Annotated in this window: 45 protein-coding genes and 7 tRNA genes (1 of these 52 running past the window's edge); 7 read left to right on the top strand and 45 right to left on the bottom strand. The window is 44.6% G+C overall.

Annotation, left to right across the window (positions count from 1 at the left end):
- The 5 genes from AC1EKB_RS04435 to AC1EKB_RS04415 all read right to left on the bottom strand — a co-directional run.
- On the bottom strand, window positions 1–284 hold the beginning of the coding sequence (locus AC1EKB_RS04435; protein ID WP_415694557.1) for an IMPACT family protein. The gene continues 358 nt to the left of window position 1, outside the view; the window shows 284 of its 642 coding nt (coding positions 1–284); the start codon lies at window positions 282–284; its stop codon lies beyond the left edge, outside the window.
- Between the two features lie 102 nt (window positions 285–386).
- The gene (locus tag AC1EKB_RS04430) at window positions 387–680 is read right to left on the bottom strand and encodes a metal-sensitive transcriptional regulator (RefSeq protein WP_415694556.1); all 294 of its coding nucleotides are present in this window, start codon (window positions 678–680) and stop codon (window positions 387–389) included.
- A gap of 224 nt (window positions 681–904) precedes the next feature.
- Entirely contained in the window at window positions 905–4348 is a 3444-nt protein-coding gene (locus AC1EKB_RS04425) for an MSCRAMM family adhesin (protein WP_481248950.1), read from the bottom strand.
- Between the two features lie 317 nt (window positions 4349–4665).
- Window positions 4666–4752 (bottom strand) — tRNA-Ser (locus tag AC1EKB_RS04420).
- 118 nt (window positions 4753–4870) lie between these two features.
- Window positions 4871–5809, bottom strand: a complete 939-nt coding sequence (locus AC1EKB_RS04415; RefSeq protein WP_415694555.1) for an EamA family transporter — start codon at window positions 5807–5809, stop codon at window positions 4871–4873.
- A 114-nt stretch (window positions 5810–5923) separates the two neighbouring features.
- On the opposite strand from AC1EKB_RS04415, the gene dinB reads away from it, so the two are divergent.
- Entirely contained in the window at window positions 5924–7255 is a 1332-nt protein-coding gene (gene dinB / locus AC1EKB_RS04410; protein ID WP_415694554.1) for a DNA polymerase IV, read from the top strand.
- Here the strand turns inward: dinB and fdxA are convergent.
- The 10 genes from fdxA to AC1EKB_RS04360 form a co-directional block, all read right to left on the bottom strand.
- The gene (gene fdxA, locus AC1EKB_RS04405; protein WP_128813788.1) at window positions 7252–7572 is read right to left on the bottom strand and encodes a ferredoxin; all 321 of its coding nucleotides are present in this window, start codon (window positions 7570–7572) and stop codon (window positions 7252–7254) included. The genes dinB and fdxA overlap by 4 nt on opposite strands.
- A 140-nt stretch (window positions 7573–7712) precedes the next feature.
- Window positions 7713–9344: an APC family permease gene (locus tag AC1EKB_RS04400; RefSeq protein ID WP_481248949.1), complete on the bottom strand. Its 1632-nt coding sequence runs from the start codon at window positions 9342–9344 to the stop codon at window positions 7713–7715.
- Window positions 9345–9555: 211 nt separating this feature from the next.
- Window positions 9556–10839 carry an FAD-binding protein gene (locus AC1EKB_RS04395; RefSeq protein ID WP_481248948.1) on the bottom strand — a complete coding sequence of 428 codons (1284 nt, stop codon included), beginning with the start codon at window positions 10837–10839 and terminating at the stop codon, window positions 9556–9558.
- A gap of 87 nt (window positions 10840–10926) precedes the next feature.
- A complete protein-coding gene (rpmG, locus tag AC1EKB_RS04390; protein WP_004114322.1) occupies window positions 10927–11097 on the bottom strand; it encodes a 50S ribosomal protein L33 in 171 nt (56 codons plus the stop codon).
- A gap of 50 nt (window positions 11098–11147) precedes the next feature.
- Window positions 11148–11221: transfer RNA gene (locus tag AC1EKB_RS04385), tRNA-Met, on the bottom strand.
- 4 nt (window positions 11222–11225) lie between these two features.
- A tRNA-Thr gene (locus tag AC1EKB_RS04380) sits at window positions 11226–11297 on the bottom strand.
- Between the two features lies 1 nt (window position 11298).
- A tRNA-Tyr gene (locus AC1EKB_RS04375) sits at window positions 11299–11380 on the bottom strand.
- A gap of 195 nt (window positions 11381–11575) precedes the next feature.
- On the bottom strand, window positions 11576–12670 hold the full coding sequence (gene hisC, locus AC1EKB_RS04370; RefSeq protein ID WP_481248947.1) for a histidinol-phosphate transaminase: 1095 nt from the start codon (window positions 12668–12670) through the stop codon (window positions 11576–11578).
- A 179-nt stretch (window positions 12671–12849) separates the two neighbouring features.
- Window positions 12850–13143: a co-chaperone GroES gene (groES, locus tag AC1EKB_RS04365; protein ID WP_004131681.1), complete on the bottom strand. Its 294-nt coding sequence runs from the start codon at window positions 13141–13143 to the stop codon at window positions 12850–12852.
- A 156-nt stretch (window positions 13144–13299) separates the two neighbouring features.
- Window positions 13300–14307, bottom strand: a complete 1008-nt coding sequence (locus AC1EKB_RS04360) for a hypothetical protein (protein ID WP_481248946.1) — start codon at window positions 14305–14307, stop codon at window positions 13300–13302.
- Between the two features lie 236 nt (window positions 14308–14543).
- Between AC1EKB_RS04360 and AC1EKB_RS04355 the strand changes: the two genes are divergently transcribed.
- Together AC1EKB_RS04355 and AC1EKB_RS04350 are read left to right on the top strand one after the other, a co-directional pair.
- Window positions 14544–14720 (top strand): FmdB family zinc ribbon protein, encoded by a 177-nt coding sequence (locus tag AC1EKB_RS04355; RefSeq protein ID WP_016636054.1) that lies wholly within the window; start codon window positions 14544–14546, stop codon window positions 14718–14720.
- Window positions 14721–15068: 348 nt separating this feature from the next.
- A complete protein-coding gene (locus AC1EKB_RS04350; protein WP_481248945.1) occupies window positions 15069–15797 on the top strand; it encodes a hypothetical protein in 729 nt (242 codons plus the stop codon).
- Window positions 15798–15830: 33 nt separating this feature from the next.
- Here the strand turns inward: AC1EKB_RS04350 and AC1EKB_RS04345 are convergent, their stop codons facing one another.
- From AC1EKB_RS04345 to AC1EKB_RS04335, 3 genes are read right to left on the bottom strand one after another with little or no spacing between them, the layout of a single operon-like run.
- Complete coding sequence (locus AC1EKB_RS04345) at window positions 15831–16034, bottom strand: hypothetical protein (RefSeq protein ID WP_020758721.1); 204 nt, start codon at window positions 16032–16034, stop codon at window positions 15831–15833.
- Window positions 16031–19882, bottom strand: a complete 3852-nt coding sequence (locus AC1EKB_RS04340; RefSeq protein ID WP_481248944.1) for a helicase — start codon at window positions 19880–19882, stop codon at window positions 16031–16033. The genes AC1EKB_RS04345 and AC1EKB_RS04340 overlap by 4 nt, the downstream gene beginning before the upstream one ends.
- Before the next feature lie 18 nt (window positions 19883–19900).
- Window positions 19901–21346, bottom strand: a complete 1446-nt coding sequence (locus AC1EKB_RS04335; RefSeq protein WP_481248943.1) for an FHA domain-containing protein — start codon at window positions 21344–21346, stop codon at window positions 19901–19903.
- A 467-nt stretch (window positions 21347–21813) separates the two neighbouring features.
- Between AC1EKB_RS04335 and AC1EKB_RS04330 the strand changes: the two genes are divergently transcribed.
- Window positions 21814–23853 carry a DUF6020 family protein gene (locus tag AC1EKB_RS04330; protein WP_481248942.1) on the top strand — a complete coding sequence of 680 codons (2040 nt, stop codon included), beginning with the start codon at window positions 21814–21816 and terminating at the stop codon, window positions 23851–23853.
- Window positions 23854–23861: 8 nt separating this feature from the next.
- On the top strand, window positions 23862–24959 hold the full coding sequence (locus tag AC1EKB_RS04325) for a helix-turn-helix domain-containing protein (RefSeq protein ID WP_481248941.1): 1098 nt from the start codon (window positions 23862–23864) through the stop codon (window positions 24957–24959).
- A 101-nt stretch (window positions 24960–25060) separates the two neighbouring features.
- On the opposite strand, the gene rplA is transcribed toward AC1EKB_RS04325, so the two are convergent.
- The 20 genes from rplA to AC1EKB_RS04225 all read right to left on the bottom strand — a co-directional run bounded on the left by rplA (window position 25061) and on the right by AC1EKB_RS04225 (window position 47798).
- A complete protein-coding gene (gene rplA, locus AC1EKB_RS04320) occupies window positions 25061–25756 on the bottom strand; it encodes a 50S ribosomal protein L1 (protein WP_004121425.1) in 696 nt (231 codons plus the stop codon).
- A gap of 15 nt (window positions 25757–25771) precedes the next feature.
- Window positions 25772–26203, bottom strand: coding sequence for a 50S ribosomal protein L11 (gene rplK / locus AC1EKB_RS04315; RefSeq protein ID WP_004112010.1), 432 nt, complete (start codon window positions 26201–26203; stop codon window positions 25772–25774).
- A gap of 532 nt (window positions 26204–26735) precedes the next feature.
- Window positions 26736–27119, bottom strand: a complete 384-nt coding sequence (gene rplL, locus AC1EKB_RS04310; RefSeq protein ID WP_004112006.1) for a 50S ribosomal protein L7/L12 — start codon at window positions 27117–27119, stop codon at window positions 26736–26738.
- Between the two features lie 96 nt (window positions 27120–27215).
- The gene (rplJ, locus tag AC1EKB_RS04305; protein WP_004112001.1) at window positions 27216–27737 is read right to left on the bottom strand and encodes a 50S ribosomal protein L10; all 522 of its coding nucleotides are present in this window, start codon (window positions 27735–27737) and stop codon (window positions 27216–27218) included.
- A 454-nt stretch (window positions 27738–28191) separates the two neighbouring features.
- Entirely contained in the window at window positions 28192–29586 is a 1395-nt protein-coding gene (locus AC1EKB_RS04300; protein WP_032816763.1) for an NCS2 family permease, read from the bottom strand.
- Window positions 29587–29894: 308 nt separating this feature from the next.
- The gene (gene pstB / locus AC1EKB_RS04295) at window positions 29895–30674 is read right to left on the bottom strand and encodes a phosphate ABC transporter ATP-binding protein PstB (protein WP_481248940.1); all 780 of its coding nucleotides are present in this window, start codon (window positions 30672–30674) and stop codon (window positions 29895–29897) included.
- A 61-nt stretch (window positions 30675–30735) separates the two neighbouring features.
- Window positions 30736–31761, bottom strand: coding sequence for a phosphate ABC transporter permease PstA (pstA, locus tag AC1EKB_RS04290; protein ID WP_481248939.1), 1026 nt, complete (start codon window positions 31759–31761; stop codon window positions 30736–30738).
- Window positions 31758–32720, bottom strand: a complete 963-nt coding sequence (gene pstC / locus AC1EKB_RS04285; RefSeq protein ID WP_481248938.1) for a phosphate ABC transporter permease subunit PstC — start codon at window positions 32718–32720, stop codon at window positions 31758–31760. The genes pstA and pstC overlap by 4 nt, the downstream gene beginning before the upstream one ends.
- Window positions 32721–32802: 82 nt before the next feature.
- Window positions 32803–34017, bottom strand: a complete 1215-nt coding sequence (gene pstS, locus AC1EKB_RS04280; RefSeq protein ID WP_481248937.1) for a phosphate ABC transporter substrate-binding protein PstS — start codon at window positions 34015–34017, stop codon at window positions 32803–32805.
- A gap of 282 nt (window positions 34018–34299) precedes the next feature.
- Complete coding sequence (gene mtnN, locus AC1EKB_RS04275; protein ID WP_481248936.1) at window positions 34300–35001, bottom strand: 5'-methylthioadenosine/S-adenosylhomocysteine nucleosidase; 702 nt, start codon at window positions 34999–35001, stop codon at window positions 34300–34302.
- A gap of 8 nt (window positions 35002–35009) precedes the next feature.
- The gene (locus AC1EKB_RS04270) at window positions 35010–35513 is read right to left on the bottom strand and encodes a hypothetical protein (RefSeq protein ID WP_481248935.1); all 504 of its coding nucleotides are present in this window, start codon (window positions 35511–35513) and stop codon (window positions 35010–35012) included.
- 658 nt (window positions 35514–36171) lie between these two features.
- On the bottom strand, window positions 36172–37356 hold the full coding sequence (locus tag AC1EKB_RS04265; RefSeq protein WP_481248934.1) for a 3-deoxy-7-phosphoheptulonate synthase: 1185 nt from the start codon (window positions 37354–37356) through the stop codon (window positions 36172–36174).
- A gap of 342 nt (window positions 37357–37698) precedes the next feature.
- Window positions 37699–39033, bottom strand: coding sequence for a C1 family peptidase (locus AC1EKB_RS04260; RefSeq protein WP_415694537.1), 1335 nt, complete (start codon window positions 39031–39033; stop codon window positions 37699–37701).
- Between the two features lie 155 nt (window positions 39034–39188).
- Entirely contained in the window at window positions 39189–40580 is a 1392-nt protein-coding gene (locus AC1EKB_RS04255) for a cell division protein (protein ID WP_415694536.1), read from the bottom strand.
- 107 nt (window positions 40581–40687) lie between these two features.
- Window positions 40688–41371: a pyroglutamyl-peptidase I gene (locus tag AC1EKB_RS04250; protein ID WP_415694535.1), complete on the bottom strand. Its 684-nt coding sequence runs from the start codon at window positions 41369–41371 to the stop codon at window positions 40688–40690.
- Window positions 41372–41406: 35 nt separating this feature from the next.
- A complete protein-coding gene (locus tag AC1EKB_RS04245) occupies window positions 41407–42372 on the bottom strand; it encodes a purine nucleoside phosphorylase YfiH/LACC1 family protein (RefSeq protein WP_481248933.1) in 966 nt (321 codons plus the stop codon).
- An 83-nt stretch (window positions 42373–42455) separates the two neighbouring features.
- Window positions 42456–43319 (bottom strand): aldo/keto reductase, encoded by an 864-nt coding sequence (locus tag AC1EKB_RS04240; RefSeq protein WP_415694533.1) that lies wholly within the window; start codon window positions 43317–43319, stop codon window positions 42456–42458.
- Window positions 43320–43502: 183 nt separating this feature from the next.
- A complete protein-coding gene (locus tag AC1EKB_RS04235) occupies window positions 43503–46271 on the bottom strand; it encodes a polyribonucleotide nucleotidyltransferase (RefSeq protein ID WP_481248932.1) in 2769 nt (922 codons plus the stop codon).
- A gap of 480 nt (window positions 46272–46751) precedes the next feature.
- The gene (gene rpsO, locus AC1EKB_RS04230) at window positions 46752–47021 is read right to left on the bottom strand and encodes a 30S ribosomal protein S15 (RefSeq protein ID WP_004131651.1); all 270 of its coding nucleotides are present in this window, start codon (window positions 47019–47021) and stop codon (window positions 46752–46754) included.
- A gap of 120 nt (window positions 47022–47141) precedes the next feature.
- A complete protein-coding gene (locus AC1EKB_RS04225; protein WP_481248931.1) occupies window positions 47142–47798 on the bottom strand; it encodes a teichoic acid transporter in 657 nt (218 codons plus the stop codon).
- Between the two features lie 195 nt (window positions 47799–47993).
- On the opposite strand from AC1EKB_RS04225, the gene AC1EKB_RS04220 reads away from it, so the two are divergent.
- Window positions 47994–48689, top strand: a complete 696-nt coding sequence (locus AC1EKB_RS04220; RefSeq protein ID WP_415694530.1) for a DedA family protein — start codon at window positions 47994–47996, stop codon at window positions 48687–48689.
- 125 nt (window positions 48690–48814) lie between these two features.
- Window positions 48815–48887: transfer RNA gene (locus tag AC1EKB_RS04215), tRNA-Ala, on the top strand.
- A gap of 50 nt (window positions 48888–48937) precedes the next feature.
- Here AC1EKB_RS04215 and AC1EKB_RS04210 read toward each other — a convergent pair.
- From AC1EKB_RS04210 to AC1EKB_RS04180, 7 genes are all read right to left on the bottom strand, one after another.
- Complete coding sequence (locus AC1EKB_RS04210; RefSeq protein ID WP_481248930.1) at window positions 48938–51019, bottom strand: serine/threonine protein kinase; 2082 nt, start codon at window positions 51017–51019, stop codon at window positions 48938–48940.
- A 189-nt stretch (window positions 51020–51208) separates the two neighbouring features.
- Complete coding sequence (murA, locus tag AC1EKB_RS04205) at window positions 51209–52567, bottom strand: UDP-N-acetylglucosamine 1-carboxyvinyltransferase (RefSeq protein ID WP_004133526.1); 1359 nt, start codon at window positions 52565–52567, stop codon at window positions 51209–51211.
- Between the two features lie 98 nt (window positions 52568–52665).
- A complete protein-coding gene (locus AC1EKB_RS04200; RefSeq protein ID WP_481248929.1) occupies window positions 52666–54093 on the bottom strand; it encodes a metallophosphoesterase family protein in 1428 nt (475 codons plus the stop codon).
- A gap of 599 nt (window positions 54094–54692) precedes the next feature.
- Window positions 54693–54764: transfer RNA gene (locus AC1EKB_RS04195), tRNA-Gln, on the bottom strand.
- 40 nt (window positions 54765–54804) lie between these two features.
- Window positions 54805–54877, bottom strand: a tRNA-Glu gene (locus AC1EKB_RS04190).
- A gap of 183 nt (window positions 54878–55060) precedes the next feature.
- Window positions 55061–56623, bottom strand: a complete 1563-nt coding sequence (gene gltX, locus AC1EKB_RS04185; protein ID WP_481248928.1) for a glutamate--tRNA ligase — start codon at window positions 56621–56623, stop codon at window positions 55061–55063.
- Between the two features lie 27 nt (window positions 56624–56650).
- The gene (locus AC1EKB_RS04180) at window positions 56651–57631 is read right to left on the bottom strand and encodes a hypothetical protein (protein WP_481248927.1); all 981 of its coding nucleotides are present in this window, start codon (window positions 57629–57631) and stop codon (window positions 56651–56653) included.
- Between the last annotated feature and the right edge of the window lie 40 nt (window positions 57632–57671).

Raw genomic sequence — 57671 nt, 5'->3', positions numbered from 1 at the left:
TTAGAAGACCTAATAACGTCCAAAATCGGCTTACCTGCAGTACCAGCAGGCTCACCATCATCACTCATGCGCTCGCACAATCTGCCATCTTTATCCGTAAAAATTGCAGCATACGCAACATGCCTTGCTTTTGGGTGAGTCAGCCTAATTGACTCTACAAACTTAATTACTTCTTCAACACTTGAAACATGGCAAGCGTCCGAAATAAATTCAGACTTCTTCTCTACAAAAGCAAAGTGCGCAGGATTTTCACACAAATCAGTTACGGTTCGCTTATTCTTCATATTCGATATTTAATATTATTCGATATTCGATATTCAAATCGTTTTCAATTCAAACAGTCTTAAAGCTACAAAAAGATTATATGCAACCGCTAGAATCACAAATCACGACTTATCGTAGCGCATTAAGTGATCTACAACATCTACAAGCTCAGCAACTTTCTTATCTGTAACTTTTTGATCAGAAGCATTTTGTGCAGCCTCTAAAGCTTTTGATATTTCTTGATGAGCAATTATAAGAGCAACCGCTCTAAGCGCTGCCGTAGAAGCAGAAAGTTGCATAAGAATATTGTTGTAGTCTTCCCCTTTTTCAATCATATTTTCAACAGCGTGAACTTGTCCGCATACTCTATGTAAACGAACCAACATTTTTTCTTTATCTATGTTGTAGTCACTCATAAAAAACCTCGTGTGGAAACAGTGCTTCTATATACTATTTACACAATAATTGTGCGTTGTATAGTATGCAAAACCATAAGCTACAAAAGGCTATGCTTATAGAATAAATTATGCATATTATACAACGCAACTATTCTTATCCGTTTTAGTACTCTATTAATATAGCGCAATATATATTTTTTACAAATTCATTCTCATATGCACCAAATGTTTTATGAGGGATTTTATGCAACACACCCTACACGTTTTGCCAAAATCACAGATCCTGCAATAAGCAATATAGCCAAAGAGAACATTAGCGTTGTTTCAACTTTTACGCCAGTTGTTACTAGACGCCCAACATTAGCACCTAGACGAGCATGGCGTCGTTTTGATTTTTTTGCTCCACTTGCATATTGATTATTTGGCTGCGTATTCTGCTCTGTGTTAGAGTCGATTACCTGTTGATCATCTCCATGCTGATTGTCTACCTGCTGGTTATCTCCCTGCTGAGAATTCCCATGCTTAGAATTTCCCTGCTGAGTGGCGCTTTGATGAGCATCAACCTTCTTAGAATCACCTCGCTGAATAGTACCTGATTTAGCAGATGTATATTTATCTTCCTTGGTATCTTCCTTGGTTGCAACATGCTCAGATTTATGCTGGTAATCCGTCTTAACATTACTTTGATTATCTTTTTTATTGTTTTTCTCATTAACTTTATCGTTATTAGAATCACTCTTAGCATTACTCTCGCCAGTCGCATTTGCATTTTGATGAACCGTATTATTATTTCCAGCATCTACTAGCGCACCGAGCATATTATTATTCGCTCCAGCGTTTACACCAAACTGCGCATTGTTGCCAACTTGCGCGCTGCCAGACTGTGTACCAGCAACTTCATTTTGCGCACTAGAACCTTGTGTACCGCCAGGCTTTTCGTTAGAACCACCTGGCTTTTGCACACCAGGCTGATCTTTTACAGGATTATCTTGTTTTCCAGGATCCTGCTTACTCAGATTTTGCTTACCTGGATTATCTTGCTTACTAGAACCTTGCGTATTCTGAGGATTCTGAGGATTCTGTTTTGAAATAATATTATCTACAACACCACCACTAGGAGACGTCTTTGGATCAACTTCACTACCCGTAACATTTCCACTACCAGCAGGCTCACCCGATGACTCTCCACTTTGGCTACCATTCTTAACATCGCTTGCACCACCATTTTGGCTGCTACTTGCGCTGCCATTATTCTGCGTTCCGCCAGGCTGCAAACCGCTAGGCTTTTCACTAGAACCACCAGGCTGCTCATGCTTACCAGGCTCGCCCTTTCCAGGATCTTGTTTACCAGGCTCCTGCTTACCAGGATTATCTTGCTTACCAGAACCTTGCGGATTCTGCGGATTCTGTTTTGAAATAATATTATCTACAACACCACCACTAGGAGACGTCTTTGGACCAACTTCACTACCCGTAACATTTCCACTGTTTGTATTTTCACTCGATGATGTTCCATTCTGATTGCCATTCTGATTTGTGTTCTGCCTTCCATTTTGAGCACCATTTTGAGTGTCATCATTTTGCACATTCTCACTAGATTGCTTACCACCATTTTGAGCATTACCACTCTGCGATTGACTACCTGTATTGACACCACCTGGATTAGCCTCACCATTCTTACTCGGATGATTAGTCACATTTTGCTTGTTAAACACGCTCTTGCTATCTACATCGTTAAATGCTGTTTTAAACGCTTCTGCTCTAGAAGAACCAGGGAAATCATACACAAACACATACATTCCGCTTTCGCCAGAATTACCAGACTTCAAATTAACAATATCGGCAACTTTCTTTCCAAGATCTAGCCCTTCTTTTCCATTACCAGTTTCAGTATTGCCACCCGAATCACTAGCACCAGCAACATCCGCAGAAGCTTCCTTTAGCATCACTTTTCCGTTAGCAATCGTATAAACGCCATTTCTAAGCGGAATTGACCATTCGCCAACTTTCTTGTGATTATCGTCTTCCTCAGGCTCTTTATCTGATTTTGGATTTAACTTACTTATAGACTCTTTATCAACAGTGCCATTTTCATACCCAATCCACCACAAGCGAACTTTCATATTTTCATCGCCATCAAATCCATACTCTTTATTACCTTTAAACATTCCGTAATCTTTTGGCGCGCCACTAACAATAATTGTGTCTGATACTTCATTTGAATCTTTATTTTTAGCATTTTTAACATGTTTTATGTTTACTTTTGCCATATGAGTTAGAGTAGATTGTGCTTTACCAAAACCTTCAATAAAATCACTAGAAACAAAATCTTTAACGTCACTATCTTGCTCGTTTTTAGCAATAGTCCAAACCCATGTACCAAATAGTCCAGCATCTTGTTCACCAACTTTATATTCTGTTGCTTTTTCAAGATTTTCTGGTTTCATATCTCCATTTGTTACATGAACAACTGTTTTAGCTTCTTCGCCTGATTTGGTAAAGTAAACGTCACTTGCACCTACTTGTCTAATGTTAGAATCAGCGCGCAACTCTTTTAGGTAGTCATCTACATTACTACCCGCTGCACGTTCTTTTAGAATATTTTCATGCGATCCTACAAAGTAGTATCCGCGCGCACGAATCTTCTTATCTTTAATCCAAGGCTTATTATCTTCGTAGTTAACGCCACTTTTTACATTGCCTTCTACAGAATCGCCTAGTTTTAACTTTTTAACTTCAGATTTTGATGTAACAGTTGGGTAGAAATTTCTATGCGCATCAATAGAAATTGAACTATCAATATTATATTTCACAGGAGATTGCGACAACCTAAGCAAGTAGCAACCGTTTTTTGTGTCACGTCTATCCAAGTTTGGAAGATAATATTCGCCATTAATATCAACTTTGCCTTCTCCAGTTGCAACCCAAACAAAATCATCTGAATAATCTTTGTCTGTACGTATAAAACCTTTGCGTTCTTCTTTTAATTCACTATTGTTGTTGTAGTAATTATCTTTGAACTTAATATTTTCATTCGATGCAGTTATTTTAAAATCAACACCGTTATTACCGCTATATGCTGTTCTTGTAATTCCTTCTGCTTTTACTTTTATTTCACCAGAACTGCCTGAAGTACCATAATTATTTTCGAATAAAACTTTTGTAGGAATTTTGTTAGCAGCCTCATTCCAAAGTTCATCAGCTTTACTAGCTATTTCACTAAAATCTTTAGTATTGAACGAATTCTGCTTCGCCTCATTCCATTTGGCTCTATCTTCAAAATGTTCATGAATAGCATAAGCGATTGCAACTCTGTTTCTATAGTCACCACGCCCATAACCTCCACTAACACTAAGTTTTATCATCATTGCTGCAATCGCAACATCACGATTATTTATTACAGCACCCCAAGAAGTATCTGTAATCAAGCTTCCATGATCATGAGTGTCAACGCAATACGTAGTATCGTCATCAACTGAATACAATCTTTTATAGTTACCTACAGCTCCACAACCAGAGTAATTGCTTATATACGTAGGAATATCGTCGAACGCATACGCTCCGCTAATTACACCATTGCCAACAACAATTGCAATAGTCGCCAGCAACGCTGTCATTAAAGAGAACATTCGCGTGCGCTTATTGCGTAAAAAGATTGGAATCTTTTTACATCCATGTTTTCCCATATCAACTCCTTAAACGTTGTTTTCTCTTGCGTGACAAACGTTTTGCTAGCCACGATGAACGAAAAAATCGCTCATGCTCTAACTATGATTTAGGAATTTCAATCTGTAAATAAAAAACTTTCAATGTGGTTAAAGGCTATTTTAGAGGGCAGTTATCCACATTGTTATACACAATTGTGCACAATTACACACAATTATGGCGGTTTTCTGGCGATCGGCAGCGATTAAGTGGTAATACAGGGAATCCAGGTAATATGCAAAATCAAAACAAAAAAGCTCTAAACCGCTGATTTTTCAACGATTTAGAGCTAAAACCGCGGAGTCAGAGAGATTCGAACTCTCGAGCCGCTTACGCGACTAACACCTTAGCAGGGTGCCCCTATCGGCCACTCAGGCATGACTCCACTTTGTAACTATTCAAGATAGCAACAGGTTCAAACTATATCACCTCTTGAGGACGTGCACAATGCTTCAGCGACACACCAAACGCACAAAATAAGCTTATACAGCGCGCAACAGTATTTATGCGGGATTGTTATCTCCCGAAAATGTAATCACAACAGCCAACATAACTAAAGCCATTCCGCAAACATCAATCAACGTTGGCATTTCACCAAATCCCATGCCAACAAGCGCCGCAATCGCAGGGTAAAGCGCTTGCATAACTGAATATCTTGCAGAAGACACACGCTTTAGCAAAACCTGGTCTAAAAGAGTTGGAATAAAAGACGCGCAAATCGCAATAACAACCATTAATCCAAGAAGTTTCAAAGAGCCGTAAGGCTGAGCAGCCCATGTTGCACTCGATTTAGGATGCACAACATGCAAAATTGCAGGAACACCAAGAACACTCGATTGCAAAAGCCAACCAATCAAAATAGCTACACTAACTCGGTCAATTGCATTAGAACCTCTTGCAAGCATACGCCCCGAGACGATGTACATTCCCCACATTGATCCGCCAATAAGAATCGCCACTAAGCCAACAAGAAAATGCGGACTTTCGTTAGACCCCATCGATGCGCTTGCAAGAAGCACAATTCCGCAAGCCGCAATAACAATACCAACGCGTTCACGCCATGTTTTACCAGTTATAACAGCAACCATTAAAGGCCCTACAAACTCAATAGTTACAGCCACTCCAACAGCCATACAACTAATAGCTAAATAAAACATCGTGTTCATAAGAACAACAGAAATGCCTACAGCAACAACAATTGCCCATTCTTTTAACGTTTTAGGAAGAGAGTTGCGAGCGCGCTTTTTACGCGAAAAAGGCCTTCTCCAAGCAAGCAAAAACAAAGACATAAACCCAACGCGATACCACACAGAATATAGCGGATCGAGCTGGCTAAACGCGACTTTTGCTATAGACGTTGCTAGATAGACCATTGCAGCTTCTGCAACAACGATTAGCAAAACAGGCATGCGATTTAGCGCGTTTACTATGATTTGTTTCATACAGCATACCCTACACGGCAGTAGTTATATTTGCATATTTTTACACTGATTTTTCATAAAACTTATTGCGACACGCTATTGCACAAAATCGAACGTTTGTTCTACTATAAATTCATGAGCACAGCACCGCGAGTTAATGCAGCTAAACACGATTGGGGGCGCAATGCGTATGGCTGCACAATACTTCATATCGATATGGATGCATTTTATGCATCACTCGAGGCGGCGCGTAATCCTAGGTTACTTGGCAAACCTGTGATTATTGGTACAGGCTCGCGCTCCGTAGTTTCGGCAGCCAGCTACGAAGCACGTAAGTATGGTGTGAATTCAGCCATGCCTACAGCGCGAGCACGAAGCTTGTGCCCTAATGGCATTTTCCTGTCGGTAGATATGCCATATTACGTTTCCATTTCATCTAGGATTTTTAAGGAGGTCTTTTCAAAGATCACAGATAAAGTCGAACAGGTTTCTGTAGACGAGTGTTACATGGACGTTAGCTCAGCGTTGTTGCGCTGGAAAACGCCCATCGCCATAGGCGAGTGGATAAGAAGCGAAGTCGCGCGCAAATTTCATATCACTTGCTCTGTGGGGATTGCATCAAATAAGTTAATCGCAAAAATGGCGTCAACGAACGCAAAGCCAAACGGAATGCTGATTATCCCCCAAAATCGCAATGCTGACTTTGTTTCAATAATGCCATTACGAGCAATACCAGGAATTGGACCCGCGCTTGCTAAAAAACTAGCTACGTGGGGTATAAACAGCATTGAGATGCTTAGAAGTATAGATGAGAAGACTCTAGAACGAGTTGCTGGGTCTAAAGTTCTTGCGCGAATGCTTTACAACACTTCGCGAGGAATTGACACACGGCAAGTAACGCCCCACGTTCCAGAAAAATCCATTGGTACAGAAAGCACTCTTGATAAAGACACCACGGATATTGCAGCAGTGAAAAACCTAATCAGGCACTGCTGCAACGAAGTGGCACAAGAATTACGCAATCGCAACACAATGGCAAAAACGGTAACGCTAAAATTGCGATTTAGCGATTTGCACTATGCAACAAGATGCAAAACATTAAGAAATGTTACTGATTGCGCTCCAGAGATTTATAAGCACGCTTGCAATTTACTAGAATCAGTAAATCCAACGGTTCATGATCATAAGTTAGGCGGAAGTCATGTTTGTTTACTAAGCTCCGTTAGACTTGCTGGCATTAGCGTAAGCAATCTTGTAGATAAAAGCAAAGCGCTTGTTCAGCCTACGATTAGTGACATCTTAGAAGAGAACGAAAGAGAAAACGCTATAAACAGTATGCGTAAAAATTCAACAGAAATTGCGCAAAACGCAATAAAAAATACGCATGCAAGAATAAATCACGCAGAGCACGTATTAGATGAAGTAAGAAAAAAGTATGGTAAAGATGCCGCTCAAATGGGCATTTAAGCATCTTTTTTAGGAAGAGCAGCTACGCGATCTTCATCCCAGCCAGATGGACCAGCTTCTTGCGCGCCACCTAAATCGCCAAGTTTGTTAAAGTATTCAACAGCAGCGTCTTTATACCATTCCCACTCTTCTGGAACATCGTCTTCGTAAAAAATGGCCTCTACTGGGCATACAGGCTCGCATGCGCCACAATCAACGCATTCGTTAGGGTTTATATAAAGCGTGCGATCGCCTTCGTAAATGCAATCAACAGGGCACTCGTCAACACACGCTTTATCTTTAACGTCAACGCATGGCTCTGCAATAACGTAAGGCATAGCAAACGCACCCTTTCACACTCAAAAATAAACTAACTCTTCTATTATAGTTCACATTGCGAGTGCAAAACGCATTGAGTCGGCATACGTAAATCGCATACCGACTCAACACAATCAAATCAACGTCTCAAAGGCAAAGCCTACTGAGCAGATTCTTGAGCAGACCCAACGGCCGCCTCTTGAGCAGCTTCAGCTCGCGCTTGGTCTTCCGACTCGCCTTCCGCAACTTTTTCGGCTGCAGCAGCATCTTGTGCAAACAAGGTTTCTACTGGAACGCCAAGCTTCTTAGCTTTACGAAGTTGCCTTCCAAGCAAAGAATTGCGGTAAGAATAGCCAAAGTACACAGTAAAGCCGATTGCAAGCCAGATTGCAAAACGAATCCATGTAAGCACAGAAAGGTTTAGCATAAGCCAGAATGTAGAAAGCGCGGCGAAAATAGGCAAAACTGGATTCCAAGGAACCATAAAGGATCGATGCAAATCAGGCCTACGCATGCGCATAATCGGAACGCCTGCAGAAACAAGCAAGAACGCCGAAAGCGTACCAATATTCACCATATCGGAAAGAATTCCAATATCTAATGTAGAAGCGATTATTGCCACAACAACGCCAGAAACAATCTGAATACGTGCAGGAATTCCACGCTTGCTAACCTTAGAGAAGCTACGTGGAAGCAAACCATCGCGGCTAACAGCAAACACAATACGTGTAAGGCCCAAAAGAAGAACCATAACAACAGTTGTTAAGCCGATTACAATTCCAAGGGAAATAATCTTAGCAGCCCAAGTTGCACCTACAAGCTCAAAGCTCGTAGAAAGCGAAGGAGCGTCTTGCTTAGCCAAATCCTTGTAAGAAACCATACCAGTTGTAACAACAGCAACAAGAATGTAAAGAACAGTCACAATCAAAAGACCAAGACCAATGCCCCTAGGAATGTTCTTGTGTGGGTCTTTAGTTTCTTCTGCCGTAGTTGCAACAACGTCGAATCCAATGAATGCAAAGAACACAAGTGCTGCGCCAGAAAGAATACCTGTAACGCCGTAAACAGCTGGCTGCATACCAGTAATCCACTGCCAGAGCGGCTGGCTCATAGTACCAGAAACGTGAATACCCTTAACGCTAGCAACATCTGTTGCAGGTGGAACGAATGGAGTGAAGTTAGAAGCCTTAATGTAGAAGAATCCAACAACAACAACGAACAGAACAATACCAATCTTAAGAATTGTTAAAGCACCGTCAAAACGAGCAGAAAGCTTTGTTCCAACAACAAGCATAATCGTAAAGAATGCAACAATAACTACTGGAGCAAGATCGAAAGTAAAACCGCCAAGCTTTACCGAAGTAGATACGTTAAGACCAAACAAGTGCATTAAATCGTTAAGATAAACGCCCCAATATTTAGCTATAACGGATCCTGCCATAAGCATTTCCAGAATCATATCCCAGCCAATAATCCAAGCAATAAGCTCGCCTACTGTGGTATATGTAAACGTGTATGCAGAACCTGCAACAGGAATCATCGAAGCAAACTCCGCGTAGCACATTGCAGCCGTTCCGCAAACGATTCCAGCAATAATAAAGCTAATAATCACTGCAGGACCTGCGTGGAATGCTGCTGCTTGAGCGCCAACGGAGAAGATTCCAGCGCCAACAGCAACTGCTACGCCCATAACAGCAAGATCCCAAGCATTTAATGTACGCTTAAGATGGCGATCACCATCCATTGTTTCTGCAATAGTCTGTTCAACAGACTTTTTTCTCCATATTTGCATAATCCAACCTTCTCTAAAACTACGTCTAAAACATTCCATATAAGGGTATATATGTTATAAATCGCAAAAAATACGGTTCAACACACATTAAGCGTCATCAAACAATAATTTTTACGATATTAAAAGAGCATAGTACTTTGTCTATCGGAAAATCACAACACAAATCGCAATTTATTATGTTAAATTATGCTAAATTTGTGTTAACAATACCTTAACAATCCACACTAACACCGATTAAAACAGGTTCTGGAACAAGTTTTACGCCAAACGAATCGTAAACACCATCTATGATTTTGCGCACCAAATCAACAATATCCTTGCATTTTGCACAACTGCGATTAGTCAACGCCAAAGTGTGCAAAGAAGATAATCCAGCTTTACTTTTTTCGCCATCGCTTTGAGCAAGTCTAAATCCCTTGTGGAATCCAGCATGGTCAATAAGCCAAGCTGCAGAAGTCTTAACTCCTTTAGATCCATCTGGCAAAGTGGCGTCAAATCGCGGAGCATCTTCTGGTAGCAAATCTGCTTGAGACTTAGTCAAAATCGGGTTCATAAAGAAGCTTCCGCAACTATGGCGGTCCGCATACTTGGAATCGCCCTCTTGCAAATCACCACAAACATAGTCTTCATTTTGAAGCCTAATCGAAGACTCAACGCCCTTTTCGCTTTTTGCGTAGCACATCCACCTATTTGCGTATCGCATAGCATCTTCGAGCATGCCCTTAGATGCTCTAACGCGCAAAACTTCGCGACGAATCTTAGATGTTTCCATCCTATCTCCAACTTGTACGCCAAGCGCGTGAGCAAGCTGCGAATGAGCCACAACACCCGTTTTTGAATGCTTTAAGCAAAAAGTAACAGACAAAACAACGTATCTAGGCGTTGGGAAGAAGCAATCCGCAGCAACACCAGGCGCCTTATACATGCTTTGCTTAAGAACAGACGTGCGATAGCCAAATTTAAGATCCGCAAGATTCATATAAAAAGTGGTTTTATCTTTACGATCCCAAACTTCTACAGAATCAACACTTTGTGATACTTCCGCACCGTATGCGCCAATGTTTTGCACTACAGACGCTCCAACAGTTCCAGGAATCCCAGATAACGCTTCTACGCCTTGCAATCCAAGCTCAATAGTGTGAGACACAAAATCATCCCAATTGCAGCCAGCTTCTGCACTAACGTGAACTAAGAAATCTCCGCTAGTTTTATCAACGCCATCTATGCCAGGAGCAGCCTCATCTAAAACGCAAATCTCACGCCGAGCATCACGCACAACTACTCCGTTAAACGGTTCATCGCTTACAAGCATGTTAGATCCGCCGCCAATAACGCAAAGAGGCAATCCAGCGCAATCTGCATCTTCTACAGCTTCAATAACAGCCACTCTGCTAGTAGGCTCTACAAAACGAGCAATAGAGCCTCCAACGCCGATTGTTGTAAGATTTGCAAAAGTTGGATTATCAGATTCCAATAAGGATGATTGCATACTCATACGACTAATCCTAACAGCAATAAATAACAAAAAACCCCGCAAAACGCGGGGTAATAAAGCTATAAAACTTCGCCGAAGTTCACGCTTTTAGCGAGTCTCGCGATGGAGAGTGTGCTTGCCGCAGCGTGGGCAGAACTTGCTCAACTCAAGGCGATCAGGCGTATTACGACGATTCTTCGTCGTGATGTAATTACGCTCCTTGCACTCCGTGCATGCAAGCGTAATGCCTGGACGGATGTCTGCGCTCTTACTTGCCATTTTGTTCACCTCTAGAATATTGTATGTTGACCAACTCCTGCTGGCCATTGTAGCGAGGAAGAGACTCGAACTCTTGACCTTACGATTATGAGTCGTACGCTCTAGCCAGCTGAGCTACCCCGCCAGAGAGCCTCGAGTGAGAATCGGACTCACGACCTCTTCCTTACCAAGGAAGTGCTCTACCACTGAGCTATCGAGGCGTGGCGGGTAGTGGATTTGAACCACTGAAGCACGAAGCAACTGATTTACAGTCAGTCCCATTTGGCCGCTCTGGTAACCCGCCAACGTTTCCGAACGGAGAAGAACATCTCCAAACGGCAACTTTGTTATTTTGCCACGAACGCGCGACTAATGCAAGTTCAAGACACGCCGAAAGCAAAAATCACATCTAAATGCATCTAAAAAATGCGATTATTTATATGCTATTTATCCGCTATTTATCCGCTATTTATATGCCATTTAAGCAATTATTTAGCAATTATTTAAGCGAAAAACCATCTTTCTTTAAAGACTCGCATATTTTAAGAACGCGATCATTTGCCTCGGTTTCTGCGATTGTAATGCGAATACCTTCTCCAGCAAACGCGCGCACAGAAAGACCTGCATCAACAAAACGTTGATTAGCTCGCTCTGTATCTTCACCAAACGGCATCCAGAAGAAGTTTGCGTATGGCTCTGCAATATTCCACCCTTGCTCACGCAAACCGCTTACAACGCGCGCACGCTCCTTAACAAGCGCATCTACGCGATTTCGCATTTCTACAAGCGCTTCATTCTCCAAAGACGCAAGAGCAGCAACTTGTGCAATTTGGCTTACACCAAACGGAACAGCCACTTTTCGCATGCCTTCTACAACATCTGCAGCAGCAATAGCGTATCCAATGCGCAAACCAGCCAATCCGTAGGCTTTAGAGAATGTTTGAGCAACAACAACGTTTGGATATTCGCGGTAAAGTTGCATGCCATCTGCCGTTCCCTTTGCGTTGTTAAATTGCACATAAGCTTCGTCAATAAGCACTAAAACATTGCTTGGAACAGCATCCAGCACTCGTCTAGCTTCCTCGTTTGAAAGCGATGCAGACGTTGGATTGTTTGGATTGTTCAAAATAACAAGACGAGTGCGCTCATTAATCGCATCAATCATTGCGTCCACATCGTGCGACCCATCTGCACGATTAGGGATTTTAACGCTTGTAGCTCCAGCACCCGTAACAATAATCGGGTACGCTTCAAAGCTTCTCCACGGGTATATAACTTCGTCTCCAGGGCCTGCAACAAGATTCACAAGTTGCGTAATAACCTCTGTAGAGCCGCATCCAAGAACAACCTCGTCTGGAGTAACGTTAAACTTTTTAGCTAATTCTTCTACAACTTCTGTTCCGCGCATGTTTGGATAACGATTGATAACACCAAGCGCACGGCTATAAATGGCGCTTTTCACGCTTTCTAACGGCTCGAATGGGTTTTCGTTGCTAGAAATCTTATACGCGCGAATACCGTCTAATGATGGCGCTGGCTTACCTTGCTTGTAATTTGGCAAAGTATCTAAAATACTGCGATGTTTGTAATCCATGATTTTATAATAGTCGCGTCTTAAACAAATTAAATAAATTATTAGACGTATTAAAACAAATCAGACACACTAAACGATTAAACAAAAACGCTGAAAACAGCGATAATCCGCCATTTTCAGCGCTAAATAACTTTTATTACTTGACTAATGCAAGTGATTAACCAAGTGATTAACCAAAATCAGCCAAGGATTGCAAGAACGTCACGAGACGAAACGATTAAGTAATCTTCGCCTTCGTAATGAACTTCTGTGCCACCATACTTGGAGTAAAGAATCTTGTCTCCAGGCTTAACATCCATAGGAATGCGCTCGCCCTTATCGTCGCGGCGACCTGGACCAACAGCCAAAACCTCTCCCTGCTGTGGCTTTTCCTTAGCATTATCTGGAATGTACAAGCCAGAAGCAGTTTGAGTTTCTGCTTGAGCCTGCTTAACAATAATCTTATCTTCCAAAGGTGTGAGCTTAATCGACACTTCGGTACCTCTTTCTAGAGAAATGTAACCTTTGCGCGAATAATGTTGACGAGGCTGACGATCACGTCAAAACTATCGAGCACTGAACCTTATAATAGCGCGTTTTTAGCACTCTACCAACTAGAGTGCTAAAATTTTAGAAAATTTTTACAAACTTTAAGCAGTGCGGCGAGCCAAAACATCCCTTAAATCGGCTTTACCAAGCGAATCTTCTGTGCTAACTGGAGGATCTACAGTAACTTCGATTGAATCGCTCGCTGAGTTTGGATTGTTTGAATCGAAAGCCGCCGCTAATTCGTTTGAATCGTCTGCTGCAATCGCTTTAGTAACTTGCTTTGTAGACTTTATCTCTAAGCTTTGCGGATCATTGGCGTTTGTTTTGCAATCACTGGAATCATCGCCAAACGAGAAAGATATAAGATCTTGATTTGAGTTGGAGATATCGGCTTGCGAGCGCACATCATTAGCAGCGGAAAAATCGCCAGCAACCGCGCTTTTTACCGCCTCTTGCCTATTTGCTCCTGCTAAAGCCATGCTTATATCTCGCTGTTGCATAACTGAAGTCTCTGTGTTGTCTGAATTCTCAACATGCTCAACAACTGAGTTTACGGCAGCGTCAAAAATTGGCTCCACAACAGAATCATTAAAAGCTGCAGAACGCTTGTTATACAAAGCAACTTTTGCTTCCCACTTACGCGCTTGCTTAGCAGACATAGAACCAAAGTAGAGAACAGTGCAAACAGCAGCAAGAGGAAGGATTGCAAACCATGCGCTATAGAGTCCAGAAAGACCAGCAACAAACACAACAAGAGTTAAAAATGCTAGAGAAAGCACCAACGCACGGCGACGGCGGATTGCTGCACGGCGAAGCGCGCGAATACGAGCAACATGTTCAGGCGTAAAAACACCATTAAACTGCTTAGCGCACTTATGTTTATTAGCATTCACGCTATTGCGACTGGACTTGCCATTATTAGGCTTTGTATTCGCTTGCATCTTCGACGGCTGCATGCCAACCCCTTTCGCCATCGTGCCGCTACACGCGTGGAAAAGTGAATCACTGCTATAATCCACAATGTGCAACGAAGGTGAATACCTATCTTCGCTGTGTTCCAGCATCGACTTCATGCTGTTTTCAGTGCGTTTAGGCAACCAACCAAACATTAAGGCTACGATGATGATCAATACTGTTAACGCGCTCACCGATTCATAACCCATACGTACAAATATAAAGTGCATTAAGGATGTAAAGGCTAAAAATAAGTCGGCGTGTCGGATTTTTTGCGATTGTTTCGCAAAATTTTACAAACGAAAAAGCGTTTACGATTAGCGATTAACAGCTTTAACGAGGCGATATTATGAGCTAGGATATGTGATGGAATTATAGATTGGAGGAACCGTTGCCTACTTATCATTACCGTTGCAAGCAATGCGGATATGATTTTTCACAACATCAATCGTTTGAAGATGAGCCAATTACCGTGTGCCCAAAGTGCGGAAAGCAAGAAGTTCGTAAGGTTTTTAGTGCGCCGCCAATCAACTTTAAGGGTAGCGGATTTTATCGCACCGATAAGTAACGTGCAAATAACCCATTAAAATTTGTGCATATGTGCATAAGTGAAAAAATATGACGCTACTTATGTGTGCATGTGAATAAATTGAAACTTTATAACGCCACTTATGTGCTTATGTGCGTAAGTGGCGTTTATTTTGCTACGCATGTGTGCGTATGTTAGTAATCACTCATGTTGATATGTGGATTAACACCAATCAAAAATGGTCATTTATGCGAATATGTGTATAAGTGACTATTAAGCTTCATCAAAAAATGTTTATATGTGCGTAAAATCCTCATATAAGCTAGCCTTTAACCACATTGCATAAAAAAGCTTGCAAAAGCGCTCCGCGCGATAAATGATGCTTATATGCGTACATCATTTTTACTAAAAACAGTTGGCTACAACACGGAAAACAAGGCGCCAGTAGAGCTTATAAAGCGCAGAAAAAGGGCGCAAACCTTAAACATGCTTTCAATATTTTTTATAAGTGTTGCAACATTGTTTTCAATACACCTTATTTCAACGTTTCAAGCTACTCAAAGCGTGCCAGTAGCCATTAGAAACATAGCAAAAGGCAGCGTGATTAAACAAAGTGACCTGCATTACGTTAACGTTCCTAAAAGCAGCGTTTTTAACAATGTTCTTAACTACACTTCTATAAACAATTCCTCTAAAAACGCTATTATTGCTGCATGCAACATTAAATACGGAACGCCGATTTTTAGCAACCAAGTTACAAAGCAAACAAAAATTCCACCTGGCTTTACAACGATTTCGGTTAATCTTGCAAGCAGCAGCGCCAGTCTTGCACAAGGAGACGTTATTTCTATAGCGTTTAGCAAAGTTCCAAACAGCTCAAATACAGCCAATCATTCAACAAATCCAGCACAAATAGAAACATCTAGCGACGCTAGTTTTTCCGATAACATTACTTTGCAAGACAAAAACGTTTCTCTTGTTCACAACGTAATCGTTGTTAACGTAAACAATTCTGCGCAAAGCGCACTGCTGGCAATGCCAGCAGAAAACGCGTTGCAAATCATAAACACGCAGGCGATTATTCCAAACCTTGCAGTTATAGCTGTGCAAAACTAGCGAACAATAAAGAAACTTATGCCGCTATGTGGTTTATCTGCCGCGCTCGCTAAAAACCGCCCAATGAGGAGGAAGCTCGCCAAGAATACGATTATCATCGTCTTTTGCGCGCTGCTCAATCGTTTGAGCATCACCTGGCTCTTGTTTTACGCCATCCGCGTCGAAAAGCTCCGACCCTTTACGAACCACGCGCGAATGACCCCTAGAACACCTGCGATTAGCGTTGTAATCACTCATTGCTGCTCGCCGCTTTTATAAAGCTCGCCAATTCTAGAAACAATTCGCTCAACTTCTTTTTCGGGATTAACGAATGCTCCAACGCTCCAAACGTTCATAACCGACCAGCCAAGATACTCCAAATCTTGAGCTAGTACGCGATTGCGCTCACGAGTGGACTCAATGCTCATAAAACGCGCATCGTCTGTTAGAACAGCCAAAGCAAACGGCTTATTTGGCAAACCAACAACAAGAGGAATGCTATGATCTTCACTAAAACCGTAGTTTACTGCAACATTAAGGCCGCGAGAGCGAATTCGTTCTGCCAAATCAGCAAACAAAACGTTGCTAAAGCCGTTTGCGGAAAAATCGCCAGCAGCTTGCGATTTAGTAGGCTCGACCTCGTTGCCCTCGTCTCTAGCATCTCCAGCATCTACAGCATCGCTAGAATCGCCAGCAGCCGCTGCATCTACTGGATCTACTGGATTATCGTCCAAAGCCTCTGCCCAAATAAGCAAATCTTTAAGAAGCTTAGGTCCGTCTTGATGCAAACGATCATCTTCCATATCGCTAGACTTAAATGCGCAAACAATGTCCAGATTTCTGCGAGCCAAAGCCAAGGAGTCAAGAAGCATTGACTTTCCGCCTTCTTCTTCCAAAACGCCAAATTGTTGCAAAAGTCTTCCATGAGAAGTTTTTGCATAGCAAAGCGAAAGAATAACATCCGTTGCAGCTGCTCCAACAGCCTCATTTACGCTTACAAGTCGTACGTGCCTAAGGAACCTACCCATATTTTCGTCTTTAACAGCCAACGCCTTAAGCTCCGCACCAAGCCTATTTCTAAACACGCTTGTAAGAGTCACAACTGCAAGAACGTAGCTAGAAGGAACAACGCTAAAAGTCTTAGCGCGCTGCTTAATCAAAGACACAACTTCGTCAATCTCGCGCTGGCTGCTTTCAATAAGACCCGTTGCCATAACTGGAACGCCAGCTGCTTCTACTTGATGGAGCTTAACCTTGCCTTGCATTTTTTCTACAGGAACATCGTGTCTAAGCAAGCCGTAGCCATGGTTTTCAAGGAAATCAGCAAGATACGTGGATCGCCTGGTTGCTCGCGACTTAACGCAAATAGTAGGCAAAACACTAATAAGGTCACTTACGCTTTGCGAGCTAACAGTTTGCTTGTGCGCAATAACAACGGCTTGGCGTGCGCGCGCAAGAATGCTAAGCAGCTCAATGTTGTTAATATGCTCTGCAGAATCAATGATTACAACGTCTACAATCGGCTTAAACTCAGTCATCATAGTTAAAGTAGACGGCATTGCAACCAAAATCGGCTTAGCAGCAAGCAGCAAATCTGGATAAGAGTTCATCAACTTAGCAAAAGTTACGCCTGAGCCATTGCTTGCAAGAGCAGTGTGAAGCTGATTTGCCTCTTGAGAACGCGCAAAAAGCATGTCGCAAAGCTTTTTAAGTGCTTCTTGTTGAACCATTGGCCCTACAGAACGCACGTGCTCTGTGTCTACTTGAACAAAACGATCGGAAGCGTCTTGCAACGCGGAACCGTCTTGATTAGATATAATCTCGGAAGAATTAACAATATCTTCAAAAACAGTAGTCCACCAAGCTAGATGAAGCTCGCCATCTAAAGCCTGACCAGTGATTTTACGCCTACGCAAATCACAAACAAGATCTTCTAAGCCAATGCCGCGCAATTCACGCTCAATAACACACCTACCTGGTAGCGTATCTAGTGATTCGCGACTATCGTGCAAAGCTTGCAAGCGTTCGTCAAGCTTAGTAAACTCAATGTTTTCAAGGTCTGCGCCAAGTCGCGTTGTAGAAAGCACAGCATTAAGCGCTACAAGATTACGGTCTAAAAGCTCCTGCGTACTAACGATTTCGTCTAACTTAGGAGGCAATACTGGCCAACCGCCATGAGGCACAAAAGTACGCCATTGCGCAGCTTGCGCAGCAACAATCTTTAATGCTTCGTGAAGATCATCTACCTTTGCGCCAACACGCAAAAGACTACGCGCTTCTTTAATGTGATGTCTGCGCTCCCAAAAGCCCATTGGTGTGCCTTCGCGCTTGCGAACAGCCTTCGGCTTGCTCGCTTCAATCATTGCGTTAAGATCGCGCTCAAAAATATCTGGCTGGAAAACGTCTAAAACTCTGCGAAGATTCTTTAGAACCGTAACCTGCCTACCCCATTCGCGCGCTGTAGAAGGAATAGGGAAACCGCAATTTTGCACAGTTGACTTAACGTGCTCGCGCGCGGCTGGCAAAAGCTTTGTAAGAACGTCTACAACACGCTGATACACGTTTACAGCTTCGTTCTCGCTAAACAGCGAAGCGCCAAACCACGGCGTATCTTCGGCATTAGTAGTAAATTCACCAAGAGAATCTGCCTCATGCAGCTTTTGCGCCCACTCGTCTAAATGACCAGAAAGCGAGCGCGCAGCATCTACGCTAAGACGTACATGCGTGCAAGGATGCGTAGGAAGCATTGCAATTCCTGCAAGATTTTGCATCGTCTGGTAGGCAGATACGCCCCAGCGCTCGTTTACTCCGTGCAAATCACCCAAGTAGCGGTTTAATCGCGTTTTAACACCAACAAGCTCGTCGCAAACTTGCTCAAAACGGCTAGAAGCAACGCTTTGGCGAGACCCAACTGCCGCTATAAGTTGCGAATCAACGTGCTTAGCAAGATGCGAATCCGAAACGTCTAACGAAAGCGAAGAAAACTCGTTTGCGCTAAGAGCGTGACGGAATCTGCGCTGCTGCTCCATAACGTTTGGAACGTACAAGACGGACTTTCCTGCAAGAACGCAGCGCGAAGAAATCGCAGCCGCAATTAAAGCAGAATCGCATCCAGCGTCTGCATCTATAGCCAAGGAAGCGCCATTTGCCGCCATTCCTGCAGCATGCCGCACAGCATTACTAACATCGCCAACTTCGTATTCGTAATGCGGGTCTGCATCTAGCAAGGAATAATCGGAAGTATCTTTTGCGCCTAGCGACTCAATTGCAGTGCCATCTCCTGCAATCGCGTCAATCATAGTGTTTCCAACGTTCCCAAGCTTAAGCGCGCGCAAAATCTGGCCGCTTTCTGCTAAGAATCTAGATCCCGAATCCGTAAAGCAACCGAGCACAATATCTCGCTCAATGTCGAAATCTGGGAAAACTCTTTGCGCAGCAGCACAAATCGCGTCAAAAACTGCAGATGTTTCTGGCGTGCCGCTCTCGTAGTTTGCGCCATCAAAAAGCGCGTCTTCACTAAGGTTTACGCCTCTTTCTTGCAACCTAAGAACAAGAGCGTGATTTAGTCGAACGTTTCCCGAAAAGTAAATCGTTGCAGCAGTTTCATCTTTTCCAGCTTCTCGCAAAACGCGTACGGGGTACGTCAAAACTGGCACATGATTGCCGCTCCACGACGCAACTCCAACAACAAGCGAAAGCTCCGAAACGCCATTTTCGTGCGCTTTATTGTCTCTGTCTTCAAAAACTCTATCTAGCCTTCTACCTGCCGCTCGAAGCATTCCCGAATCGCGGAAAAGCGCTTGAAGAGTGGCCTTTCCACTAGCAAAAAGCTGCGCGATTCCCGAAGGATGCGCGTGAGTCAACTCTAATTGCGCACAAAGTTTTGTTATGTCTTCTAGCGGAGAAGGAGCAAGCTGCGACTTGTATTTTTCATGCCATTCGTTAATGCGCTCTAGTTTTTCGGCGCGCAAAGATTCCGCAGATTGGCGTGATGCAGGCTGAGCTTGCTTGCCTGGTTGATCTGAAAGATTTTGCTGATTTTGCTGGCTTAACTGCCTTGCCTTGCCTTGCTGGATGTGCATAAAGTCATTTTGATTATCGCTCATACTACTCAACTCCCTTGTTTACAAGCCGATTGCATTGCGATACGCGCTGTATCCGCTATTTTGCGCCAACGCTTGATCCACGTCTGCATTCCCTTGAGCTGAAAGCCACGCGTACAAATCGTCGTACAAATTTGTGTTCATTGCCAAGAATGGCAGCAACTCTTGATACTTTGCCATTTCAAATTGCTCAGCAAAATCGTCTGTTTTTTGCGCTTCTTCCGATGTAAATCCTCCAGCGGAAACAATTTCTTTGCGAGCGCTAAATTCGCCATTTGAGACTTTTTCAAACACAGATCCTGGCTCAAAAGCTGGTGTAAATTGCGCGGAATCGCCTGCTATGGTAGCGCTTGCATCACTTACATTGTTAGAGTTACTTGCATTGTTAACATCACTTACGCTATTAACAGCATCTGCAGAATCATTGTATTGCACTTCTTCTTGGGAATAATTTTGAGCAACATCTTGAACAACATCTTGCATATCTGATTGAACGTTTGCTTGCAAATCCTCTTTATGATCTTCTTTAGAATCCGCTTGAGATTCTACATTCTGACTATTTGTTACATAGTTGCTATTCGACAAATCATTATTAGACGAATCGCTAGCAGCATCATTATTAGCAGCATCGTCAAATAAATTGCGCGGTTCCACAGGGGAAGCAAACTCATCTCTAACAACAGGCAAAACAACTTGACCTGCAATAACAGGCTTAATTTGCTCCGCAACGCTTTCTGCAACACTTGCAGCATCTATAACACTTGCAACATCTTCAACGCTTGAAGTCGCAGAAGAAGGCACAGCAGAAGTCGCAGCAGAAGTCGAATTATCATCCGAATCAGCACCAGCATCCCCCGCCGGAGAACTACCAAGATCATCCGCCGCAGCAGCATCATTAAGCCGCTTTTGATTATCCCAAACCAAATCAGGCCTAGAAACCGACTGCGCATGAAACACGCCCGTTGGCTCCCCCGCGCGAATGTCAAGAATATCATCTACCGACAAATCCGCCGCATCTGGCTCCTTAATATCATTATCTGGAGCATAAGAGAATAAATCGCGCACTGGCTGCGCATCCGCATCGCTTCCCTGCGGCGCTTTTTCTTCAATGCGCACAAAATCAACTGGAACATCGCCAAATTGCATGCGAACAATGCTATCTGGCATATGAAAATCAACGCCTGGGTCCAGTCGCAGCAAATCGCCGCTTTCGTTAACAAGATAAGTTCCGTTTGTAGAGTTCAAATCGCGAATCGTAGCAGCGCCGCTTGCGTCCACAATCAAAAGCGCGTGTCTTTTAGACATAGAGCGCTTATTGTCTACAACGTCTACGCGTATAAAACCGTCTTCACGCAAAGGGCGTATAGGCTTCCTGCCAATCTCCACAGACTGACCCGCGCCAACGCGTGCCTGCTCCACTCCACCTACCGTAATCATCCAGCGCTGCAAGGTTTGTTGAACACTCACGGAACCTGCTCCCTTCAAAAAACACACTACACACTATTGTGTCATGCTTTGTGTATATTGCGCTAATGGCGGTTGCGCATAATTTACACGAAAATGTGCAATTAGACTGATTAACTTAAGAACTTACGCAAAATCACCCTCCAAACGCGATTTCATGTAGTGCGTTTGTAACAAAAAATGCCAAAATTCGATACAAAAACACTACAGTTTTATGTGGTGCGATTATATGGCAACACGCCGTAAATCAGGTACGAACGCACTACAAAGCAGGTCGTCGTTAGCGCGGTCTAAGCGCGCTAACGTCTTCGCTTGCGTTGAAAGCACACCGTGCTTTCAACCTTAAGCAAGCTCAGCGAATCGAGGTGATTTCTCGCGCATTATGCAGCTCGAAATCGTCGATTCGCAAGCATAGCGGGTATAATTAGAGTGCAAGTAAAACACGAGTGTATAGAGTGTATAGGTGGAACATGAAACGCATTAACACGAGCACAAAAGCGGAAAGCAAAATCGCCGCAAACTCGCTAATCGTTTTTACATGCATCTTCCTTGCAACCTGCACAAGTCTGGGGGTGATCTACCGCGCTCAAGGGTGTTTAACAGATTTTAACTGGCTAAATGCGCTGATTTTTGCAATCGCATTTTGCGCATATTACGCAATTTTGAGGGTTCTTATTTATTTTGGCAAAAACGGAGTAATGCCAAAAATCGTAAGATTTATACGCGCAAAAGCATCGCAAGAAAAATCATTACAAGCAGAATTATCGCCAGAAAAATCACAAACAAAACAATCACAGCCAAAACACTCGCAATCAAAAATCGCCACAACCCTACGCACCACATTTTTTAACGCAAAACGCGCTGCAAAGTGGTGTTTTTACCACTCAACCTGCCGAAAACGAAACATTTTCCTAACGCTGATTATCGGCTGGCTGTGGGCGCCCGTAACACTGCTCGCTGCCTACGGAGCCGACATTTGCTCGCAAATCCGCGAATACAGCTGGGCATGGAATCAAGTAACTGGCCTAAAACAGCCATACATTGGCTTCTTTAGCTTTGTTCCAGCAGACATTTACCCAACAGCGCACTACCTTTGGCCCGCAAAACCAACGTATTTAAGCGACCAGCACAACATTGTTTTAACATTGATTTACGGTGCTGTAGCAGCAGTATCGCGATATTTTACCGAGTCAAACGACGCAGGAATCGTGCTTCTTGCCGTTATGCAATTTGTGCTCGCGGCATTTTGCTGCGCTGCAACCGCAAACCGATTCTTAAACACGCCGTGGGCTAAGCGTAGAACAGGCGAATCGCAAGCTGGCTACACAACAACACCAATCACAACAACACCAATCACCTTGCGCGCAGCCGTAATAATCACATTTTTGTTCAGCCCACTTGTAGTATTTTCAACGATTTCGCTTACAAAATCGCCGCTGTTCGCGTTTGCGTTTGTGTGGTGGTTTGGAATAATGTACGAGCTTAATTGCCTTGATTTCAAGCAAAAGCCAGCCGCACACACAATCGTCGAATTAATAATCAGCGTGTGCATTATGCTGATTGCTGCAAAATACGCGTGGTACATTCTTGCAATTCAATTTGTGTTGATGATTATATCTAGCAGAAAACGTTGGAAAATATGGGTTTTGTGCATTCTGCTCCCAACAGTTCTTATACACGGCGCAATTATGCTTGCCATTTCTAGCGGCGCGATTATAAATGGCGACCCAATCGAAAGCCGCGGAGTGCAACTTCAGCAAATCGCAAGAATCGCAAAGCTAGATCCAAAAAGCATACCGCATGCAGCAAAGCGCGCAATATCGCCAATTTTTAATCTTAGTCAAACTGCAGAAGCGTACACTCCTCAAGACGCGGACCCTGTAAAATCTTCTGGCTTGCAGTCTAAAAAAGTGAGCTACCGTTGGCGTTATATTACAAAAGACGACATGAAAAAGTTTAACCACGCATGGTTGCTTATGATTACACACAGCCCGATTGTTGCAACGGATGCGCTGCTAGCAAAGTCGTACGGCTACTTCGACATTCTAGACGTGCCTTATGTTGGCCCCGAATACTACGTAAACACCGAGAATATAAAAAATTCTGAGTGGATTCGCTACTGGCTGCCCGAGTGGCGTGGCGCTGTATCGAGCAGCGCGGAAGCGTGGAGCAATACGCCGATTCTTGGGTGGATTATTCACGGAAACTTGTATGTTGTTGCAACGCTGCTAATTGGCGTTGCCGAGATCACATTGCGCAGGTGGAAAACGCTGGTTTTGCACGCGCCTCTTGCGCTTTTGATGGGCGTAATGGTGCTAGCTCCTGCAAACAATTTTGAGCGACACATGCTGCCGATTACATTTGTGTTCTTCTTTACGGTTCTAATGTTTATAAGGGATTCTGTTTATAACACATGCCGTCAAAGTGATAAAATAAATTGCGATTTAGCGCATGATAATACGCGTGAGGACTCGCACAACAATACACACAAGGATTCGCACAAGAATTGAGGGAGTGAATGGACGGAAACGCTGACTTTCTTACAATTCTTACGGGCGTAAAGCCTAATGACGAATGCAATGTGGCAAATAATACTGATTCTTCGAGTGATTCTTCGAGTGATTCCTCAAGCTTTACACCGAGTTTTACACCAATGCCGTGTGCTCCAAAAAGCGAAGATGCATTTGGAATTTTTGATATTCGAGACGGCAAAATTTTTGACGCATCAACACGCTTGCGATTACACGCGCTAATCGGAACGTGCCTTATGAACGGAATCTGCGACAGCCGCGTAAGCGCACTAATGCACCTATTGCAATGGCAAGAAAGTACGCGATTTGTTGCGATTGCAGGCACGTATAAAACAGAATCGAACATAAACGACGACAACCCAAATCCAACACCGCAAAACGCGGGCGCGCATAATGCGCAAAACAATACGGACTCTTTAAGACGCGCAATTTGGACGCAACTTGGCGCATGCGGCGCATACGATGCGATAGTTGACAGCGTGCAGCTAGACGCCATTAGCGCGCGCGCAAAAACGTGGAAAATCGGCGGCAAATCGCAAGAAAGCGTCTCGCGCAAAGAAGCGGCGCCTTCGCACATAATCATTCTTGCGCTAAGAGAAAACCCAAATCCAACAGCCCTAAACAAGATGTGCGAAGTGTTTGCAAAGTCGGGAAAACCCGTTTGCATAAGCGAAGTTGTAGTCGGCGCGCAAAAAATATGCAAAGAAATCACAGCAACCCTAGCAGCGCTTGCCGTTGCGCCATCTGTAACGCATTTACCGCAAATAATCCGCTGCGACGACGTTCTTCCAGAGCGCGCGCTTATAGGCGACGAAACTGCCGTAGAAACCTTGTATACAAAGGTGTATCAAAGCTTGGCGCCGTACAACCCAGATGACCCGACTTTGCAAACAGTAAACGCTTTCTTGCGATTTGGCGGCGCGTTAGACCAAACCTCACACAACCTTAACGTGCATCCAAACACAATACGATACCGCTTGCGCAAAGTTGCACAAACAACAGGCTGGGACGCCACCGATCCGCGAGAAGCATACGTTTTACAAACTGCGATTACGATTGGGCGCATTCGCGATTCTGCGCTCTAAAACAAAAGAGCAAAAGCAAAAAGCGCTGAAAACAATACATTCTATAAAAGAACACACCATTTTCAGCGCTAAAAAATTACGCAGCTATGCTTAGCTAAAAATCACGCAGCAATGCTTGCAATATCCACTGGAACGCCAGGAGCCATCGTAGAGGTAATCGTTACCTTAGTGATGTAACGACCCTTGATGGTAGTAGGCTTCAAGCGGCGAATCTCATCGGCAACAGCCTTGAAGTTCTCTTCAAGAGCCTTCTCGTCGAAGGAAAGCTTGCCAAAGAGGAAGGAAAGATTGCCCTGACGATCAACGCGGAACTCAATCTTGCCACCCTTAATATCTGCAACAGCCTTTGCAACATCCATTGTAACGGTGCCAGTCTTAGGATTTGGCATCAAGCTACGAGGACCAAGCACACGACCAAGGCGACCAACCTTGCCCATCATGTCTGGGGTTGCAACAACGGCATCGAAGTCAAGGAAGCCACCGGCAACCTTCTCGATAAGCTCGTCATCACCAACGATGTCTGCGCCAGCTTCTTGAGCCTCAGTAGCCTTTGGGCCACGAGCAAACACCAAAACCTTAGCGGTTTTACCAGTGCCATTAGGCAAGTTCACAACGCCACGAACCAACTGATCTGCCTTGCGAGGATCCACATTAAGGCGCATAACAGCCTCAGCAGACTCGTCAAAAGCGTACTTTGGCATGCTCTTAAGCAAAGCAATAGCCTCAGCTGGGGTATAAAGGTTGTTGCGGTCAATCTTCTCAGCCGCTTCACGATACTTCTTAGAACGCTTCACCATTTTTTCCACTCACTTTCAGTCGGTAACGGTAATACCCATCGAGCGAGCAGTGCCCGCGATAATCTTCATACCAGCTTCAACATCTCGTGCAGAAAGATCTGGCATCTTGATTTCGGCGATTTCGCGCACCTGAGCCTTAGTTACAGAGCCAACCTTGTGGGTCAATGGGTTCTCGGTGCCCTTAGGAATGCCAGCAGCCTTAAGCAACAAAGCAGCAGCTGGTGGAGTCTTAAGAATAAATGTGAAGGAACGATCTTCGTAAACAGTAATCTCTACTGGAACGATCTGACCCATCTTGTCCTTCGTCTGGTCGTTATAGGCCTTGCAGAAGTCCATGATGTTTACGCCGTGGGAGCCTAAAGCAGGACCCAGTGGTGGGGCTGGATTTGCTTTACCAGCCTGAATCTCGAGCTTAATAAGCGCAGAGACTTTCTTTTTTGGAGCCATAATATGGTTCTTCTTTCTTTTGAAGCGGTTCATTCGGCGCCCTAAAACGTTGATATTAAGCCGTTTTAAGGATCCTCCCGCAACTTATATTGCTGTGCTGTGCTAGCGGATTACTCCTCCAGTCACAAGCTTTCCTATTATGCCACTTTGCCGCGACGATTTGGTGACACAAGATGTAGTGCGATTGTACTGAATTTTGGTGTTTTTGTCGTTAGCGCGGTCTAAGCGTAGCGCGCGAGCGATTCCCCGCGTTTGTTTCTTTTTCCCCACGTTTGTTTGCGTTTCGGCCAATTTTGGGAACAAACACGGGCACACTTCCCCACGTTTGTTTCTTTCCCCCCACGTTTGTTTACGTTTTGGGTCAAATTGGAAACAAATGCGGGAATGTAGATTGTATGTTACAGATATGCAAAAGCGGCAAGGAATCCGTGAAAACCACGAAAACCTTGCCGCATTCAAAACGCATTCGCGACTAGCGCATTAGCAAATCACTCTAGCAACCAGCCGCTCGCGTTAACAAAAGAGCCTAGAACTACTTAAGTTCAACAGTTGCGCCGGCTTCTTCGAGAGCAGCCTTAGCCTTGTCGGCATCTTCCTTCTTAGCCTTCTCGAGGACTGGCTTTGGAGCATTGTCAACAATGTCCTTAGCTTCCTTCAAGCCGAGGCCAGTCAAAGCCTTAACAGCCTTGATGACGGCAACCTTCTGAGCACCTGCAGAAGCGAGAACAACGTCAAACTCGTCCTTCTCTTCCTCAGCAGCGCCAGCAGCAGCGGCTGGAGCAGCAGCAACAGCAGCTACAGGAGCAGCAGCCTCAACATCGAACTTCTCTTCAAAGGCCTTGACGAACTCAGAAAGCTCGACGAGGGTCATTTCACCGAAAGCTTCAAGAAGCTCTTCGCTAGTGAGCTTAGCCATAATGGCTTCCTTTCTTACTTGGCCAGACACACCTTGTGCCTTAGAGCCATAACATTTTTATTATTTTTTGGTCTCATGCAGCAAGCTGCAAGGGAATCAAGCGGCCTTTTCCTGCTTCTCGCGCAAAGCGTCGATAGTACGCACTGCCTTGGTTGGCAAAGCGTTGAACAGGTAGGCGGCCTTGGACATGGTGCCCTTGAGCGCGCCAGCCATCTCGGAAAGCAATTCTGGGCGAGACTTGAGGTCTGCCAGCTGCTTGGCGCCTTCGGCATCGTAAACGGTTCCATCTGCGAAACCGCCCTTGATGACGAGGGTCTTATTCTCTTTGGCAAAATCACGCAAGGTCTTAGCAGCCTCAATGAAATCTCCCTTTACAAAGGTGATTGCAGTTGGGCCAGCAAGAAGCTCATCAAGACCTTCAATGCCCGCTTCCTTAGCGGCAATGCGAGCAAGCGTATTCTTAGCCACAGAGTAGGAAGTATCGCGGCCTAGCTTTTCGCGCAGAGAAGAAATCTGCGGAACTGTAAGCCCGCGGTACTCGGTAAGGTAGACAGCGTCGGCGTTACGGAACAAATCCGTAAGCTCTGCAACTACCGCTTCCTTTTCGGGCCTCTTCATGGCGTTCCTTCCTAAATTGGCCGCTGGAATGGAAATAACATATCAAAAAAGCCCTGCGCACGGCAGAGCATCCAAAAAAACACATAGTGTTAAAAAGTTTGTGAAAAATCGCAAGTCAATTGCAACAATCACTGCTCAACCTGTGCTGGCATGACACATCATTTTCAGGAATCTTGCGACTCCACCAACGGTCTGTGGTTTACGTTGGGCAAGTTTAATACCTACTTGCGACAATGTCAATATTTTTCCGCAAACTTTATAATTTATTTTTATTTAGGATTATTTAAGAGCGTACTCAACACGCGCGGTTGCTGGCGACTTATCCCAAACTAACGCGGAAAAATCGCAAGGAAAAAAATCGCAAGCAGCCGTACGCACCGAATACGCTCTTAAAATAATTAATTAAATTAATATCTAACTAATATCTAATTTAACTAATATCTAACTAGCAGATTTACAAAACTGCGTTAGCAACAAAGTCAAGAATGAACAAAAGCGAAACAATCCAAAGCATTGGATGCACGTCTTTAGCACGCTTCTTGCAAGTCATAACTAAGCAGTACATGATGAATCCAGCGGCAATGCCGTAAGAAATCGAGTAGGAGAAGGCCATAAACACGGCAGCAAAGAACGCAGGAATAGCTTCGGAAATATCGTCCCAAGCAATCTCCTTTAACGAGCTTGCCATCATGCAGCCTACAACTACAAGCACGCCAGCCGTAGCAGCCGCAGGAACGGCGCTAGCAAATGGCGCAAGAACAATCGAAAGCGCAAAGCACACGGAAACAACTACAGAAGTCAAACCAGTACGACCGCCAGCACCAATACCAGCAGCAGACTCAACGTAAGTAGTGGTGTTAGAAGTACCGCAAATTGCGCCAACCGAAGTTGCAATCGAATCAGCAAACAGCGCGCGATCCATCTTGGAGCTAAAGCCAGAGCCGTTTTCCAAAGCCTTCTCATCTGCCTCAGAGAAGATGCCAGTTCTGCGGCCAGTGCCAATAAACGTGCCAAGAGTGTCGAAAGTATCCGACATAGAGAAGGCAAAAATAGTTACCAAAACAAGCGGAATGCGTGCTGGATTAGAGAAGAGAGCAGGGAAACCTTGAGGGCCAAAAATAGCACCAAAAGTGGTTGGAAGCTGAGCAAAAGCATCCGTAACAGAAACGGCATTATTTAGCGAAGTCAAGCCAAGCGGAATACCAATCAAAGATGTTGCAATAATCGTAATAAGCAAGCTTGCGCGAACCTTAAGAACAGTAAGAACAATAGCCAAAACAAGTCCAATAAGGAATAGCCACAAAATAGGATTATTAATAACAGCAAGGCCTGGAATAGCAGCAGTTGGCTTACTCTTAGCAGCGGCTGCAGGATCTTTAGAAGTAAAGGTGATTAAGCCAACGCTCATAATGCCAACGTATGCAACGAATAAACCAATGCCACCGCCAATCGCGTGTTGCAACGAAGTTGGGATGGCACGAATAATCATCTTACGAATCTTAGTAACGGTAATAATAATGTTAATTAAACCGCACAAGAACACCATGCACATGGCTTCTTGCCACGTAAAATGAAGGCCAAAGCACACTGTGTATGTGAAGAATGCGTTAAGACCCATGCCAGCAGCTTGAGCGTAAGGCACGTTAGCAAACAAGCCCATAACAAGCGTGCCAATAATTGCTGCGATGATTGTAGCGAGGAAAACGCCACCTTTAGGCATGCCAGTTTGGCTTAAAATCATTGGGTTTACGACGATAATATACGACATTGCAAAGAATGTAGTGAGACCTGCAGTGATCTCCGTTGATACATTCGTGCCGTTTTCTTTGAGATGGAAGAACTTTTCCATAAACTCTCTGTTCCTTGGTTTTACAGCGCAAAAGACCATGAAAAGCGTGGCGATAGCACTTGAGCAATCGCGGACGCAATTACATTTGGGCATTCACGCAGAGGTTACTGCGACTCGCTCGGCGCGCAAAGCACAAGCCGAATAAACACGCTAGAAAACTCGCGAAATTAGAAACGACTCATAGAACTTTGAACAACCGAACAGCTTCGACCTTACGCGCACGTGCTGACCAAAGAAAAATCGCGCGAAAATTATGCAAAAATCGCGCAAAAATCACCCAGAAATCGCGGCAAAAACCGTGGCAAAAATCACCCAAAGCGGCCAGAAATATAGCGTTCCGCCTCCGCATTGCGCGGATTGTTAAACATAGTGGTGGTATCTGCAAAATACTCAAGATGCCCTGGTTTTCCAACAGCCTTAAGGTTAAAGAACGCTGTGTAATCGGCCACGCGCGCAGCCTGTTGCATATTGTGCGTTACAATCACAATCGTGTAATCGCGCTTAAGCTCGTTAATCAAATCTTCTACAGCAAGAGTAGAAATTGGGTCAAGCGCAGAGCAAGGCTCATCCATAAGCAACACTTGCGGATGCACAGCCACAGCTCGCGCAATGCAAAGTCGTTGCTGCTGGCCGCCAGAAAGCCCGATTCCTGGCTTATCGAGCCTATCTTTAACCTCATTCCACAAATTTGCGCCACGCAAAGCCCACTCAACTAAATCGTCGGCGTCTTGCTTTGAAATATGGCGATTATTTAAGCGAACTCCTGCAAGAACGTTTTCTCGAATAGACATTGTTGGGAAAGGATTTGGGCGCTGGAACACCATTCCAACATCTCGGCGAACAGCTACAGGGTCCACATCTTTGCCATACAAATCGCGACCTTCAAGCAACACTTGACCTTCCACGCGAGCGCCTGGAGTAATCTCGTGCATGCGATCTAAAGTGCGCAAAACCGTTGATTTTCCACATCCCGAAGGACCAATAAAAGCCGTAACCTTGTTTGGCTCAATGCTTATGTTAACGTCTTCTACTGCTAGAAAATCACCGTAGTAAATGTTCAAATGCTTAACATCAATGCGCTGACTCATTTGCGCCTCACTTTCTAAAATCTACTTCGCTCTACTTCGACTTATTTCGATCTACTTCGTTCTACTTCGCTTTTACTGAAAACACGCGAGCCACAACTCGCCCAACAATATTCAGCAGCAAAACAATCACAATCAATGCAAGAGCCGCCGACCATGCTCGCTCCATTGGAATCGTAGTAACGCACGAAGATGGCGCGTTAGCTGGGCAATTCGCTGAAAGCTTTGAATACTCCTGATAAACGTACACTGGCAAAGTGGTCATTTGTCCGTCAAAAAGATTGAAATTCGTGGATGCAATAAACCCAGCTGCCATTAAAAGCGGAGCCGTCTCGCCAATCACGCGCGCAACAGCAAGAATACAGCCAGAAACAATGCCAGGCAAAGCGGTTCGCAACACGATTTTTGTAATCATGCGCTGCTTTGTAACGCCTAGAGCAAGAGCCGCTTCTCGCAAATCGTTCGGCACAATTTTTAACATTTCTTGACACGACTTAACAACAGTTGGCAGCATAAGCAGCGAAAGCGCAACCGACCCTTCAAAACCGTTGATTGTTCCAGGACCCACAAAAATCGTAAAGCTAGAAAACGCAAACAAACCAGCTACAATCGAAGGAATTCCGCTCATAACGTCTACAACAAGATTAATCACCCTAGCAAGGCGGCTGCCACGCGCATACTCAATCAAATACACGGAGCACATAATTCCAATCGGAATCGAAATCAGCATTGCGCCAAGCGTAATCTCCAAAGTTCCAATAATTGCGTGCAAAATACCGCCGTAACCGCCTGTGCCAGTTGCAGCGCCGCCAACTACATACGTCATATTATGCGTTAAAAAGTCAAGGTTTAATCGCTTAATGCCGTTTGCAATAGTCGTAAAAAGCAAAGAAAGAAGCGGAATTAGCGCAACTATAAAAGACAGGAAGATTAGAACGCGCATAAATGCGTCTTTTCGCTTGCGACTTGCGATTCTAGAGCGCGTTGGGCGGAACTTGTTAAAGTCGATTTTTGGAGATTCGCAGCTATCTTCAATAGTCTGATTAACCTCAACAACCCCAGCTTGTAACGATTGCGAATTTTGCATCATGCACTCGCCTTTCCCGTGATTTTGCGAGCAATAAGGTTTACAGCGAATGAAATAACAAACAGCACCAAACCTGTAGCAATAAGCGCACTAACGCCTAATCCGTTGGCTTCTGGGTATTGAGCTGCTATGTTTGCTGCAATCGTCTGGTTTTGCGAAGCTTGCAAAATGTTGAATTTAAAGGTGAATCCTGGAGACAAAATCATAAGAACTGCCATTGTTTCGCCCAAAGCGCGGCCAAGACCAAGCATAGACGCGGAGACGATTCCCGACTTTGCGAACGGCAAAACCGCTAGCTTTATCATCTCCCACTTTGTGGCACCAAGAGCGAGCGCGCCTTCTTGTTGCAATCGCGGAGCTTGTTGGAAAATGTCTCGAGCCATAGAAGTTATAATCGGCAAAATCATAACAGCAAGAACAATACTAACGGTTGCAGCGCTACGCGAAGGGCTTGCCGCAGGTCCTGCAAAAAGCGGAATCCAGCCAAAAATGTGCGAAATAAACTTCCAGAACGGGTATATTGCTGGCACGAGCACCAATCCGCCCCAAAGACCGTAGATTACGGACGGAATCGCAGCAAGCAAATCAACAACACCGCTTAAAAGTGGCACTATTTTTGGCGGAGCATAGTGGCTTATAAACAGCGCGATTCCAATCGAAACAAAGAATGCAAAGAGCAGAGCGAGTGCAGACATAAGAACGGTTCCAAAAACCATCGGCGCCACGTAGCTAAGAAAATCATGCGCTTTACCGCCAGTAAAGTCCAAAAATACTTGACTTACTTGGCTTTTGTTTGCGCCTAGAATCGGCCACGCTTGAAACAGCAAGAACAGCGCTACAGCTGTAAGCACCATTAAAATCAGCAATCCGCATAAAAGCGCTACGCTTTTAAACACGCGGTCGGCAAAATGGCCGCTTTTGTGCGCATCTTTACTGATTTCAGTTCTTTGTTTAGAACTCACTCATGCTCCTTTTGTAGTCATTATATAAATGCTATCAGCAGCAATATATTGACTACTCTAAAATCTTGGCAAATTACTATTTTTACTTGCCAACCGACTGAATCGACTGAATCGACTTATTAATCCTGCCCATAAGTTTTTCTGGCAAAGGCGCAGTTCCAGCAGCACCTTGAGCCGCAGCCTGGCCATCTTTGCTAGTAACGTAGCTAAGCCACGACTTTGCAAATCGCGCTGTTGCAGCATCTTTGTACGCATTGCACACAATATCGTAAGAAACTAGCACAATCGGATAAGCGCCTTTTTCTTCCGTTTTGTGGTTTATTTTAACAACAACGCGGTGCTTTGATTTTGCTGCAGCATCTTCGTCAACCTTTGAATCGTTAACGGTTATAGAGCCGCCTTCTGGGCTAATTTGGTTGTAAGAATCTCCCACTTTTACTGCAACAGTTCCAAGCTTTCCAACTTGCGAGAAGTCCGCGTATCCAATCGCTCCGTCTGCCATGCGGATTGTGGAAACAACGCCAGACGTGCCTTTTGCGCCCTGGCCTACACTATTTGGCCAATTTTCGCTAAGATCGTAGGACCAATCGCTTGGAGCAACGTCTTTTATGTAGCTTAAGAAGTTCTGCGTTGTGCCAGACTTATCGGACCTGTGAACAACTGTAATCGGCTTATCTGGAAGCTTTAGCTTTGGATTTTGCGATTTAATTGCATCGTCATTCCAACGCGTAATCTTGCCGTCGAAGATTTTTGCGATTGTAGAAGCGTCCATATTTATGTGTTTTCCAGCATCCGAAACGCCTTTTAGATTAAAGATTACTGCGATTGGAGAAACGTATACTGGAACGTCGAAAGATGTAGTGCCATTAGCGCAAACCGACTTTGATTTTTCTATCTCGTCGTCGCTTAGCGATTTATCGGATCCAGCCCAAGCTGTGGCACCCGTCATAAATGTTGTTACTCCTGCGCCTGAGCCAGTTGGATTATAAGCGATTTTGGCGCCAGGATTCTTAGATTGGAATCCTGCAATCCACGCTTCTACAGCAACCTGCTGAGAAGAGGCTCCCGAGCCTTGGAAGTTTCCTACGATTTTTGCGGAAGAATTTGCGGACGGTTGCGAACTGCTTGCAGGAATATTGTCGCCACAAGCCGCAAAGCTTACTAAAGTTGCGGACGCTAACAATCCTGCTGCAATCGCGCGCATATTCCACTTTGTGTTAGACTTTATTGATTGATTTTTTACTGTATTATTTTCTACTGTATTTTCTACTGTATTTTTTACTGCATTTTTACGCATATTCTTCATTCCTTTCAAGAAGAATTGCCATTATGCCAGCCAATCTGCGTTTCTCGTATAACCTACCGCAAATTTTCCTCTTAAATTAATTAAACTAATGTTCAAAACTGGCATCTTTTATTTCTTATTACCTTTTTCTTCTATTAACGATGCCAATATTAAGAGAGGGGTAAAAACCTTGCCGCCAAAATCTGATTGAGCTTAGAAAATGGCGGCATTTAGCGCTACTAGTCTTTTGATTGACGGCGCAACGCGTCGGCGACCACATCGGCGTGTTGAATTCTACAAATTTCTAGCAATATTTACCGTCATTTTTGCAGCTGTATCCGCGTATTCGGATATGTCGAAAGTGTGAAACTCCTCGTATTTTGTGTCCGCATTGTCGCTCATTGCGCGCACAACTAACGCTGGAATGTCGTTTCTTGCAGCAACGTGAAGAATCGCAGCGCCTTCCATTTCTACAGCATCCGCTTGAGTCGCCTCAATTACTTCCGCCACTTTTTCGGGCGTGTCTACAAAATATCCACCAGAGGCAATTGTTCCCAAAATGTGATTAATGCCCATCTTTGTTAAAACACTGTCTGCTGTTTTAAGAAGATAATCGTCTGAATGGTACTCGTTTGTAAACGGTTTCCACTGACTAATCATGCGCATGTCGGTGTCTAAATATCTTAATGTTTTTCCAAGAACAACATCATTCGTATGCAAATTTTTATTGAGATTTCCTGCAATTCCCGAAAAGATTACAGCCTGCGGCTTGTACGTATCAATTAAATACTGCGCAGTTGCAGCGGCATTTACAAGTCCCATTCCGCCAACTGTGGCAGCAACTTCGATTTTTCCGCCATCTTCGCATTCAAGCACGCCGCAAGATACGTCAAGGCTAGCGGCATTATAATGCTTTACATTGCTAAGCGAGGCAGCAATGTGCGCAACTTCTTCTTCCATAGCGCCAATAATGGCAATTTTCGTAAACTTAGGCATTCGTTAAATCATCCTTTAATATTGTGCGTTGCATTGCGTTTAATCAAAAATACGCTTACACAACACATAATAACAAAAGACGCGGTTGCGATTTTTAGCAAAGCGCTGCACGTGAATTCAAACCAAGGATTTGTAGCGGGAACATTCAAAAACTCCATGATTTGATCTTGAAGCGCAATAAATCCAAAGAAAGACGCTATTAGCAAAACGCAAATTATAGAGCCAACAACAAGACGCCATCCGCGCACAAAAACACAAAGCACAATCAACGTAATAAACGGAACAATAACGCTAAACCATAGTGCAGAACAGGTAACAACAGTGTAGCCTTTGCTGTGAGTGCCTCGATACCACGCAAGCGCAAGAAGAAACGCGCCAGCAAGCAGAAGCGCAAAAATCGCGTATCGCGCGATTGGCAGAGCGCGGCTTAAAACGCCATCTTTATCTTTGGAAAGACTATTGCGATTGGGGGCTGGTGCGATTGCAGGCTCTGGGGCTGGCGATTCACACATTTTGCACTCCTTTGTTCAAAAATGCTGACCATTTGAGGTTTTATTGTAATAGTTTGCAACTAAAAAAAACACGGCGTGTCGCAGCGAATCGAAGTGCATTCTCGCGCTACGCTCTAAGCTCGAAGGCAGATCGGAGCGCAAGCTAGGTAGAGATTCGAGATTTTTCGCAGCGAGCGAGGTGAGCCTCAGCATGAAATGGTGATTCGCTGAAGCAGCAAGAAAAATCGAGAATCTCAGGCGTTTAAGCAATACGCAATTGTTCAATCACGTAAGAGGGCTGGGTGATTCTTGGTCGAACAGTATAAGAGCGGCAGCCGATACCAAATAATCCAATGGCACACGCCTACAAACAAACTTCAACCAAAAACAAAAAATTAAAGCCAAATCGGAACAACCGCAACAACAGACAACGCGTAAGAGGCGGAGCGTTGTGCGAATCGACGACTTCGAGCTGCATAGCGCGCGAGAAGTCACCTCGATTCGCTGAGCCGCTTAAATGTAAAGTCCAGTGGACTTTACATGCGGCGAAGGCGTGAGCGCGGCTAATCCGCGCGAGCGTAGAAACACCCAGCCCTCCTACACACCAAACAGGAATTCGCGTAACAGTAAACAGAGAATTTCGCGCTACGCTTTAAGCGCTACGGCAGGTCGGAGCGACTCAAGACTTAAGTCGGCGAGCAGAAACAGACTGCGCAAGAGTATTAAGCAAATGCTCAGTATCCTCCCAAGAAATGCATCGATCCGTAATCGACTTTCCGTACTCAAGCTCACTCAAAGGCGCAGGATCTTGGTTTCCGCCTTGCAAGAAGCTTTCCATCATAACGCCTTTAATGCCTTTTTCGCCGTGCGCAAAACGATCCGCAATATCTTGCACAACTTGAATCTGTCGATGTTCATCTTTGCCAGAGTTTCCGTGCGAGCAGTCGATTACAACGCCATTAGACGCTACGCAATTCGCTCCAAGCCTCAATCGAACTGAAGCAACGGCAGCTGCAACAGAAGATGCATCGTAGTTTGGACCCTTGCTAGAGCCGCGCAAAACAACATGACAATCAGGGTTTCCAAGCGTTTGCACAGCGCAAGCGCGTCCAAGATGGTCAATTCCAAAGAAAGTGTGATGCTGGCTGGCAGCTAGGCAGCCATTGACGGCGGCTGTAACAGAGCCATCTGTAGCGTTCTTAAATCCGACTGGCATAGAAAGACCGCTAGCAAGCTGGCGATGAATCTGTGATTCCGTGTTGCGCGCGCCAATCGCCCCCCAGCTAACCGCATCCGCAATAAACTGCGGGCTAGTTGGCTCCAAAAACTCGGTTGCTGCAGCCAAACCAGCGTCTAGCACGCCAAGAAGCGTGCGGCGTGCCAAAAGCAAACCCTTGTGAATATCGTGCGTGCCATCAATATCTGGGTCGTTAATCAAACCTTTCCAACCAACTGTTGTGCGCGGCTTTTCAAAGTAAACGCGCATAACAATCAAAAGCTCACCTTCGAGCTTTGCGCGCAAATCTGCCAAACGAGACGCGTAGTCAAGAGCCGCATCAGGGTCGTGAACCGAGCAAGGCCCAACGACTACAAGCAAGCGGTCGTCGTCTCCGTTAAGACATCCGCGAATCTCATCGCGCGACTCGGCAACAATATCTTGCGCATACGGAGAAAGTGGCAACTCGCCAAGAACTTGAGCAGGAGTGGGAAGCGGATCCAACTCCAACACGCGGCGGTTAATTATGCGATCTACGCCAACCTGGTCTTCCCAACGCTCGAATTTAGACGAGTCAAGCGGATTCATACCGTTTTCAACAGCTTGCTTGACTGCGCTTGAAACACGCTGATCAGGCGTAGATTCCATTTGTCACCATCCTATAAAATAAGCTGCGCTTGATGTGGAAGCATTTGACGTAATTACAAAAGCACTACAAGTTTATGTAGTCGCTCCGACCTGACTTTGCGCTTTGACTGAGCTTGAAATGCGTTATGCAATTTCAAGCTCAGTCAAAGCGCAGCATAAGCAATGCTTCTGCCCTAAGCAGCTCGGGCGCATTAGAGTAGCTTGAAATCCTAGTGATTTCAAGCTAGGCCATTTCGTTCGCGCGGTCTAAGCGCGCGAACGTCCTCGCCGCAGCAGAAGCAATGCTTCTGCCTTAAGCGGCTCGGGCGCATTAGAGTAGCTTGAAATCCTAGTGATTTCAAGCTAGGCTAATGCGCCCATTGGGTCCCACGCTGGTAAAACGATTGCTGGTTCTTCTAGTGCTTTCTTATATTCTTCTGGCAAAAGCGCCTTAGGCACAGCCACCTCGTACACGTACTCAGTAAACCAATCGTCGCTCATAGTAAAGTAACCCTTGTCCGCAATCTCTGGTCCCCAAGAGTTCTCCACGCGCCAACGGCGAGTAGTCGTGCCATCATCCGCAACATCAACTCCAGCAAACGCCATAGCATGATTCATAGCCGAATCAGCAAAACGCACGCGCTGCTCCTTGTTCAAATCAAAATCAACGCCGTAAACGCGATCGTACTCAAACAAATCCGTAGCCCACGCGCCATTATCGCGATCCATCATAGGGTGGCAATCCGCACCAAACCAAACTGGAATGCCCTGCTCAACAAGAATCTTACGCACGCAATCCTTCATAAACTGATTTGGCACGTTCAAATATTCCGTAGAGTCTCCGCCAGCAACATTGCCCAAGTGCTCAATCGCAATCTTCTTGCCCTTTGGATGCTCCGCACGTGGATCGTCCACCAAGCAAACGTAGTCTTCCAAACCAGCAGTAACGTACTTCTTCCAAAACTCAACTGGCGTAATTTCGCCATCGCGATGGAACTTTCCGTCCTCGTCTGTCCACTCCCAATCGAAGCTCTTTGGCGGCTCACCCAAGTGGATTGTAAGAATCCTATGACCCGCAGCCATAGTCGTCTCAATAATATTGTCAATGTCGGCAGCGTTGGCATACATATGAGCCACAGCCGTGTGCAAAAGCTTTTTAAGCTGAGTATTCATATCGCCAGTGTCTTTAGAAGACTCGGTTTCTGGATACAAATCCTTAGGAACAGCGCCATACTTCTTATAGACGTTCATAGCCATAGTCCACTGACCGCCGTCACCCATAACGTCACTGAGCAAATGCTGCAATAAACGAGAATCGGAAGGCTCTCCAGAGCGAACAAGAGCCGCAACATCCTTTAAGAAGTAGTTGATTCGCTCAAGCTTATCGAAGTACATTGCGTAATTTTGCGAAAACTCAAAATCCTTAACTTTAAGCGATTTTTTAGCAACAAATCGCGCAACATTCAAAGAGCTAAATAACCAGCAGCGACCAGAATGATCCTGATGCCTTGCGTCGCCATTATCCACAACCGTTGAGAATCGGCGCTGCAGCAAGCGAGCGCGGTCGTAATTTCGCGCCACTTTTTCGATTCCTGCAGCCGTAACGCCGTTCATTGCCAAACGATTCAATGGATTTGCGTCAAAATCGTCACGCAAACCTTGCAAAGCTTCGGCACTTAATTCAGAGATCTCAGTCACTGTATAACCTTTCTTGTTTTTCTTATTTTATGTTTATTTTTTATAGTTTATTTTAGCTTTTTTCGCAAATCTTGCGTCTGCTTGCGATTTTTCCGCGCAAATCACGCATCCAAATCACGCATCCAAATCACACCGCGCGCATCTACGCCAGCAAATCAAGACTCCTGCGCAATTGCCTCTTCAACTTGAGCTTGAGCGTCTTTTCTAGCCTGCTTTTGAGCATCCGCATCTCTACGCTCCGAAGCATCATCACCTGCAGAATCGCCAGAATTGCTCTGCTTGCCAGATGCATCTCCAAAGTCAAATCCCGAGAATGCGTTTGCAAAAAGCGACCTAAGCTCAGTAACGCGCTGCGTGATTTGCGCTTCCCTATGCTGCAACTGCGTTAAGCGCGCCGTCATGCCGTCCAGCTCCTTCTGAGCCGCCGCCCTACGCTCTTCCACTTGAGCAGTAGCGTCTTGCATAGCTTTGCGAACGATTTGCGCAGCCTGAGCATCCGCATCCTTATGCGCTTGAGCAGCATAATCATCCGCATCTTGATGCACTGTTTTCGCTCTAGCAACAAGCGCATCCGCCTCTTCTTGCGCAGCACGCTCGCGCTCTTTTAGACCAGAAATAAGCTCGTTCACCTTTTTTGTAGCCTCTTCTTGCTGAGCGGCAATATCGTTTCTAATTTGCTCAACTTCTGCACTAACTTGGCTAAGAGTACGCGTGCGCTCAACTTGCGCTTCGTCTGCAATCTCTTGGGCCTTTGCAGCTGCAGCATCCGTGATTTCGCCAGCCTTGCGCTGAGCATCCGCCATCATCTTTGTTGCGCGCTCTTGCATATCTGCAAGCTTCTTATTCGCCTCTGCTAAAGCCGATTCAATTTGATCATTCGTTTCTGCTTTAGCATGTGCGATTTCCGCGTTTGCAGCCGACCTTTGTTCCGCGATTTTTTGCGCTGCATCCGCCTTTAGCTGTGCAATTGCACGTTCTTGCTCGGATTTTTCGGATGCCATTCGCTTCGTGTGCTCTTCACGCGCATTGTTGATTTCTAGCGTTGCAGCATCTTTTTGTGCATTAACATCTTTACTCGTTGTTTCGCGCAAACGCTCTGAATCCTCTTTCGCAGCGCTTGTCATCTGATTTGCCTTATTACTTGCCGTAGAAAGCAGCGTATCTGCCTTAGTTTGCGCTTCTTGAAGCAAATGTTCCGCGTCTAATTTTGCATTATTCAGCAAAGTTCCTGCCTGAGCTTGAGCCGTTTTTTTAATAGACGCAGCGTCTTGCTTTGCACGCTCAATTAATTGTGCACTCGTCTGTTCTGCCGAAGCAAGTAATTGTTGCGCATTTGCGCCCAAAGATGCAAAAGTATTTCCGCTTTTTGCACGTTTTACATTATTTTTTTCTTCTTGCAATTGTGCTTGCAATTGAAGAATAGATTCGTCACTAGATCGCACTTGTTCACGCAAACGCGATATTGTGCGCTCATAGTTGGTAAAGGCTTCGTTGACTTTATCTTTGTCGTACCCTCGCAAAGCAGTTGGGAAACGATCTGGCACCATATTTATTCCTTTCACAAACCCCCGCACGACTACTACTTATCGTGCACACTCCATCAGCAATAACGCTATCACTTTAGTTGCTAAAACACTCGAGCGTGTCGCGCAAACTACTTGAGCAATATTCCCGAAGACGAAGGTTTCATATAGTAATTTACAGCTTCGCAAATTATGCTTTTTCCAGCTTTTATCTGCGCGTCCAATGGCAGCCCGTGGCGTGCATCATGCAACGCAACCACTGGCGGAAAACTTACAAACCCTGCAATTATGCGCTTTTTAGAATTATTCGACGCCCAATCTAGCAATCTATAAAATAGCGAATTGCAAACGTATGTTCCTGCATCCGAGCTTAGTGTGGATGCAATCCCACTATGAGCAAAATCGTTTAGAATCATTCTTAGCGGCAGCCTAGTCCAGTACGCAGCAGGCCCATTTTCAACGATTGGTACGCTTTGAGGAGTGTGGTTATCTACGTCTGGCTTATTTGCATCCATTATGTTTGTAGCACATCGTTCTAGTTGCACTCCACGAGCCGCGTGCTTTACGCCTGTTGCAATTACAATATCCGCGTCTTGCGCGTTAATCGTTTCTAAAAGATGAGGCCAAGCATTTGCAAAGCTGATTGGCAACATTACAGACGTGATTTTTACGCTAACATCTTCTAGAAGATCAAAATCCGCAAGCAAATCGCCATTTTTGGCGTGTTCAAGAGCTAGCGGCACTTCGTGCGAAGGATTTATGCTTAAATCCTCGTATGGCCCAAACCCAGAAATCACTACGTTAATTTGATTCATAACAATAGCTTTCTATAGCTTTCTAACAATAGCTTTTACTTGTCTTTAACTACAAGCGCAAGCAATCGTCCTTCGTGAGATTTTCCTGCAAGACCAGCGCGCCTGTGAGAATACCATAATGGATTTTCCAGCGTACACATTGGGTTTTGCAACACCTTAAGGCGACTTTCCAGCGCTTCACCTTCGCCGTCTACCTTACAAATCGTTTGCAACTCTTCGTCTTTAGCCAAATATTGCGTTGCAGCTGTAACGCGCGGCAAAGCGTCAACAACGTTTGCAACTCCTGCAAGCGCTAGATCAATGCGAGCAGCTTCTGCAATATCAATTCCAAGTCCACCAAAACGCGTTTGCGTTACAGTTTGCGGGTATCGGCGTTCAAAATCGTACGCTATTTCTTCGCCAACTTCGTAGCAATCACCACAAATGCATGGTCCCAAAACAGCTGTTATATTCGAGCGTTCGGCTCCCTTTTCGCACATTGCTTCAATAACAGAATCAAGCACGCCAGCCATTAAACCTTTTCTGCCGCAATGTGCTGCAGCAATTACACCAGATTCACTATCCGCGAGCAAAACTGGCAAGCAATCCGCAGCAAACATTCCTAAAGCAAGTGAGCAAGCAGTTGAAACTTGCGCGTCCGCTTCGATTTTAGCGTGTGAATCTGCAAAACCTGTAGCATCAAATCCATACGGAGCATTCCACGAATCAACTATTGAATCTGCATCAAAAACGCTATTTCCGTGAACTTGGCTAACAAGACACAAGTCAGATTTAAGCGCGCGTTGCAAAGCACAACGGTTGCTAAACACAGATTTAGCATCGTCGCCAGCTTTGCCTCCTAAATTAAGCGAAGCAAACGCACCTTCGGAAATTCCACCTAATCGCGTTGTAAAAACAGCATGAGCGCGCGCGCCCAGTGGCACTGGAATTGTCACTGGAATTGGCAAGCCATCTTCGTCTTCATGCGCAAGTGGCATTCCTGCTACGCTAGTTTCTTGCATATTATTCGCTTTCGTTTTGTCTTATTCGTTTTGTCTTATTTGATGTAACAACTTATTTGATGTAAAAGTTAATCAAAATTAAACTAACCCAAATAAGCTAATTCTTCATCGCTTAATTGCAAATCTGCAGCCTTTAAGCTATCTAAAATCGTAGCTGGCCTATGCGCGCCTGGAATAACAAAAACATTGTTTCCTTTAGCAAGCTCCCAAGCCAAAACAACCTGTTGATAGCTAACGTTGTGATCATTTGCAACTTTGCGGAATGGGTCAAAAAGATGCTCGTCGTACGGGTGACGGAACCCTCCAAGAGGACTCCAGCAAACAAACGCAATTCCAAGCTTCTTGCAATATTGCAACGTGTCTTCATTTTCTAGATGCACTGGCGAATACTGATTTTGAACAGCAACAAGCTTTTCTCCCAAAATCCCACGCGCAATGTCAATCTGCTCAACAGATGCGTTAGAAATGCCGATTTCTCGCGCAACGCCCTCATCAAGCAGCTGTTGCATTGCTTCAATCGACTCGTTGTATGGAACTTCTGGATCTGGCCTGTGGAAGTAAAGCAAATCAATCGTATCTACGCCAAGAGCCATTGCCGACTCTTTAGCGTGCGCAATCAAATGCTCTGGCTTTCCATCTTTACCCCACGTTGGCTTGCCATCTGTAAAGTTGCGGAAGTGACCGACTTTTGTTGCAACAAGAATCGAAGACTTGTCTCCATTCCAGCTATCCAATGCCTCGCGCACAAGCTTTTCGCCAGTTTGTTCCTCGCCGCCCGAGCAATAATACGCCCACGCCGTATCTATATGCGTGCATCCAGCGTTTAGAGCCGCGTGGATTGTTTCAATGCCCATACTGTGTCCAAGATTGTTTTCAATCGTTAGAGGCATCTCGCCAAAACCGATAGCTGTAGTGTTGAACGATCCTAGAGTGCGATTCATGGCCATTTTGCTCCTGTTCAAATACTTCAAATGTTTCAAAATGCCCCCAAGCGCAAAAAGCAACTTGAAGGCATTTAGATTTATTTTTATTTTATGCAATTAGACGATTAAGCGCTTATGATTAGGCGCTTATGCGCTTGCATTTTTGACTTGCGATTAGTCTGCAATTAATCTGCGATTAGCTTGCGATTAATCCTCGTCAAATGGGTCAAAATCGCGGCGGATTCTGCGACGAGGGCGCTCAGAGCGCTCTTCGCGAGCAGCGCGGTACTCATCGTAGTGGTCATCGTCTGCTGCATAGCGCAAATTGCGGTCACTCACTCTGCGATCCGATCCGCGACGAGGGCGCTCTGCGCGGTCGTCGGAACGATCGGAACGCTCTGCGCGCTCGCTTGAGCTATCGTCTCGGTCGTCGTAGCGCGAATCGCGATCGTCGCGAACGCTACGGCGGCGAGGACGATCGTCATAATCGTTGTTATCGTAGCGATCGCTTCTGCGATCATCCCTTCTAGAAGAGCGTTCATCGTAGCGGCTGGAACGATCAGAACGATTTTCCCTATCGTCATAGCGCGAATCGCGATCATCGCGAACAGCGCGGCGGCGAGGACGATCATCTCTATCGCCTCTGTCTCCTCTATCGTCCCTATCGTCGCGTGGAGCACGCCTACGATCACTTCTGCGATCTTCCCTATCTTCTCGATCTTCGCGAGATCCGCGACCACGGTTTTCGCGAGGCGCTGGAGCAGAAGATTCCTGATTCTCAAAACCTGGGATTGCCAAAGAAATCTTGCCACGCTCATCTACGCTTTGCACGATTACTTCTACACTATCTCCCTCTTTAAGCACATCTTCAACAGTGTCGATGCGCTCACCGTTAGCAAGATTACGAATCTGGGAAATATGCAACAAGCCGTCGCTTCCAGGAGTCAAGTTTACGAAAGCACCAAAGCTCGTAGTCTTAACAACCTTACCAGTAAAAGTCTCACCAGCCTTTGGAATGCGCGGATTTGCAATAGAATCGATGATTTCCTTTGCTTTCTCGGCAGCTTCGCCACCTTCGGACGAGATGTAAACAGTACCATCATCTTCAATAGCAATCTCTGCACCAGTTTCTTCTTGAATCTGGTTAATCATCTTGCCCTTAGGGCCAATCACTTCACCGATCTTATCTACAGGAATCGTAGTTGTAATAATGCGTGGAGCAAATGGGCTCATCTCCGCTGGGCAATCAATGCACTCGTTAATCACTTCAAGAATAGTCGTGCGTGCCTCGTGAGCTTGCTGCAAAGCGGCAGCCAAAATATCAGCTGGAATACCATCGAGCTTTGTGTCAAGCTGCAAAGCAGTAATAAATTCAGACGTACCAGCAACCTTAAAGTCCATATCTCCAAACGCATCTTCTGCGCCAAGAATATCGGTTAAAGTCTTAAAGATGTGCTTGCCATCAACGTCTCCAGAAACCAAGCCCATAGCAATGCCAGCAACTGGAGCCTTCAAAGGAACGCCAGCAGCGAGCAAAGAAAGCGTAGAAGCGCACACGGAGCCCATAGAAGTGGAACCGTTGGAACCAATAGCTTCCGAGACTTGACGAATAGCATATGGGAACTCTTCGCGGCTTGGCAAAACTGGCACCAAAGCCTTCTCTGCCAAAGCACCATGACCAATCTCGCGGCGCTTAGGAGATCCAACGCGACCCGTTTCTCCAGTGGAGTATGGAGGCATCTCGTAGTTATGCATATAGCGCTTGGTTTGTGGGCCAGAAAGCGCATCCACTTGCTGCTCCATCTTAAGCATGTTCAAAGTAGTTACGCCCAAAATCTGGGTTTCACCGCGCTGGAAGAGCGCAGAACCATGAACGCGAGGAACAATATCGACTTCGGCACTAAGCGTACGAATATCGCGCAAGCCACGACCGTCAATTCGGTAATCTTCCGTCAAAATACGACGACGAACAATTTGGCGCTGCAACTCCTTAAAGGCGTTACCAAGCTCCTTTTCCTTCTCCTCATCGTCCATATCGGTAAACTCTTGCGCAATCGCCTCGCGCACGCCTTCCTTAATTTCCGCAATGCGGTCTTGGCGTGGAAGCTTTTCTGCAATAGAAAGAGCCTCGTTCAAATCAGCATGAGCAATCTCGTCGATTCTTGCATAAAGCTCATCCGTATACTCTGGGAACAGCTGGAATTCCTTGGTTTCCTTAGACGCAATTCGCTTCAACTCGTTTTGCGCTTCGCAAATAACCTTAATGAATGGCTTTGCAGCTTCTAAGCCTCCAGCTACAACTTCCTCATCTGGCTTGATTTGACCCTCATTATAAATCAAATTCCAAGCATTCTTACCGGCGCCAGCTTCGATCATTGCAATCGCAACATCGCCATTTTCAATAACGCGACCAGCAACAACAATCTCAAATACAGCGCGCTCACGCTCACTCCAACGTGGGAATGCAACCCACTGGCCATCAATCAAAGCCAAACGCACACCAGAAACTGGGCCTTCAAATGGCAAACCAGAAATCATAGTAGAGGCAGATGCAGCGTTCAAAGCAATAACGTCGTAAGCATCATCTGGATTAATTGCCAAAATCGTTTCTACAACTTGCACTTCGTTACGCAAAGTGTGTGGGAAAAGTGGACGCAACGGGCGGTCAATAATACGGCACGCAAGCGTTGCCTCATTTGACGGGCGTCCTTCTCTGCGGAAGAAAGATCCTGGAATCTTACCAGCAGCGTACATTTTTTCTTCCACATCCACAGTCAGTGGGAAGAAATCGTAGTTTTCTTTTGGACTAGATCCTGCAGTCGTCGTCGACAAAATCATGGAATCATCATCCAAGTATGCGGCAACAGCACCGTCAGCCTGCTGAGCGAGGCGACCAGTTTCAAAGCGTAGCGTACGCTTTCCAAATGAACCATTATCAATAACGGCTTCTACAGCCTTAATTTCGGGACCCTCCACGGGTTCCTCCTTTTCTTAACTTACCTAATCAACCAACATGCGTCGTCATTGGCAGACTCGCTTTTTTGTTACCTTTACCTAACATCCGCGCGAATCTTTGCAAAATGCATAACCAACATTTCGTAGTTTTTTGTTTCGGTTACTTCAATCATCCATATTCAATTATGTTTTATTCTTCAGTTATAAATCCCACAAACTTAAGAACTTGCTAAAACTAAATCACTTAAATCTTAAATCTTAAATCGCTTAAATACTAAATCATTTAACCTTAAATCAATTATTCTTAAATTATTTAGCTTAGAATCTAAATCGTTAATCCTAAATCTTCAAACCTAAATCTTCAAACCTCAAATTCAGCCATTTAATCAAGCTTTTTAATTCTACTTCAAACACACTAAATTCACTAGAATTGCATAAACAATACGCATAAATACAGATGCATAAATACAAAAGCCCGAGCTTACGCTCGGGCAAAAAGACTTATCGACGCAATCCGAGTCGATCAATCAAGGAACGATAGCGATTAATGTCTACGCGCTTCAAGTAATCAAGAAGACGACGACGGTCACCAATCATGAGCATCATACCACGACGAGAGTGGTGATCATGCTTGTGTTCCTTCAAGTGATCGGTAAGGTCGGAAATGCGCTTGCTGAGCAAAGCAACCTGAACCTCTGGGGAACCCGTGTCACCCTCGTGCGTTGCGTATTCGTTGATAATGTTCTTCTTATCTTCAGCCGTTAATGCCACGGCGTCCTCCTTATATAGTTACTGCGCGGTGCCGCATCCTTTAATACAGCGCTTGCAAATCCGCGGGCGTTACACGCCGATTTTCGATTTTACAACTATGCCCAAACAAGCTTATAAAGCCTACATAGCAGTAATAAATCCGCCAAAAATCACTACAAGAATCGCAAGAACTTCAATAGCATAAAACATTATGAACGAAGCCCAGCTGCGAGTCAAAACGTTTAATCGCGACTTTTTAGGAACCATTACAAGCAATCCAACAAACAAAATCGCATAAACAGCAACGCCAAATCCAGCAGAGATTATTCCAAGATTTGCAGCATTTGCAAGTCCACTTGCTGGCCCGTAAACTACGTATGTTGAATACCAAAAACTTAAGCGCAACAAGCATAATCCGCTAATAAATTGTTCAATTGTTAGAAAAACAACAAACAAGAATCGCCAAAGCCATCTACTAGACTCAATTAGCGCCATTGCCAAAGCTGTAGCAGTTGCAACTGTTGTAACCCAAGCAATAAACACAACTCCCTGTGCAGATAATCCAGAAAAATTCTTAACAACCCAAGCAGTGTGTTGAACTGCCAAAGTTCTACCTGCCCAATAAGGAACAACAACCGCTACAAGAAGAATCGCAAAATAAAGCACCCAACGCTTAGGATTTGAGTGGCGCTTGGAGATATCTGCTATAGAAAGCTCCGACTCCAATTCGCCAGGCGACTCAAGGGTTTCATCTGCGTTAGCATTAGCAGCATTAGCGTTTGCTTTACGCTGATCCATCTCTTGCACTCTCCTTTAACGTGCTAAACTCTTAGTGCTGATTAGACTAGATTAAATTTGTTACAACAAATCTAGTAATGGCAAATCTTAGTGAATACCTTACCAGCCACATTCCCCTATCTAAAGCGTGCAATATAATGATACTCCACGCGATTGCAACAAAATGCGCAATCACAAACAGATTTAGGTACATACATGGGTTTTATTCATTTTATTCTCAACCTTCTTAAAGATCCGCGCTCTGCTATAGCTGGCTGGATTGCTATGGGAACTGCACCCGCACTAGGATTGATTTTTCTAATCATCTTTATTGAAACAGGCGTTGTGTTCTTCCCATTCTTGCCTGGCGATTCCTTGCTTTTTGCTGCTGGATTCTTTGCAGCACCAGATGCACAAACAGGTAAAAGCTCGCTTCCACTTGCGATTTTGCTCGTAGTTGTTTGGCTTGCGCCCATTATTGGCGACCAATGCAACTACTTTATTGGCCACTTTTTTGGCAGGCGAATCGTTGAATCAGGCAAAGTTAAAGCCCTAACGCCAGAACGCATTGCTAAAACAGAGCAAATGATTGATAAGTGGGGGCCAATTGCCGTGTTCTTAGGCAGATTCTTCCCATTTATACGCACATTTATGCCATTTATTTCTGGCATTTCTGGCATGCGCTGGACTCGTTTTACTCCTTTTTCTGTTCTTGGCGGAATAGTGTGGTCATCGCTTTTTACTCTTCTCGGCTACTTCTTTGGCAATATTCCTTTTGTTCAAAAGAATTTTGAGCTTGTTATAGTGGCGATTTTGCTTATTTCTCTTGTTCCAACTTTTATTGGTCTTTACAAGGCTCACGCTGCCAACAAAGCCAAAAAACGCTTAGAAAACGAAGCGCACCAGAATTAGCTTAACAAAATAACTTAAGCAAAATAACTTAAGCAAAATTAATCGTGTTTTACAACACTCCATCACTTCTAGCGTTGTACTTTTACGCATTTTGTAGTACAGTGTGCAGAGTTGTGTAAAACATTGGGGCTATAGCTCAGTTGGTAGAGCGCTTCGTTCGCATCGAAGAGGTCGTGGTTTCGATTACCATTAGCTCCACTAAGCCCACTGCATTCATTCCACCGCAGTGGGCTTTTTCTTTGCAAATCCTAAACATCGCCGTTATCGAATATATTTTCAATCGAATCGATAAGCGGATCTGCCTGGCTCATTATGTTCTTAACTCTGTTATCAACGTTTTTATTTTGCGACTTCAAAGACCGCGCTAAATCCAACGCATCGTCAAAAATCTTTTCAACAATATCTTGATTTACGCCATCTGCCTTAAATTGCGCACTCCAAGAGTTCAGGGACTCAAACACAATCTCACTTGCATCTATTTTTACAATCTCATTTTCGTTTTTCTTTGCATTTTCAACAAAAGCGCGCAACTTTCCAGCATACTCTCGCACTTTAGGCTTTGGCTTAGCTTGCGAATAGTTCGTAAGATCTAAGTAGCCTTTGCCAAGCGTGGAATACATTAACGCTGACTCATAATCCTTTGCTTTAACACCCTTTAGCGCCTCTTCAAACCACTTTGCAGACTGTTCAATACGTTCCTTTCTATTCGCACTACTTGATTCTTCTTTATCTTTAACACCGTAATACCAATACGCTTTTCCAACAGATAAGCATAATTCATACCAATCTTCGGATTTTTTAAGATCCGACTTGTACTTATTAACAAACGACGTAAAATCTTCTCTTTCGCTTGCACTCCATCGAAAATCTTCAATCTGGTTTACTAAAAGTCGCAACGCTGGCTGAATGGATATAGGCTGAACATTTGCATTAAAAAGCTTTACTTGTAAAGACATAGCTTTGTTAACATATTCAACAATTTGCTTAGAATCTGTTGATTTTGCAGCCTTAGACATGTACTTTTTATATTCTTGAACACTGCTTGTTATGTTGCTAGCGTTCTTGTTTTTTGTAGGAATATTGCCGCTTTTTACATATGAGCGCAGCTCTATTACTTTTGCTCTACTTGCGTTTGTTATTACGGATTTACAAGCAAATGCAAAAACAATACATCCAATAAATGCCATTAAGGCGCAACAAACAATCTTAAAAATGTTTTTCTTACCATTTTTAATACCATTTTTCTTATGCCTTTTGCCAATATTTTGATCACCACTTTCCACGCGCAATCGCGAGCGAGCACGGCTACTACGACTTGCATCATATTTTTTGCGAGTTTGCGCACCTTTCGCACGTCCTTTATTGCGCAAAACAAGACCAGATTCTTCCATATTTGACTCAACTTTTTCGCCAAATTCTAAATCTTCTAAACAATCTTTTAACGCTTGAGAAAACTCCGCACAATCTTCGTATCGTTCCTTTGGATTATGCGCCAATGCGCGCATTAACACATATCGCACACCACTATCGCAATCGTCGCAGCTCAAGTCGAAGTTAGTAAGCGGATGCGATTTATTAGAATCCTTAAAATCTAAAGTCTTATTACTAGAAAAACTAGAAAAATCGGAATCGTTAAAATGTAAAGAGGAATCAGAATGATTGGAACTCTCGCAATAGCACGTACCAGTAAGCGCGTAAAACAACGTTGCTCCAAGCGCATAAACATCTGTAAAAATGCCAATTTTTGCACCCTGCTCAAAAAGCTCGGGAGCAGCAAACCCATATGTTGCAAAACGTGCATCTTGCTTAAATCGACTTGGTTGCGCCAAAACACCATCTTCGCCTTTAAGCTCTAATGCAGAGCCAAAATCAATTAGATGCACGCTAGAATCATTAGAAATCATAACGTTAGAAGGCTTTAAGTCGCAATAAACAACAGCTGGATTTAACGAGTGAAGATATTGCAATAATTCGCATAGCTGGATTCCTAAAGCGCATACTTGACTAGGAGCAATAACTCCGCTTTGCGTAATAATCGTTTTTAGCGAACTTCCTTCAACATAGTCGCGAACTGCGTACGCTCTGCCATTTTCCTCAAAAAAATCAACGATTCTAGGAATACAAGGATGATTGCAATGATTTAGAACCTCTACTTCTGCTCGAAGCGATTGCAAAATCAAAGCTTTTTTATCACTATCTAGATGCTCATCAGACGTTTCTTTAACAGCCCATTTTTTGTGTAAAACATTATCTACAGCAAGATAAACGCTAGAAGTTCCACCCGAACCGAGTTTTCCCAAAAGCTGATATTTTCCACCTACACAAACCATATTTACCGCACTTTCATAAAAACAAACCGATAATAATCCTGTGCGCTAAACTCTATGCACTAATTCATGCAAAGAAAAGACTTAATGGAAAATGTGTACCAAAGCCATCAAAGCCCTAGAAAAATAAGGGAAAAGTTATCCACATTGCTTACATTACTTACATTGCTTGCATTGCTTGTATTAATCACACTAATCAATGTCTGCGCCAAGAGCAGTGAGCTTACCTCTAAAGTCTGCATAACCGCGGTCAATAAGCGAAATACCCTTAACGTTAGATGGCCCCTTAGCTGTAAGAGCGGCAATAAGATGACTAAAACCGCCACGCAAATCTGGAACATCAATATCTTGACCAGTAAGAGGCGTTGGTCCAAAAATCACAGCAGAATGCTTGTAATTGCGCTGCTGGAATCGACAAGGAAGCGAACCTAAGCACTCGCGATACAGCTGAATCATTGCGCCCATTTGCACAAGCGGCTTTGTAAAGCCAAAACGATTCTCGTACACTGTTTCGTGCACAATGCTCAGGCCTTTAGCTTGCGTTAAAGCAACAACAAGCGGCTGCTGCCAATCTGTCATAAAACCAGGGTGAACGTCGGTTTCAATAGCAACTGGATGCAAGTCTCCACCTGGATGCCAAAATCGAATACCATTATCTGCAACGTCAAATTGGCCGCCAACTTTGCGGAACACGTTTAAGAATGTCATCATTTCTGGCTGAGTTGCGCCTTTAATAAACACATCTCCGTGAGTCGCAAGCGCCGCCGAAGCCCAAGATGCCGCCTCAATCCTATCTGTTAAAGCAGTGTGATTGTAACCTTGAAGCTTATCAACGCCCTCAATTCTAAATGTGCGATCAACGTCTACAGAAATGATTGCGCCCATTTTTTGCAAAACAGCCACCAAATCCATAATCTCAGGCTCGATTGCTGCACCCGAAAGCTCCGTTTTCCCTTCTGCAAGAACAGCAGCAAGAAGAGTTTGCTCAGTGGCACCAACCGAAGGGTAAGGAAGATGGATTTTAGTTCCATGCAAGCCGTTTGGGGCAGTAATGTGAATACCGTCTTCGTGGTCTTTATTTACATTTGCGCCGAGCTTGCGCAAAGTTTCAAGATGGAAGTCTATAGGACGCCCACCAATATTGCACCCACCAAGCGCTGGAATAAAAGCCTCGCCAAGCCTGTGAAGAAGCGGGCCAGAAAAAAGAATCGGAATACGAGAAGACCCCGATAACGTGTCTACGTCGGCAACGTCTGCAAGTTGAACATTGCTTGCGTCGATGCTAACAACGCCTGCAGCACCATCAACGCTTACATTTACACCGTGCAATCGAAGCAAATCCGAAACAACGTGAACATCTCTAATCTCTGGAACATTCTTTAACACGGATTTTCCAGGAGCAAGCAGCGCTGCAACCATCGCCTTGCTAACAAAGTTTTTTGCGCCACGAACTTTAATCGTTCCGTTAAGCGGCTTGCCACCTTCTACATGTAAAACGTCTGCAGCGTCGATGCCACTTTCGTTATGTTCAGCCGTGTTTTGCGCAGACACATTTACCTCTTTCGTTTGCAACTAAAACTAATAACTATAATACCGATACGCGTGCCAATCGTATGTAAACGACGTTGCAATCGCACAATAATCGCACGCTATTTTGCAACTATAGACCGCCATCTTCTTAAAATCCTTGCAAAAAGTGAAGGCTTTTGCAATAAATCAACTTCTGGCAAATCGTGACTACAATCCGCGTTTAATCCATATGTGTACGCTTTTTTAGACGATGCTTTGCCAACTAAATCGCCAAATTCCAGCATTTGCGTTCTAGGCTCATAAGGGTGACGAATGTCGAACTCAAGAAGCCTTGCTCCGCATTTAGAAGCCACTGGCCCATAAGACGCAAATCCGCACGTTGCAGTGGCCATTAGAAGCATGCCAGAATCCTTGCACCTGCCCGCAAACGCGTTTCTGTGATCGTGCCCTGCGCAAAAAGCAAAAGCACCAATCTTTTGCAAAATATTGTATTCCCCACTGTCTTTATCTGGGCAGCTCACGCCTTCTCCAAGATATCCATCTGGCAAAACGCGATTATCGTCTAAAGCGTAGTATTTTCCAGCAAAACGCCTGTAACCTTCGATTGCGTTTTCTTTAGCAGCACAATCTTTAGGAACTTCGCGTAGTAAATCGTAGTATTGCGGAAGCGGAAAATGCTGAAAAACGCAGAATTTTGGCGGCAAAAAGTTTGGCAAATCCGCTAAAAAGTCAAGTGCCTTACTAGAAGGACTTCCGTAGCCGCCACGCTTTTCATAATCGCCAGAATCTACAAGAACAATAGAAAATACGACTTTTTCTTGATTTACGTCCATAACAGGCAAAGCAAAAGTTCCTGCTTTGCAAGGAAATATGATTTGATTTGGCAAAATGCTTTTTGGAAGAGACATTGCGGATCCGCTAGAAAATTCCCCATCGGTTTGCTGGCGATTCAAGCATCCCGAAAACTCTTGATACAACGAATCCAGCTCGCTATTGCTTAATCCGCACTGAAAATCGTGATTCCCGTACGTTAGCGCCCAAGGAATTGAGCGATCTTCTAAAGGCTTTACCATGCGCTTAATATGCTCTAAGACTTTTTTGCGCGTATCTTGCAAATCTTTTTCATGAGACTTGCGAGCATCTACTCCACGGTCATCTACTCCACGGTCATCTTGCGACTCATCCCAGCGCCTTCGCACAAAAGTGTTCGCAAAATCTTTAGCATACCCTGCAATTTGATTGCCACTAAAAATCACAATATCTGGCTTAACTGCATCGCAAGCAGACTCTATTAGCTTAATCGTATCTTTGCTGATTTTTGGCGCATCTTGAACATCTGCAAACTGTAAAACACGGAATTTTCCCGAAAGATGAAATTGCAACTTACCTAATCTTGCAGAGACGGATGTTGGAAGCTTTGACGAATCAGATGCATTAGATGACTTAGCAAAACTTGACGACTTAGCGTTTGGAGAAGTCACCTGCCCATTTAGACTACTTTCCAAAATCTTAGAGTCGCTTTTATCAGATTCTGCAATTTCTAACATAGTTCAAGCATACGGCACAGCATCTGGCGTATCAACAAAACACGGAAAAACGCGGAAAAACACTGCAGAAGGCTGCAAAACGCCGCAAAAATAGCGTTTTTTTACAATATTTTAAGATAACTTTAAGCTAATAACCTATTCGCATTAAGAAAAGAGTGGTTACATATAAAGCATAGACGAAATAAATCACAATAATCAGTGATTTAGAACTAATAACTGAACCTCTCTTCTTCTCTTCTTTCAAACCCCGAGCCAATCACTCGGGGTTTTGTTTTGCGTAAAACTTGCACAAGAGGCACGTAAGATTCGAGGGTTATAGGCCAAAAAGTGTGTAAAGCTAAGCTGATGAATATTCGCACAAGAGGCGCGTAAGCAGCAAAACAGAAACCAATTGACGCACTTTGTACGTAATCTAGGCCAAATTTGGTACAAAACCCGTCACATCGTTCGCGCGGATTAGTTGCGCGAACGTCCTCGCTTGCGTTGAAAGCACACCGTGCTTTCAACCTTGAGCAAGCTCAGCGCTCCGAATTGCATTTTCGCGCTACGCTTTAAGCGAAAAAGCAGGTCGTCGCGCCCGCGATTACGAGAGCTATTCGCTGGGGTACCTGGACTCGAACCAAGAATGGATGAACCAGAATCACCTGTGTTGCCAATTACACCATACCCCAATTGGCAGGCTTCGCGGCTCTTGGAACCGTTCCGTCTTTGTACCCCCGACCGGATTTGAACCGGTGTTGGCGCCGTGAGAGGGCGTAGTCCTAGGCCGCTAGACGACGGGGGCTTAATTTATTTGCTACGCCTCTAGACGCAACAAATGTCGACTTTACAACATAATGCAAATATGTGCAACTAGCGGCGTGTCGCGCTACATCCAAATCGACCATAAATCAGCTACAAAAATGCCCCCAATCAAGCAAAAATCAACAAGCATTGGGGGCAAATCGCGTTAGAGCTTAATCATTTTTTACAAATGCTCACGCAATCCAGCTAAACGAGCCAAAGTCACGTCTTTGCCAACGATTTCCATGGACTCAAACAGTGGCGGAGAAACGCGGCGGCCAGAAAGTGCAACTCGCACAGGGCCAAACGCCAATCGCGGCTTATACCCAGCTTCCTCAACAAGCTTCTTGTTCAAAAGCTCGTGCAAAGAATCCGTATGCCAATCAGAAGCATCAACACCATTCAAAGCAGCGAGCGCAGCATCAAGAACCTCGCCTGCAGATTCCTTAAGCTGCTTACGCGCATCGTCATCTGGCTCAATGTAGCCATCTTCGCTTAACAGGCTACCAACCATGCCAGCAACTTCGCCAAGCAAGCGCACGCGAGGCTGAACAAGAGGAGCAGCAGCGGTGAGCACTTCACGCTCGCGGTCAGTTAACGCATCCCAAGAATCGGCACTTACTACGCCATCTTTATGCAAGTAAGGCACAGAGCGATTCAAGAAGTCTTGCGAATCTAGCATGCGAATATGCTCAGCATTAATGGAAATTGCTTTGTCTAAGTCGAAGTGTGCAGGGTTTGCCTTAACGTCTCGAACGTCAAACTTTTCAATCATCTCGTCCATAGAGAACACATCGCGATCAGGCGCAATCGACCATCCAAGCAAAGCCAAGTAGTTCAGCAAGCCTTCTGGAATAAAGCCGTTATCCCTATGCAAGAACAAGTTGGACTCAGGGTCTCGCTTAGAAAGCTTCTTCTTGCCTTCGCCCATAACATAAGGCATATGGCCGTAAAGCGGAGTTTCCTTAGCAATTCCCATTTCCATAAGATAACGGTAAAGCACAATCTGGCGAGGTGTGGAGCTAAGAATATCTTCGCCACGCAAAACCACGTTTACATCCATTAACGCATCGTCAACAGGGTTTGTAAGCGTGTAAAGTGGATCTCCATTTGGTCGAACAATCACATAATCAGGAACAGAACCCGCCTTAAAAGTGATTTCACCACGAATTAAATCGTTAAAAGTAATGTCTTCATTTGGCATCTTTAAGCGAAGCGCAGGCTTGCGGCCTTCATCGCGGAAAGCTTGCTTCTGCTCTTCCGTAAGATTGCGATCGTAGCCATCGTAGCCAAATTCAGCTGGACGGCCAGCAGCAATATTGCGCTCCTTAATCTCTTCAGGAGTAGAGAAGGATTCGTAAGCGTATCCTGCATCGAAAAGCTTTTGTGCTACGTCTTTATAAATTTCCATACGCTGGGACTGGCGGTATGGCCCGTTATCTCCGCCAACATCAATGCCCTCGTCCCAATCAATATTTAGCCAACGAAGAGCCTCAATAATCTGCTGATAGCTTTCCTCGCTATCTCGCTCATTATCTGTATCTTCAATGCGGAAAAGCAACTTGCCATGCGTGTGGCGAGCCTCCGCCCAATTAAACAGCGCGGTACGAACCATACCTACGTGAGGTGTACCAGTTGGCGAAGGGCAAAAACGCACGCGAACATTCTTTGGAAGTTCAGGCTTTGTGGATTTTGTTGCATTATTAGCAACTTCTTGAGTTTCCTCTGTATCAGTCATAGGTTCCATTGTGCCGCGCGTTACGGACGTGCCTATCTAGTCAAGAGCTTGAGTCGATTCCTTATTACCTTCCACATGCGCAAACTTAGCAGCAAGAGCTTCGCGAGACTTTCTATCGTCTTCTTCTTTTGCAAGCTTCTTAGCCTCTTCTGGGTCCCAAAGAACATCTTCCTTATGCTTTGACCATTCACGCTCAAGCAATGGAGCCGCAAATTCAACCAGCGCGCTCATATTATTTTCACTATTTTCGCCATTTTCGCCATCATCGCCAGTCTTACCACTTTTTGCGCAATCAACAAGCGCACGCCACTGATCGTCCTTAAACATCATTCGCGGAACTCCAGCACACTCGCACACCTCGTTAATATATAGGAATATAGGCAAAGTTTCATAAATGTTGCTGGTTTTTTCAATAAGACTTTTAAGAATAGATAGTATTGCCGTAATTTTTTGCGATTCTACAGGATTAATCCCGTAAAAATCGCGCTCTTGTTCATATGATTGTTCACACTCTTGTTTTGCGCACCTAAACGCATCTTGCAAGCTCTCAACGCTCCAATTCCCTGCAACGCTTAGAGAATCCGCAGCACCGTTGATTGCGTTAACATCGTTAGAAAGATTGGACTCAAGCTTGTTGAAAATAGCGCTAACATCATTCGTGTTATTTTCTAGCTCTTCTTGCGCTTCGCTATAGTCTGGGTCGTAGCATAAATCCATATCATCGTAAGCGTTTGCTGCAGCCAAAAGCGCGTCAACTATCTCCTGCGGGCGCCCTGGAATCACATCCGCACCTTCATACACAAACTCTGCATCTGGAACAGTAACGTCTAAATCCGTAATAATTCGTGCAATAGCGCGAATCGCCCTAACTTCTAGGTTTTCCGCATATTTTGCGTCATTATCTAAATGGCGAGCCTCGCTTAAAGGCCACAATTTAGTTAAATCCGCGGCCTTCTTTGCAGCAGACTCAAGCAAATCTAAAGCTTTTGAATCCAGCTTTTCTACAGAATCACCCATAATAACGCTCCTTCGCATTAGCCGTAAAAAACACGGTTTC

Source organism: Gardnerella sialicivorans subsp. sialicivorans (assembly GCF_056746795.1).
This window is presented reverse-complemented; position numbering and strand designations above follow the sequence as displayed.

What these genes read in the sequence shown, in the direction of transcription:
- AC1EKB_RS04225 (WP_481248931.1), bottom strand. Translation starts at nt 47,798, where the DNA reads ATGGATCAGCGTAAAGCAAACGCTAATGCTGCTAATGCTAACGCAGAT.
- AC1EKB_RS04270 (WP_481248935.1), bottom strand. Translation starts at nt 35,513, where the DNA reads ATGTGTGAATCGCCAGCCCCAGAGCCTGCAATCGCACCAGCCCCCAAT.
- AC1EKB_RS04395 (WP_481248948.1), bottom strand. Translation starts at nt 10,839, where the DNA reads ATGAGTATGCAATCATCCTTATTGGAATCTGATAATCCAACTTTTGCA.
- AC1EKB_RS04250 (WP_415694535.1), bottom strand. Translation starts at nt 41,371, where the DNA reads ATGAATCAAATTAACGTAGTGATTTCTGGGTTTGGGCCATACGAGGAT.
- rplL (WP_004112006.1), bottom strand. Translation starts at nt 27,119, where the DNA reads ATGGCTAAGCTCACTAGCGAAGAGCTTCTTGAAGCTTTCGGTGAAATG.
- AC1EKB_RS04265 (WP_481248934.1), bottom strand. Translation starts at nt 37,356, where the DNA reads ATGGAATCTACGCCTGATCAGCGTGTTTCAAGCGCAGTCAAGCAAGCT.
- AC1EKB_RS04325 (WP_481248941.1), top strand. Translation starts at nt 23,862, where the DNA reads ATGGACGGAAACGCTGACTTTCTTACAATTCTTACGGGCGTAAAGCCT.
- pstS (WP_481248937.1), bottom strand. Translation starts at nt 34,017, where the DNA reads ATGCGTAAAAATGCAGTAAAAAATACAGTAGAAAATACAGTAGAAAAT.
- rplA (WP_004121425.1), bottom strand. Translation starts at nt 25,756, where the DNA reads ATGGTGAAGCGTTCTAAGAAGTATCGTGAAGCGGCTGAGAAGATTGAC.
- AC1EKB_RS04345 (WP_020758721.1), bottom strand. Translation starts at nt 16,034, where the DNA reads ATGAGTGATTACAACGCTAATCGCAGGTGTTCTAGGGGTCATTCGCGC.
- AC1EKB_RS04340 (WP_481248944.1), bottom strand. Translation starts at nt 19,882, where the DNA reads ATGAGCGATAATCAAAATGACTTTATGCACATCCAGCAAGGCAAGGCA.
- hisC (WP_481248947.1), bottom strand. Translation starts at nt 12,670, where the DNA reads ATGGATTACAAACATCGCAGTATTTTAGATACTTTGCCAAATTACAAG.
- AC1EKB_RS04245 (WP_481248933.1), bottom strand. Translation starts at nt 42,372, where the DNA reads ATGCAAGAAACTAGCGTAGCAGGAATGCCACTTGCGCATGAAGACGAA.
- AC1EKB_RS04210 (WP_481248930.1), bottom strand. Translation starts at nt 51,019, where the DNA reads ATGGTTTGTGTAGGTGGAAAATATCAGCTTTTGGGAAAACTCGGTTCG.
- AC1EKB_RS04220 (WP_415694530.1), top strand. Translation starts at nt 47,994, where the DNA reads ATGGGTTTTATTCATTTTATTCTCAACCTTCTTAAAGATCCGCGCTCT.
- fdxA (WP_128813788.1), bottom strand. Translation starts at nt 7,572, where the DNA reads ATGCCTTACGTTATTGCAGAGCCATGCGTTGACGTTAAAGATAAAGCG.
- AC1EKB_RS04200 (WP_481248929.1), bottom strand. Translation starts at nt 54,093, where the DNA reads ATGTTAGAAATTGCAGAATCTGATAAAAGCGACTCTAAGATTTTGGAA.
- AC1EKB_RS04330 (WP_481248942.1), top strand. Translation starts at nt 21,814, where the DNA reads ATGAAACGCATTAACACGAGCACAAAAGCGGAAAGCAAAATCGCCGCA.
- AC1EKB_RS04240 (WP_415694533.1), bottom strand. Translation starts at nt 43,319, where the DNA reads ATGGCCATGAATCGCACTCTAGGATCGTTCAACACTACAGCTATCGGT.
- AC1EKB_RS04360 (WP_481248946.1), bottom strand. Translation starts at nt 14,307, where the DNA reads ATGTTTGGTTGGTTGCCTAAACGCACTGAAAACAGCATGAAGTCGATG.
- AC1EKB_RS04180 (WP_481248927.1), bottom strand. Translation starts at nt 57,631, where the DNA reads ATGGGTGATTCTGTAGAAAAGCTGGATTCAAAAGCTTTAGATTTGCTT.
- gltX (WP_481248928.1), bottom strand. Translation starts at nt 56,623, where the DNA reads ATGGAACCTATGACTGATACAGAGGAAACTCAAGAAGTTGCTAATAAT.
- pstB (WP_481248940.1), bottom strand. Translation starts at nt 30,674, where the DNA reads ATGAGTCAGCGCATTGATGTTAAGCATTTGAACATTTACTACGGTGAT.
- AC1EKB_RS04415 (WP_415694555.1), bottom strand. Translation starts at nt 5,809, where the DNA reads ATGAAACAAATCATAGTAAACGCGCTAAATCGCATGCCTGTTTTGCTA.
- dinB (WP_415694554.1), top strand. Translation starts at nt 5,924, where the DNA reads ATGAGCACAGCACCGCGAGTTAATGCAGCTAAACACGATTGGGGGCGC.
- AC1EKB_RS04350 (WP_481248945.1), top strand. Translation starts at nt 15,069, where the DNA reads ATGCGTACATCATTTTTACTAAAAACAGTTGGCTACAACACGGAAAAC.
- AC1EKB_RS04400 (WP_481248949.1), bottom strand. Translation starts at nt 9,344, where the DNA reads ATGCAAATATGGAGAAAAAAGTCTGTTGAACAGACTATTGCAGAAACA.
- AC1EKB_RS04255 (WP_415694536.1), bottom strand. Translation starts at nt 40,580, where the DNA reads ATGGTGCCAGATCGTTTCCCAACTGCTTTGCGAGGGTACGACAAAGAT.
- AC1EKB_RS04300 (WP_032816763.1), bottom strand. Translation starts at nt 29,586, where the DNA reads ATGGAAAAGTTCTTCCATCTCAAAGAAAACGGCACGAATGTATCAACG.
- pstA (WP_481248939.1), bottom strand. Translation starts at nt 31,761, where the DNA reads ATGATGCAAAATTCGCAATCGTTACAAGCTGGGGTTGTTGAGGTTAAT.
- AC1EKB_RS04430 (WP_415694556.1), bottom strand. Translation starts at nt 680, where the DNA reads ATGAGTGACTACAACATAGATAAAGAAAAAATGTTGGTTCGTTTACAT.
- rplK (WP_004112010.1), bottom strand. Translation starts at nt 26,203, where the DNA reads ATGGCTCCAAAAAAGAAAGTCTCTGCGCTTATTAAGCTCGAGATTCAG.
- AC1EKB_RS04425 (WP_481248950.1), bottom strand. Translation starts at nt 4,348, where the DNA reads ATGGGAAAACATGGATGTAAAAAGATTCCAATCTTTTTACGCAATAAG.
- mtnN (WP_481248936.1), bottom strand. Translation starts at nt 35,001, where the DNA reads ATGCCTAAGTTTACGAAAATTGCCATTATTGGCGCTATGGAAGAAGAA.
- rplJ (WP_004112001.1), bottom strand. Translation starts at nt 27,737, where the DNA reads ATGAAGAGGCCCGAAAAGGAAGCGGTAGTTGCAGAGCTTACGGATTTG.
- rpmG (WP_004114322.1), bottom strand. Translation starts at nt 11,097, where the DNA reads ATGGCAAGTAAGAGCGCAGACATCCGTCCAGGCATTACGCTTGCATGC.